The organism is Bartonella sp. PS17NMGDW (assembly GCF_042193555.1).
Taxonomy (GTDB): domain Bacteria; phylum Pseudomonadota; class Alphaproteobacteria; order Rhizobiales; family Rhizobiaceae; genus Bartonella; species Bartonella grahamii.
In genome coordinates this window covers 18273-75943 of record NZ_JBHILY010000003.1, presented here as the reverse complement: position 1 = coordinate 75943, position 57671 = coordinate 18273, and the positions used below count along the sequence as shown (strand labels likewise).

Annotated in this window: 53 protein-coding genes, 1 tRNA gene, 1 other RNA gene and 2 pseudogenes (1 of these 57 only partly in view); 42 read left to right on the top strand and 15 right to left on the bottom strand. The window is 40.0% G+C overall.

The window, feature by feature from the left end:
• The 5 genes from ACFIJK_RS02980 to ACFIJK_RS02960 form a co-directional block, all read left to right on the top strand.
• Nucleotides 1-336, top strand: the 3' portion of a protein-coding gene (locus ACFIJK_RS02980) for a hypothetical protein (RefSeq protein ID WP_375626389.1). Its footprint begins 54 nt before the window's first position; the window shows 336 of its 390 coding nt (coding positions 55-390); its start codon lies off the left edge, out of view; the stop codon is at nt 334-336.
• A 2-nt stretch (nt 337-338) separates the two neighbouring features.
• Nucleotides 339-527, top strand: a complete 189-nt coding sequence (locus ACFIJK_RS02975) for a hypothetical protein (RefSeq protein WP_375626388.1) — start codon at nt 339-341, stop codon at nt 525-527.
• A 426-nt stretch (nt 528-953) separates the two neighbouring features.
• Complete coding sequence (locus tag ACFIJK_RS02970) at nt 954-1094, top strand: hypothetical protein (protein WP_375626386.1); 141 nt, start codon at nt 954-956, stop codon at nt 1092-1094.
• Between the two features lie 482 nt (nt 1095-1576).
• Complete coding sequence (locus tag ACFIJK_RS02965; RefSeq protein ID WP_375626384.1) at nt 1577-1705, top strand: hypothetical protein; 129 nt, start codon at nt 1577-1579, stop codon at nt 1703-1705.
• A 276-nt stretch (nt 1706-1981) separates the two neighbouring features.
• Nucleotides 1982-2725, top strand: a complete 744-nt coding sequence (locus ACFIJK_RS02960) for a lambda exonuclease family protein (RefSeq protein ID WP_375626382.1) — start codon at nt 1982-1984, stop codon at nt 2723-2725.
• A 565-nt stretch (nt 2726-3290) separates the two neighbouring features.
• Here the strand turns inward: ACFIJK_RS02960 and ACFIJK_RS02955 are convergent.
• A tRNA-Thr gene (locus ACFIJK_RS02955) sits at nt 3291-3365 on the bottom strand.
• A gap of 177 nt (nt 3366-3542) precedes the next feature.
• Here ACFIJK_RS02955 and ACFIJK_RS02950 point away from each other — a divergent pair.
• The 8 genes and pseudogenes from ACFIJK_RS02950 to ACFIJK_RS02915 all read left to right on the top strand — a co-directional run bounded on the left by ACFIJK_RS02950 (nt 3543) and on the right by ACFIJK_RS02915 (nt 10549).
• Nucleotides 3543-3695 (top strand): hypothetical protein, encoded by a 153-nt coding sequence (locus ACFIJK_RS02950; RefSeq protein ID WP_015856869.1) that lies wholly within the window; start codon nt 3543-3545, stop codon nt 3693-3695.
• 159 nt (nt 3696-3854) lie between these two features.
• Complete coding sequence (murA, locus tag ACFIJK_RS02945; RefSeq protein WP_375626380.1) at nt 3855-5150, top strand: UDP-N-acetylglucosamine 1-carboxyvinyltransferase; 1296 nt, start codon at nt 3855-3857, stop codon at nt 5148-5150.
• 188 nt (nt 5151-5338) lie between these two features.
• A pseudogene (locus tag ACFIJK_RS02940) lies at nt 5339-5524 on the top strand (UDP-N-acetylglucosamine 1-carboxyvinyltransferase); the annotation flags it as partial.
• Nucleotides 5525-5714: 190 nt separating this feature from the next.
• Nucleotides 5715-5981, top strand: coding sequence for a hypothetical protein (locus ACFIJK_RS02935; protein ID WP_375625354.1), 267 nt, complete (start codon nt 5715-5717; stop codon nt 5979-5981).
• Nucleotides 5982-6756: 775 nt separating this feature from the next.
• On the top strand, nt 6757-8664 hold the full coding sequence (gene traG / locus ACFIJK_RS02930; RefSeq protein ID WP_375626377.1) for a Ti-type conjugative transfer system protein TraG: 1908 nt from the start codon (nt 6757-6759) through the stop codon (nt 8662-8664).
• 121 nt (nt 8665-8785) lie between these two features.
• Nucleotides 8786-9241: a hypothetical protein gene (locus tag ACFIJK_RS02925; protein WP_375626375.1), complete on the top strand. Its 456-nt coding sequence runs from the start codon at nt 8786-8788 to the stop codon at nt 9239-9241.
• Nucleotides 9242-9377: 136 nt separating this feature from the next.
• Entirely contained in the window at nt 9378-9917 is a 540-nt protein-coding gene (locus tag ACFIJK_RS02920) for a helix-turn-helix domain-containing protein (RefSeq protein ID WP_375626373.1), read from the top strand.
• A 279-nt stretch (nt 9918-10196) separates the two neighbouring features.
• Nucleotides 10197-10549 (top strand): annotated as a pseudogene (locus tag ACFIJK_RS02915) (helix-turn-helix domain-containing protein).
• 359 nt (nt 10550-10908) lie between these two features.
• Here ACFIJK_RS02915 and ACFIJK_RS02910 read toward each other — a convergent pair.
• The 5 genes from ACFIJK_RS02910 to ykgO form a co-directional block, all read right to left on the bottom strand.
• Complete coding sequence (locus tag ACFIJK_RS02910; RefSeq protein WP_375626371.1) at nt 10909-11730, bottom strand: TIGR00282 family metallophosphoesterase; 822 nt, start codon at nt 11728-11730, stop codon at nt 10909-10911.
• An 18-nt stretch (nt 11731-11748) separates the two neighbouring features.
• Complete coding sequence (locus tag ACFIJK_RS02905) at nt 11749-12354, bottom strand: 5-formyltetrahydrofolate cyclo-ligase (protein WP_375625410.1); 606 nt, start codon at nt 12352-12354, stop codon at nt 11749-11751.
• Between the two features lie 315 nt (nt 12355-12669).
• Nucleotides 12670-12830, bottom strand: a non-coding RNA gene (gene ssrS, locus ACFIJK_RS02900) — 6S RNA.
• Nucleotides 12831-13649: 819 nt separating this feature from the next.
• Nucleotides 13650-14435 (bottom strand): tetratricopeptide repeat protein, encoded by a 786-nt coding sequence (locus ACFIJK_RS02895; protein WP_375625361.1) that lies wholly within the window; start codon nt 14433-14435, stop codon nt 13650-13652.
• A 154-nt stretch (nt 14436-14589) separates the two neighbouring features.
• Nucleotides 14590-14715, bottom strand: a complete 126-nt coding sequence (gene ykgO, locus ACFIJK_RS02890; RefSeq protein WP_013545486.1) for a type B 50S ribosomal protein L36 — start codon at nt 14713-14715, stop codon at nt 14590-14592.
• A 502-nt stretch (nt 14716-15217) separates the two neighbouring features.
• On the opposite strand from ykgO, the gene ACFIJK_RS02885 reads away from it, so the two are divergent.
• The gene (locus ACFIJK_RS02885; RefSeq protein ID WP_375626368.1) at nt 15218-15406 is read left to right on the top strand and encodes a hypothetical protein; all 189 of its coding nucleotides are present in this window, start codon (nt 15218-15220) and stop codon (nt 15404-15406) included.
• Here the strand turns inward: ACFIJK_RS02885 and ACFIJK_RS02880 are convergent.
• A complete protein-coding gene (locus tag ACFIJK_RS02880) occupies nt 15380-16513 on the bottom strand; it encodes a 5-(carboxyamino)imidazole ribonucleotide synthase (protein ID WP_375626366.1) in 1134 nt (377 codons plus the stop codon). The two genes, ACFIJK_RS02885 and ACFIJK_RS02880, sit on opposite strands and share 27 nt — an antisense overlap.
• Before the next feature lies 1 nt (nt 16514).
• Nucleotides 16515-17012, bottom strand: a complete 498-nt coding sequence (gene purE / locus ACFIJK_RS02875; protein WP_375625365.1) for a 5-(carboxyamino)imidazole ribonucleotide mutase — start codon at nt 17010-17012, stop codon at nt 16515-16517.
• A gap of 811 nt (nt 17013-17823) precedes the next feature.
• Between purE and ACFIJK_RS02870 the strand changes: the two genes are divergently transcribed.
• From ACFIJK_RS02870 to ACFIJK_RS02860, 3 genes are all read left to right on the top strand, one after another.
• A complete protein-coding gene (locus ACFIJK_RS02870) occupies nt 17824-17976 on the top strand; it encodes a DUF5993 family protein (RefSeq protein WP_375626364.1) in 153 nt (50 codons plus the stop codon).
• Nucleotides 17977-17986: 10 nt separating this feature from the next.
• Entirely contained in the window at nt 17987-18562 is a 576-nt protein-coding gene (locus ACFIJK_RS02865; protein WP_375626362.1) for a disulfide bond formation protein B, read from the top strand.
• Nucleotides 18563-19260: 698 nt separating this feature from the next.
• Nucleotides 19261-19383, top strand: a complete 123-nt coding sequence (locus tag ACFIJK_RS02860) for a hypothetical protein (protein ID WP_375626360.1) — start codon at nt 19261-19263, stop codon at nt 19381-19383.
• 49 nt (nt 19384-19432) lie between these two features.
• Here ACFIJK_RS02860 and ACFIJK_RS02855 read toward each other — a convergent pair whose 3' ends face one another.
• Complete coding sequence (locus tag ACFIJK_RS02855; RefSeq protein ID WP_375626358.1) at nt 19433-19627, bottom strand: hypothetical protein; 195 nt, start codon at nt 19625-19627, stop codon at nt 19433-19435.
• A gap of 817 nt (nt 19628-20444) precedes the next feature.
• Nucleotides 20445-20816 carry a helix-turn-helix domain-containing protein gene (locus ACFIJK_RS02850; protein ID WP_375626356.1) on the bottom strand — a complete coding sequence of 124 codons (372 nt, stop codon included), beginning with the start codon at nt 20814-20816 and terminating at the stop codon, nt 20445-20447.
• Nucleotides 20817-22604: 1788 nt separating this feature from the next.
• On the opposite strand from ACFIJK_RS02850, the gene ACFIJK_RS02845 reads away from it, so the two are divergent.
• From ACFIJK_RS02845 to ACFIJK_RS02820, 6 genes are all read left to right on the top strand, one after another.
• Nucleotides 22605-22793 carry a hypothetical protein gene (locus ACFIJK_RS02845; RefSeq protein ID WP_375626355.1) on the top strand — a complete coding sequence of 63 codons (189 nt, stop codon included), beginning with the start codon at nt 22605-22607 and terminating at the stop codon, nt 22791-22793.
• 8 nt (nt 22794-22801) lie between these two features.
• Nucleotides 22802-22960 (top strand): hypothetical protein, encoded by a 159-nt coding sequence (locus ACFIJK_RS02840; RefSeq protein ID WP_375626353.1) that lies wholly within the window; start codon nt 22802-22804, stop codon nt 22958-22960.
• 317 nt (nt 22961-23277) lie between these two features.
• On the top strand, nt 23278-23496 hold the full coding sequence (gene infA, locus ACFIJK_RS02835) for a translation initiation factor IF-1 (protein WP_004857577.1): 219 nt from the start codon (nt 23278-23280) through the stop codon (nt 23494-23496).
• A gap of 275 nt (nt 23497-23771) precedes the next feature.
• Nucleotides 23772-24464 carry a Maf family nucleotide pyrophosphatase gene (locus tag ACFIJK_RS02830; protein ID WP_375626351.1) on the top strand — a complete coding sequence of 231 codons (693 nt, stop codon included), beginning with the start codon at nt 23772-23774 and terminating at the stop codon, nt 24462-24464.
• Between the two features lie 21 nt (nt 24465-24485).
• Nucleotides 24486-24770: a DNA gyrase inhibitor YacG gene (gene yacG / locus ACFIJK_RS02825; RefSeq protein WP_375626349.1), complete on the top strand. Its 285-nt coding sequence runs from the start codon at nt 24486-24488 to the stop codon at nt 24768-24770.
• A 459-nt stretch (nt 24771-25229) separates the two neighbouring features.
• Nucleotides 25230-26438, top strand: a complete 1209-nt coding sequence (locus tag ACFIJK_RS02820) for an MFS transporter (protein WP_375626654.1) — start codon at nt 25230-25232, stop codon at nt 26436-26438.
• A gap of 429 nt (nt 26439-26867) precedes the next feature.
• Here the strand turns inward: ACFIJK_RS02820 and ACFIJK_RS02815 are convergent, their stop codons facing one another.
• Both ACFIJK_RS02815 and ACFIJK_RS02810 read right to left on the bottom strand, forming a co-directional pair.
• A complete protein-coding gene (locus ACFIJK_RS02815; RefSeq protein WP_375626348.1) occupies nt 26868-27233 on the bottom strand; it encodes a helix-turn-helix domain-containing protein in 366 nt (121 codons plus the stop codon).
• 361 nt (nt 27234-27594) lie between these two features.
• Nucleotides 27595-27960, bottom strand: coding sequence for a helix-turn-helix domain-containing protein (locus ACFIJK_RS02810; RefSeq protein ID WP_375626346.1), 366 nt, complete (start codon nt 27958-27960; stop codon nt 27595-27597).
• A gap of 622 nt (nt 27961-28582) precedes the next feature.
• On the opposite strand from ACFIJK_RS02810, the gene ACFIJK_RS02805 reads away from it, so the two are divergent.
• From ACFIJK_RS02805 to ACFIJK_RS02795, 3 genes are all read left to right on the top strand, one after another.
• Nucleotides 28583-28729, top strand: coding sequence for a hypothetical protein (locus tag ACFIJK_RS02805; protein ID WP_375625376.1), 147 nt, complete (start codon nt 28583-28585; stop codon nt 28727-28729).
• A gap of 590 nt (nt 28730-29319) precedes the next feature.
• Nucleotides 29320-31899, top strand: coding sequence for an ATP-dependent chaperone ClpB (clpB, locus tag ACFIJK_RS02800; protein ID WP_375626345.1), 2580 nt, complete (start codon nt 29320-29322; stop codon nt 31897-31899).
• Between the two features lie 859 nt (nt 31900-32758).
• Nucleotides 32759-33886, top strand: a complete 1128-nt coding sequence (locus ACFIJK_RS02795; protein WP_375626343.1) for a hypothetical protein — start codon at nt 32759-32761, stop codon at nt 33884-33886.
• A gap of 240 nt (nt 33887-34126) precedes the next feature.
• Here ACFIJK_RS02795 and ACFIJK_RS02790 read toward each other — a convergent pair whose 3' ends face one another.
• The gene (locus ACFIJK_RS02790; RefSeq protein ID WP_375626652.1) at nt 34127-34498 is read right to left on the bottom strand and encodes a helix-turn-helix domain-containing protein; all 372 of its coding nucleotides are present in this window, start codon (nt 34496-34498) and stop codon (nt 34127-34129) included.
• Between the two features lie 1264 nt (nt 34499-35762).
• On the opposite strand from ACFIJK_RS02790, the gene ACFIJK_RS02785 reads away from it, so the two are divergent.
• From ACFIJK_RS02785 to ACFIJK_RS02770, 4 genes are all read left to right on the top strand, one after another.
• Nucleotides 35763-36185, top strand: a complete 423-nt coding sequence (locus ACFIJK_RS02785; protein WP_375625381.1) for a hypothetical protein — start codon at nt 35763-35765, stop codon at nt 36183-36185.
• A 114-nt stretch (nt 36186-36299) separates the two neighbouring features.
• Nucleotides 36300-36752 carry a DNA polymerase gene (locus ACFIJK_RS02780; protein WP_375626650.1) on the top strand — a complete coding sequence of 151 codons (453 nt, stop codon included), beginning with the start codon at nt 36300-36302 and terminating at the stop codon, nt 36750-36752.
• A gap of 490 nt (nt 36753-37242) precedes the next feature.
• On the top strand, nt 37243-38478 hold the full coding sequence (locus ACFIJK_RS02775) for an MFS transporter (RefSeq protein ID WP_375625382.1): 1236 nt from the start codon (nt 37243-37245) through the stop codon (nt 38476-38478).
• A 644-nt stretch (nt 38479-39122) separates the two neighbouring features.
• Nucleotides 39123-39518, top strand: a complete 396-nt coding sequence (locus ACFIJK_RS02770) for a hypothetical protein (protein ID WP_375626341.1) — start codon at nt 39123-39125, stop codon at nt 39516-39518.
• A 2028-nt stretch (nt 39519-41546) separates the two neighbouring features.
• Here the strand turns inward: ACFIJK_RS02770 and ACFIJK_RS02765 are convergent.
• Together ACFIJK_RS02765 and ACFIJK_RS02760 are read right to left on the bottom strand one after the other, a co-directional pair.
• Nucleotides 41547-41918 (bottom strand): helix-turn-helix domain-containing protein, encoded by a 372-nt coding sequence (locus ACFIJK_RS02765; RefSeq protein ID WP_375626339.1) that lies wholly within the window; start codon nt 41916-41918, stop codon nt 41547-41549.
• Between the two features lie 745 nt (nt 41919-42663).
• On the bottom strand, nt 42664-43035 hold the full coding sequence (locus ACFIJK_RS02760) for a helix-turn-helix domain-containing protein (RefSeq protein ID WP_375626337.1): 372 nt from the start codon (nt 43033-43035) through the stop codon (nt 42664-42666).
• Between the two features lie 819 nt (nt 43036-43854).
• On the opposite strand from ACFIJK_RS02760, the gene ACFIJK_RS02755 reads away from it, so the two are divergent.
• From ACFIJK_RS02755 to ACFIJK_RS02700, 12 genes are all read left to right on the top strand, one after another.
• Complete coding sequence (locus tag ACFIJK_RS02755; RefSeq protein WP_375626335.1) at nt 43855-44178, top strand: hypothetical protein; 324 nt, start codon at nt 43855-43857, stop codon at nt 44176-44178.
• A 185-nt stretch (nt 44179-44363) separates the two neighbouring features.
• Complete coding sequence (locus ACFIJK_RS02750) at nt 44364-44513, top strand: hypothetical protein (protein ID WP_375626333.1); 150 nt, start codon at nt 44364-44366, stop codon at nt 44511-44513.
• Nucleotides 44514-45133: 620 nt separating this feature from the next.
• Complete coding sequence (locus ACFIJK_RS02745; protein WP_375625385.1) at nt 45134-46495, top strand: PBSX family phage terminase large subunit; 1362 nt, start codon at nt 45134-45136, stop codon at nt 46493-46495.
• On the top strand, nt 46495-48336 hold the full coding sequence (locus tag ACFIJK_RS02740; protein ID WP_375626331.1) for a portal protein: 1842 nt from the start codon (nt 46495-46497) through the stop codon (nt 48334-48336). The genes ACFIJK_RS02745 and ACFIJK_RS02740 overlap by 1 nt, the downstream gene beginning before the upstream one ends.
• 352 nt (nt 48337-48688) lie before the next feature.
• Nucleotides 48689-49462 carry a hypothetical protein gene (locus ACFIJK_RS02735; RefSeq protein ID WP_375626330.1) on the top strand — a complete coding sequence of 258 codons (774 nt, stop codon included), beginning with the start codon at nt 48689-48691 and terminating at the stop codon, nt 49460-49462.
• A gap of 241 nt (nt 49463-49703) precedes the next feature.
• Nucleotides 49704-50822: a N4-gp56 family major capsid protein gene (locus ACFIJK_RS02730; protein WP_375625388.1), complete on the top strand. Its 1119-nt coding sequence runs from the start codon at nt 49704-49706 to the stop codon at nt 50820-50822.
• Between the two features lie 83 nt (nt 50823-50905).
• Complete coding sequence (locus ACFIJK_RS02725) at nt 50906-51601, top strand: hypothetical protein (RefSeq protein WP_375625389.1); 696 nt, start codon at nt 50906-50908, stop codon at nt 51599-51601.
• Between the two features lie 500 nt (nt 51602-52101).
• The gene (locus tag ACFIJK_RS02720; RefSeq protein ID WP_375626327.1) at nt 52102-53565 is read left to right on the top strand and encodes a hypothetical protein; all 1464 of its coding nucleotides are present in this window, start codon (nt 52102-52104) and stop codon (nt 53563-53565) included.
• A 284-nt stretch (nt 53566-53849) separates the two neighbouring features.
• The gene (locus ACFIJK_RS02715; RefSeq protein ID WP_375626325.1) at nt 53850-54332 is read left to right on the top strand and encodes a hypothetical protein; all 483 of its coding nucleotides are present in this window, start codon (nt 53850-53852) and stop codon (nt 54330-54332) included.
• Nucleotides 54329-55468, top strand: a complete 1140-nt coding sequence (locus ACFIJK_RS02710; RefSeq protein WP_375626323.1) for a tail fiber domain-containing protein — start codon at nt 54329-54331, stop codon at nt 55466-55468. The genes ACFIJK_RS02715 and ACFIJK_RS02710 overlap by 4 nt, the downstream gene beginning before the upstream one ends.
• Nucleotides 55465-56469 carry a phage tail protein gene (locus ACFIJK_RS02705; protein ID WP_375626321.1) on the top strand — a complete coding sequence of 335 codons (1005 nt, stop codon included), beginning with the start codon at nt 55465-55467 and terminating at the stop codon, nt 56467-56469. The genes ACFIJK_RS02710 and ACFIJK_RS02705 overlap by 4 nt, the downstream gene beginning before the upstream one ends.
• A gap of 938 nt (nt 56470-57407) precedes the next feature.
• A complete protein-coding gene (locus ACFIJK_RS02700) occupies nt 57408-57611 on the top strand; it encodes a hypothetical protein (RefSeq protein WP_375626319.1) in 204 nt (67 codons plus the stop codon).
• Nucleotides 57612-57671 lie beyond the last annotated feature (60 nt).

Here is a 57671-nt window from a genome sequence, read left to right as displayed (position 1 = left end):
GAGGAAAATCCTGATACTTATGAAGGACCAATTGACGAAATCGAAGAAGTGCTCGAATTGATTGAAGAATGTGAAACTGTTTATAGAGTTTTACGACTCGATCTGACAACTTCTCATGCTGAAGATGTTACGGAAAAAATCGCTGATTTTTATGTCGAAAATCATGAAATGAATGAAGAAAATACGCCATTGCAGCCCTTCGTTTTGAATAGTGAAGCTTATCATGCTTGTTTAAATGAAAGAGCGGCTTGCGATTATGAAGATAATCTCTATGGCTCTTATGAAAAACAGCATCGTTTACGGCCATGTGATGTCTTGACAGATTATTGGTGGTAAACATGCCAAGTTATCTCAAGACTTCTTATCAAGGGATTCCACTTTATTATGCTGGAAATGCGCGAAATTTAATCAGACTCGAACCACAAAAACACAACGCTATTCTTTTCATATCGCAAGAGGTGGCTCTGTTGATGGTAAAAAAATTGGAGGAAGAATATTGTCGTCATGATTTTTCCGTCGTGCAATAGCTAGATTGAAAAAGGAAGCCGCAATGATGGGCCCAAATGCTTTTTTATTGCGGTGACCATGATGCGCGTTATGTTTTCCTTCTTGGGGGGGGGGAGCGTTTTGCGGGAAATTTTTTAGCCGATATGAGAGAGAGGGGGGTATGAAGAAAAGAGCCTATATGTGAGAAATTGTGGGCGTTTTGCGAGGGGAAAAGCTGTCGGCTGGGTTTCACATTGGGGGGATTGAGGAAATGGAGGGAGAGGTAACTATTAGTGGCTTGGAGTGAATAGAAAGCATGTTGTAGAACGAACATGAGGCTTAGGAGGAAGAGAAGAAGCAGTACAGCATTGAGCAGAGGAAAAGTTTTATAAAAAGGAAAGAGCAGAGGAGGAAAAGCAAGAGGGGATTTGGAGTGAATATGAAAGCATGTTGGGAAATGGAGGAAGATGTTTGAAGGGGGAATTAAGACCGTTAAAGTTTGTTTAGAAGTATTGGGACAGAAAGGGGGGCTGGGAGCTTTTGTGTTGCGTGTTAAGGGGGGGCATTATTTTACTCATGAAAGGGCAAGTGCTTTTTTATTGCGGTGACCATGATGCGCGTTATGTTTTCCTTCTTGGGGGGCTTTGCGGGAAATTTTAGCCGATATGAGAAGCCGATATGAGAGAGAGGGGGGCATGAAGAAAAGAGCCTATGGATGAGAAATTGTGGGCGCTTTGCGAGGGGAAAAGCTGTCGGCTGAGTTTCACATTGGGGAGATTGAGGAAATGGAGGGAGAGGTAACTATTAGTGGCTTGGAGTGAATAGAAAGCATGTTGTAGAACGAACATGAGGCTTAGGAGGAAGAGAAGAAGCAGTACAGCATTGAGCAGAGGAAAAGTTTTATAAAAAGGAAAGAGCAGAGGAGGAAAAGCAAGAGGGGATTTGGAGTGAATATGAAAGCATGTTGGGAAATGGAGGAAGATGTTTGAAGGGGGAATTAAGACCGTTAAAGTTTGTTTAGAAGTATTGGGACAGAAAGGGGGGCTGGGAGCTTTTGTGTTGCGTGTTAAGGGGGGGCATTATTTTACTCATGAAAGGGCAAGTGCTTTTTTATTGCGGTGACCATGATGCGCGTTATGTTTTCCTTCTTGGGGGGGAGCGTTTTGCGGGAAATTTTTTAGCCGATATGAGAAGCCGATATGAGACAGGGGGGGTATGAAGAAAAGAGCCTATATGTGAGAAATTGTGGGCGCTTTGCGAAGGGAAAAGCTGTTGGCTGAGTTTCATTGGGGAATTGAGAAACTTGCGGGGGGGATGTTGGGGGGCAGTTTTTGTGTTTTCGGGGGTACAATACTTGAAGGATGCATTGAAGGATGCTGTCGCTTTTAGTCTGTGTGAGGGACACTGCTTAAACAGGGATACAGCTTAAAAAATGTGAATGTTTCAAAGAGAATATATTGCAAAAAAAACTTTAAAGGTGAAGGGGAGAAATACTATGCCAATCATTATCGATTGTGTTCAGGGAACAGAAGAATGGATGAAAGTGCGTAATGGTTTGATTACGGCTTCTTTGTTTGAGATGGTTATGGCACAAAAAAAACAGGGGCAAAAAACTTCACGATATCATAGTGTGATGATGAAATTGGCGGGAGAAAGAATTACAGGAAAAACCGTTGAGGAAGGAACAACAGTTTCTCAGCGACGCGGGACAGAATTAGAACCAATCGCACGACAGCTCTATGCAAAACTTACGCATACAGAACCTGAATGTATTGGCTTTGTTTTGGCAGATGATCGCGGACAAGGATTTTCTCCCGATGCTTTTGTGGGAGAAAATGGCTTATTAGAAATTAAAACAAAAAAACCTGAAATTTTGATCCCTCATTTCATGCAAAAGACTTTTCCAGCAGAACATAAAGCACAATGTCAAGGTGGGTTATGGATTTCTCAACGCGAATGGGTGGATTTAATGCTCTATTGGCCTGATATGCCACCTTTGATTAAACGTGCTTATCGTGATGAAGCGTATATTTACAAGCTGGAAAATGAAATTAGCCGTTTTAATGAGGCTTTGGAGAAGATGGTACAGCAAATTAAGTGTGTTGGGACAGGTTTTAGTATAAGGACAGAAATTGCTCTGAAGGAAAGGAAAAACAGAGAGCGGGGAGCGAATGCAAAGCGTCTGTTGGTGGGAAACACAAGAATGAGGCGGGCAAGAAAGGGATCTGTACAGCGTTGAGGAGGGGTAAAGTTTTATAAAAAGGAAAGAGCAGAGGGGGAAAAGCAAAGTGGGGTGTTTGAGGAAAGCGCAAGGAGGGAGCTTGGAATGAATATGAAAGCATGTTGGAAAATGGAGGAAGATGTTTGAAGGGGGAATTAAGACCGTTAAAGCTTATTTAGGCGTATTGAGCACGTTGTTGTTCTGGGAGCTTTTATGTTGAGTGTTAGGGAGGTACAATGAAAGGGCCAAGAGCTTTTTTATTGCGGTGACAATGATGCGCGTTATGCTTTTGTTTTTTGCGGGCTATCTGTTTTAGTCAGTATGGGGAAAGAGAGGCATGAAGAGCCTATGCATGAGGAACTGTGGGAGGTGTGTTGGGGGAAGTGAGACAGGAGACGTATTGGGGTTTGAGCTGTTTTTATGTTGAGTGTTAGGGAGGCACCAATAAATAAGGCAAGAGCTTTTCTTACTGAGAGAGTGCTGCGTATGATATTTTCGTTGATGGAGGATTCAATGGAGGTGATTGGTGTTTGCAGAAAAAGAGGAGAGGGGTAAGAGAAGAATAAACAAAAGAAGAATAAAATGGTGCTGCGAGAGAGGATTGAACTCTCGACCTCTCCCTTACCAAGGGAGTGCTCTACCACTGAGCTACCGCAGCCCCTTTTCAATCTTTGCGCTGTCTTGTGCCATATTGTCAGAAAATAGGCAAGAGAACATTTGTATATTCTTGCAAGAAAACGTATCTTATGTCATGACATATGTTTCTTATACGCTTGAATATTTAAGGTTATGAGTTGCTTGGATAGAAGCTCAACACTGTTTAAAAGGTTGCGCAATGACACAAATGCATCAAAAACAAAAACAAAATGAAATGAATCATCAAGATGAAAAAGCAAAACGACGTCAAGAAAGATTGGCGCAACAATTGCGTCAAAACCTGAAACGTCGAAAAGAGCAAAGCCGACAAAGAGCGCAAACAGAGCTCTAAAATGCAAAAAAATGTTTTTTAGTGAAGCTTTGCAACCAAACTTCTCAATAATTTGTTCTCATATTTAGAATGCGTTCTAAAACGATTAATAAAGCATAACTTCTCGAAGGGGGAAAAACCTTTGGAAGGGCAGGCACAAAGGAAAAGAGGGAAAACACGATGGATTCTATTCAAATTATTGGGGGAAAAAAACTTAAAGGAACAATTCCTATCTCAGGGGCAAAAAATGCTGCATTGCCTCTTATGATTGCGGCGCTTTTGACAGAAGAAACGCTCACTTTAGAAAATATTCCTCATCTGGCTGATGTCGAACTGCTTATTCGTATCCTCAATAATCATGGTGTTGGATATGCCGTTGATGGACAAGAGTTTAACGATGAGTGTGTGAATTCAAGAACAATTCATTTTACTGCGCAAAAAATAGCGACAACACGGGCGCCCTACGAACTGGTGAAAAAAATGCGCGCAAGCTTTTGGGTTATCGGACCTCTCCTTGCACGATGCTTAGAGGCTTATGTTTCGCTTCCTGGAGGATGCGCTATCGGAACCAGACCTGTCGATTTTATCCTTGAGGGGCTCAAAACTTTAGGCGCACAGATTACGATCGAAAATGGATATGTTCATGCAAAAGCGCCAAGGGGGTTAAAAGGTGCTCACTATCGTTTCCCTAAAGTTACTGTTGGTGGAACCCATGTAATGCTTATGGCGGCGACATTGGCAAAGGGAACAACCTTTCTTGAGAATGCAGCTTGTGAACCAGAAGTGGCAAATCTTATTCGAACTTTGAATGCTATGGGGGCTCAAATAACTGGTGAGGGAACAACAACGCTTACAATTGAAGGGGTTAAAAAACTTAAAGGAACAAAAATACGCGTTATTACTGATCGAATCGAAGCGGGGACATATGCAATGGCTGTTGCTATGACAGGAGGCGATGTCTTTCTTAAAAATGCAAATCCTAATCATCTTACAAAAGTGCTTAAGGTGCTCCAAAAAACAGGGCTCGAGATTCAAATAGAACCTCAAGGAATTCATGTTAAGCGAAATCCAAAGAACACCAAAATTATGCCTGTTGATATTAAAACAGGACCTTATCCTGCTTTTCCAACCGATCTCCAAGCGCAATTCATGGCGCTCATGACACGGGCTGAAGGCATTGCGCATATTACAGAGACGATTTTCGAAAATCGTTTTATGCATGTTCAAGAACTCAATCGTTTAGGGGCTTCGATAAAGCTTGATGGGCAAACGGCAACCGTTTATGGAACAGAGAATTTGCAAGGGGCTCCCGTTATGGCGACGGATTTGCGCGCTTCTGTTTCTCTTGTGATTGCAGCATTGGCAGCAAAGGGGGAAACAATCGTTAATCGTGTCTATCATCTTGATCGTGGATTTGAGAGATTGGAGGAAAAATTAGTTCGTTGTGGTGCAAAAATTCAACGCATCACAGTGTAATTCTCTTCAAAGGTATTCGGTCTCCCTTTAAGGGGCTTGATCTCAGACAACAAGGTTTGTTAATCCTTTCGAGAAACGCGGGGCTCTCATGGTTTTGGAGTTTTTACGAGTTGGCATAAGCGTTTGAGAGGCGGGTGGGGCTTCATAAAACAAACAAATAGAGACTTGTATCATTGTTCTCAGTGTCGTTTACGGCGCTTATGACACGGGGTTGAGGGAACCACGCATATTACAGAGACGGTTTTCGAAAATCGTTTCATGCATGTTCAAGAACTCAATCGCTTGAGGGTGCAGATAAAGTGCCATGGGCGAGAGGGCAACTATCTCATGGAACAGAGAATTTGGAAGGGGCTCCCGTTATGGCGACGGTTTTGTATTTGCGCGCTTGTTGTTTCTTTTGTATTTGTGTTCGTTGTATTATCATTGTCAAAGCAAAGTATTAAAGAATATATATTCAAAATGATAGTAAATATTCACAGTATTTATTGTTTTTTAATATAAAAATATGGTAATAAAATAATTTATGTACTTTTATAGTATTTATAATTATTCAAGGAAAATAAAATGAAGAAGACTTTTAAATTATTGAGTGCTTTATTGATTATGATTGGATGTTATCAAGCTCAATTGCCTCAAACGATTGCAGGTACATGGAAAAAGTCTGGTGCAAATCAACTTGAAAAAAAAGTTCTTTATGATGACCCTGAAGATTTTCAGAATGACCCCGCTTATATAGAATGGTGTATAGTACATGACAAGAATCCGGAGTGTAATCCTTTAAAATCTCGCAATCCATGGAAGTTTAGTAGAACTCTTGGGCACGGGTATTGATGAAAAGGGCGATGTAATTTCTTTAATTGATGAAAAAATGAATATGGAAAACCTATAAAAGACGACCATAACAAAAAAAGTCGCTTCATTCTTTAAAAGCTGAGGATGGCATTGTTAATGGGGTGCCGATAAAGTGCCCATGGACTAGAAGGAAATGCATCTCATAAAACAGAGTAGGGGTGCTCGTCATGACGCCTGATTTGTACGCTTTTTCTTGTCTTTGTTTTTCTTCCGCTTTAAAGGATGCATATTCCTGACTTAAGGGCTGTTTTGTAAAAAGTTCGGATTCTGTTGGCGCGGTTTGACCTACTCCTGACTACTCCATGTGGTTCACTTTAAAAAGGCTCTACGGGATAAGCCATGCCCATTTATTACACACTCTAAAAAAACACTTAAATATGTGAAGTTTTACATGCCTTATATCACGGCTCTAAACAACGATGTTTTACGGAAAAATATGATAAACCGCGCTTTTTTTTCAGTGAACACTAATGCGTATTGTTATTGGTTTTTTTTCTGTTAAGAAGCGTATACAGTGTCGTAAAAGAGTTAAGTAAGAAATTTAAATAGCGCGTGAAGCATCAAAGAAACTTTGGAAAAATTTTTGAAAAAATTAGTTTAGGGGCGCTTTTTATAAAAGCCCGTCTTAGAGAGGCAGATAAGTCTTTCATCTGAAGAGGCTTGCTTTATGTTTCAAAACTTGATAAAAATTCAAAAAATACAAAGATTGCGAAAAAATAGGAAGAGAAGCTTTTTCTGATATGTCGGGGGGAAAATGGTTAATAAATTAGACAAAAAACAGATTATATTTTTAGTATTGCCATTCATATTTTCAATCATTGTAGCTTTTTTGGTCAATATAACGATCAATAATATTACAGAAAATGGAACGACGCCTGATGCTTATTGGTTTGTAAGATCAAAGCCACTGGATATTTTAATCCTTATTGCACTTTCATGTTCTTCATTCATCTTATTACAAAAAAGGCATACCAGAAAAAATATCACTATTTCGTCCATGATCATCTTTGGTTTGTTTGCAACTTATTATAGTGCAAATGAATATATCAGACTTAGTCCCTATGTAGGTCAAAATAATATGACATGGGCGGATGTTTTTCCTTTCTTTGATAGGATGGTTTTAGGGGGTGTTATTGTTGGCATTGTTATCCTTGGTTACACGATAAAACTATCATTACCTAAAGCTTCACCTTTGAAAAATTCAAAAAATACGATCTTTGGTGGTGTTCAATGGATGAGTATGAAAAAGATTGAAGAGATTTTTCCTCGTGATGGCGAAGTCGTCATAGGAGAGCGCTATAGAGTCGACGAAGATATTGTTAAAGATGTCAAATTTGATCCTAAAGACAAAACTACATGGGGAAAAGGTGGTAGACAGCCATTGTTAACATACAAACTTAATTTTGATTCAACTCATATGTTATTTTTCGCTGGTTCTGGTAGTTATAAAACAACCAGTAATGTTATTCCAACTTGTCTCAAATATTCCGGTCCACTGGTCGTTTTTGACCCTTCAACTGAAATCGCTCCAATGGTAAAAAAAACAAGGGAGCTGTCAAAAAGAGAAGTATACGTTCTTGATCCTCATGGTTCTTCAACAAAAACTTTTAACCCTTTAGATTGGCTATTAGATGAAAATCTCCCCCTTTATGAAAGAGAAGCGGGTGTGGTTGAAGTTGCTAGACTCCTTCTTTCTGAAAACGACAAATCAACTTCGACTGATCAATTTTTTGTATTACAAGCACATAATTTGTTAACAGGGCTTCTTGCGCATATTGTCTTTTCTGATGAATACGCAGTAAAGGAAAAAAACTTAAAAACCCTTCACACGATCATGTCAATGCCAGAACCCTCTGTGATTGGAAAATTGCAATCTATACGATCAAATTCTTCATCGCAATTTATTCGTGAAACCCTTGGCGTTTTTACAAACATGGCGGCGCAAACTTTCTCAGGTGTCTATGCTACTGCTGCAAAAGATATACAATGGCTTTCACTCTCTAACTATGCAGATCTTATTAGTGGTCATGATTTTAAAACTACCGATATAACAAAGGGAAATATTGATATTTTTCTAAATATCCCCTCAAAAATTTTAAAATCTTATCCAGGTGTTGGGCGTGTCCTTGTTGGCTCTTTTCTCAGAGCTATGGAAGCTGCTAATGGTAATTATGCAAAAAGAGCGCTCTTTATTTTAGATAATGCTGATCTTTTAGGATATATGAACATTTTAGAAGAAGCACGTGATCATGGACGCAAATATGGTATATCTCTCATGCTTTTTTACAAGTCTGTAGATCAAATAGAACACTATTTCGGTTCGTCAGGCGTTATGACATGGTTTGAAAATTGTGCTTTTGTAAGCTATGCCGCAATAAAAGATATTAAAACTGCTGAAAATATATCTAAGGCATGTGGTCAAATGACCATTGAAGTGAAAGATTCAAGCAAACCTCTAGGAGGATTCCATACAAGAGGGACAGAAAATATAAGCACCCAGCATAGACCTTTAATATATCCACATGAAATAACACAAGAAATGCGAAAAGACGAACAGATTATTCTTATGCAAGGGCAACCACCTATCCGTTGTGGACGCTCTATCTATTTTAGACGTAAGGATTTAACAGCTCTTACTAATGAAAATAGCTTTTCTTCTTAATAAAGCACTTGTTTTTAGTTAAAATGAATAAAATATTGTTGTATTTTTGGATGATATAATTAGAGATAAATTATTTTTATAGTACATTTTTATAGTACAGTGGCTTGAAAATGGGAGAGTCATGAGCAGTCTTTCTTCTAAGAATACAAACACCAAAGAAGAAAGGTTAGATGCAAAACAGAGCATTGCTTCAACTATAATGCGTGGGGTGTTCAAGATAATACGTAGAATATTCGTTTGGATATTTAAAACAATACGTAGAATGTTGGCTGTGATATTTAAAAGGTTGCTTTACGCAATCTTCCTTATTTTATTATTCATTCGTAAACCAGTTTTTGCCTTCTTAAACTTCTTTGCTGGTGGCTTGGCTTTATTCCTATTTTTTCTTTTTTTCGGATACACAGCGAGAGTTGCACCTTATGAACACCAAACAGCAATGGTCATTGGTGGTATCATCATGATATTTCTTTGCTTGTTTGCTCATGATGCCTATGAAAGGTTTTTACTACGTCTAGCATCTCTTGATTATGATCTTATACTTATTTCAATAAATAGAGCTCACTTCGTTCACACATAATTTAATCAAAAATGAGAGGTTATCTGCCTCTGATAAAAATACAAATAAAGACTGTTTTTAAATTTTATTGCCAATTTCCTGAAATTACTTTATTGTAAGCGAATGTTTTGGTCGTCTACGCAGCGATCAACAGGGAATGAAAGACCCGAAACTTGAGACACGTATTTATCCAGCTTTATGGATATCCCGGATTTCCGGGAGCTTTTGTTATGTCCAGGTGCGTCTGCGCACTAAAAGCAAAAGGCTGAGTCAAGTTTCAGCTCTTTCAACTCCCGGAATACTTATGCGAGGGCGCTCGCAACCGGTAGGGGAGCTTGAAGTGAAAGCTAAAAATCCACACTTTAACGACATTTCGATAGGCAGAAAAATTCGCTTTAAAAGAACAATGATCGGGATGTCGCAAAAGCAATTAGGAAGCCAGTTAGGTGTGACGTTTCAACAAATCCAAAAATATGAAAAAGGCTCTAATCGTATAGGGGCGGGGCGTTTACAAGAAATTGCTGATATTCTCAATGTTCCCATTTCCTTTTTTTATTCCGATCTCTCAACAAAGGAAAACGCCTTGGATCCTTATGATGAAAGGATCTCGAGCAAAGAAGAGCAAGTCCTTTTGAAAAGCTTTAGAGAGCTTAAACCTAAAAAGCAGAAGGCAATTTTGTGTTTGATTGTCTCATGAGATAAAAACACTGTTTTAAATTTATTGCTGGTCTCCTGAAATTATTTTATGAACAAGAACGAGGGTTCTCGTTGTACAGTGCGGTTGAATGGTGGAGCCCAAAGCCTGAAAATCCAAGCTGAGACATTAGCCTGCTTTATAAGTATCGCGAGATTCCGGGAGTTTTTGCCATGTCCAGGTGCGATGAGCACTAAAAGCAAAAAAAGCTGACTGAACTCAGTACTTTCAGACTCCCGGAATACGCATAAGAGGCGCTCGCAACCGGCAGGGGAGCTTGAAGTGAAAGATAAAAATCCACACTTTAACGACATTTCGATAGGCAGAAAAATTCGCTTTAAAAGAACAATGATCGGGATGTCGCAAAAGCAATTAGGAAGCCAGTTAGGTGTGACGTTTCAACAAATCCAAAAATATGAAAAAGGCTCTAATCGTATAGGAGCGGGGCGTTTACAAGAAATTGCTGATATTCTTAATGTTCCCATTTCCTTTTTTACGCTGATCTTTCAACAAAGGAAAACGTCTCAACTTGTGATGATGAGATCGGAAGTAAAGAAGAGCAAGTCCTTTTGAAAAGTTTTAGAGAGCTTAAACCTAAAAAGCAGAAGGCAATTTTAAGATTAATTTTTTGTTAGAATAAAGAAAAAATTAAAGAGGCTCTTGCTAAATAATAAATTATTCTATAAACCCTTTTTTAGAGAAGGGGGTTAGCATTTCTCCTCCCCCCCCCCCGCAGAAATGTCCAAATAGAACCTCCTTCTCGTCATTTTAAAAATCATGAAAATTTGGACCTTTTCCCTTTTTAAAGAGTGACTTATTTGTGTTAGAAAAGTTGCTGTGTTAGGCAAATTGGAAGGCGTGGTGTTTTTAGGGATTTGGGAAGGACTTGAAAAGTCATCTTGCCAAAAAGAGTTCTCAAAAGGAAACATTGGAGAGAAACTACCAAAGGGCGCCCAGTGGAGAGAAACTACCAAAGGGGGCGGCTTAAAAGAAGCTACCAAAAATCTGGAACTTCAGGCTTTAAATGAGGACCAATCCGTACTGCCGAGACCTTTTCTGCTAAACCTGTGCGATCTGAAATCTCAACCGCTAAACCACAAAGGGTGGCGGGACCACATGCCGGTTCAAAACGATCTTGCTTCGTCTTATAAAGAAAACGGTGTAAGGGTTCTTCTTTATCCATTCCAAGAGAGGAGTTATAATCTCCACACATGCCTGCATCTGTTAAATAGGCGCTCCCACCTTCTAAGATTTGTGCGTCAGCCGTGGGAATATGCGTATGCGTGCCAACGATAACACTCACACGACCATCAAGAAAATGGCCAAAACATTGCTTCTCGCTTGTCGTTTCTGCGTGAAAGTCAAAAATAACCGTATCGGCTTGCTCCATCAACGAACAGGCTAAAAGAATATTTTCTGCTGTTTCAAATGGATCTTCTACTTTGCACGGCATAAAAACGTTGCCCAACAGATTGGCGACAAGAACACGGGCTCCATTTTTTGCTGTAAAAATACCTACACCTCTTCCAGGAGTTTCTTTCGAAAAATTGGCAGGGCGTAAAAAACGATCACTCTCATGGGCATACTGCAATGCTTCTTTGTGAGAAAAAGCATGATTGCCCGTGGTCACAACATCAACACCGGTCATCAAAAGATCTTGATACGTTTCTTGTGTGAGACCAAAACCACCAGAGGCATTCTCACCATTTACCACAACAAAATCAAGCTGCCACTTCTTAATCAGTTGAGGAAGGTGTTCAAAAACAGCTTTACAGCCTGTGTTACCAACAATGTCACCTAAAAATAAAAAACGCATAGGCGCTTTAATCACATTTTAACATTTTAAGAAACCTTTTTCTGTAAAAATCCCCTGTACCTGTAGATCATGTTCTGCTGCGCGAATAGAGGAAACCTCCTGACATGAAAATCCTATGCCCCATAATGTTATTTGATGTCCTTGTTTTTCAAGAGCTTCAACCGCACGGTCATAATATCCTCCTCCATAGCCAAGACGGTGACATTGACGATCAAATGCAGAAAGCGGAACAATAATATTATTGGGGACAACAACGCTACTGTCTGCACTTGGACCAAAGGTGCCAAAACGCATGGGCTCTAAAATCGTGTTGGGCGAAAATGCACGGAAAACCATGGTGGTGGAATCAAGCACTGCTGGTAAGGCTAAACGTCCGCCGCGTAACGCTACAGCATCCAGTAAAGGACGCGGGTCAATTTCCGATTTAATGGGCCAATAGCCTGCTAAAATGAGCTGTGAAAAATTTGTCCCCTTTTTTTCAAGGTATTCAATAAAGTGGCAACAAGCACGCTGCGAAAAGAGTGCCCGCTCTTCTGTTAAAAGAGCATCACGACGCGATAAACCGCTTTTTCGCTGCTGTGTACGAAGGGATAAAGCCGATTCACAGAGGGGATTATGTGTCATTGTCTCGCCAATTGTTTTATAAGATGCTGGTATTTTATCCATTGTTGGCGTTTTGTAAATCTCTGTTATGATAAGAGCTGTGCTTCATGAAGAAAGTGTGCGCTCAGGGGTATCTTGGTGCGATAAACCGCTTTTGCGTTGCTTGCGTGCAAAGGGATGAAGCAGATTCACAGAGGGGATTATTTTTGTAAGTGCTGTCTGTTTTATAAAATAAAGCTCATCGTAATTTTTCTTTCTTGAAAAGAGAGTATCGTCATTGGTCTTATGTAAAAGGACGCTCTCAATTTTTATCTGGAAAAATTTTGATGTAAAAAAGGGTGATCCACAACAGCCGATGGAAAAAGCTGATCCCGGGAACCTATACAAATAGGTGGGCGCCATATGAAAAAGCCCACGGGCTTGATCAGGGACAGCTCCCTTGGAGATCATTAAGGTCTCAGGAATACGTTATTTCCTGTCGAGAAGCGCAGAACACCCTCCTTAATATAAAACAATTTCAGAGTTTCTGCTAGAGATAAAATAACTACAATCTCTTATTTTTCATAAAGTTTTTTCAGGATGATTCTATAACCTTGCGGGTGGCTGCTAGAAATGGCTGTATGATATATAGAACGCGTTATTCAAAGTAAAAAAAGCAAAAAATATGAGTGGGGGTGGGTGATTGAGTGAGGCATAACGGTTTATTGGCAATCGCTTGATTTTTATGTTTCGCGGGAATACTTGGGGGAGCTTTGAAGGGGAATATTTTTTATTCAAGGATGTTTGTTAACTGACGTTGCGTCTTTGAAATTTTTGCCTCGTGGGGAATATTTCAGTGCTGTTTTATCAACTTTGAGGGGGGAGGAGAGCCGATACGGTATGTGCTGCTATGGTTGAAGCTCATAAAAATAAAAAAAAGGCGATAATAGTTTATCAAAGGGCTCAGCGATGTTTTAAGTTTTTTTTCAAAAAATATTTTTTGAGGATCGTGTTTACAAAATTTTTTTTGTCCATGATGGAGAGATGTGAAAAAAGAGGCGGTGTGAAGAGGACTCAAGCGTGAAGCGTTTGCTTGCTAGGAGAAGAAATTCTTTAAGGGGTATATTGGAAGTGTTTGGACGCTTCCTTCAATACAAAAAAGCTCCAAATTCAAAAAAGATATTGTCAATTGCGTGGGGTGGGGTCAATTGCGTGCGGAGTGTTTGAGGGCGTGGTTATGAGCAGGGGGCTTTGAGTTTATTGAGTGGAATGTAAAGCTGGCTTGCGTCTTATCCAAGTTTGAAAGGATGCGTAAAGCATCTCGTTCTTGAATGGTTTCAAAGAGCTTGTGGTGATTGTTCGTCTAACAGAGCTTGTACGCGCTTTTGAATTCTGCGCATTTGTGGGTAATATTCTAATGCGGTTTCATAGGCTTTAAGAGCCAGTTTTGGACGCTCTGTTGCTTCCATGGTAACGCCAAGTTCAAAAAAAGCGATATAGTTGCGCGGCTCAAGTTCAAGAGCATGGTTGAGATCAAGCATGGCAAGCTTGAAATCGTTTAGTTGAATGTGAATCCAAGCGCGCCTTACCCAAGCTTCAGCGTGAGTAGGTAAAAGTGCAATAGCATTATCAATATAATCAAGTGCAAGTCCATAATCGTCGCTACTGATTGCATTTTCAGCCCATGACATTAAAAGATCAATCGTCTCACTCCCCGATTGGGACCACAAATGTTGAAGTTGTTGACTGATCTTTTTTGCTTGAGAAACATCAGCACAATATTTCAACTCTTTCAGTAAACGTAAAATTTCGGCTTCTTTGCGTTGCTTAACTCTGTCAATATGGGAAAGCTGCTCTTTGTCAAGATCTTCAAGAATAACCGCAGACAAATCAGAATCGGAGGGCGTTGAGGAAGGGGGAGGAGAATTGGGAATAAGATCATCTAAGGGTAAAAGCGATTGTGGAGAAGGCCGATCTTCAGGAAGCGAAGGAGGATTTTGCCCATAGCTAGAGGGAACAAAACAAAATATGCCAACAAAAAAAAGAAAAAAAACGCGACTGAAAATACAGAAAAAACGCGACTGAAAAAATCGAAAGGTTTTTAAAAAAATAGAAGAATCCATAAAAACAAGCCCCCAAAAGATAAATCACCAAATATTATCAAATACTAGACTTGTAATCAACGAACTTATAACCAACCGACTCGTAACCCAAAAAATCTTAAGAAAAAATTTTTAAGCCTACAAAAAGTAGGCATAAAAACATTAACCAAAAGAATTAGCCTTGACGCGCTCTAAAACGAGGGTTCGTCTTATTAAGAATATAAATACGACCCTTACGACGCACCAAACGATTGTTACGGTGGCGCTCCTTTAGTGCTTTAAGCGAATTTTTAATTTTCATCATATTCACCGTTAAACAGTTTACGTAACACAATACTATGATACAACATTAAAACAACTATGATATAACATTAAAACACAAAAATACAACACCACAACCCCAATACACTGTTCACTCAATGAACATTGCATTGCGATATTGTACTTGCATCATAACATCACACGATACACTTTTTCACTGTGATCACAAAAAGAAAAACGCACCCTTAAGGTACGCATTAACACACTTCATTAGCACAACGAATAAGTGAAAATTGCAAAAAAGTAAGGGAGATTTAACAAGAAGTCTTATTCTTGTCAAGGGTGTATTATACATTTCCTATGGTGGGTTAATGGTTTCCTTGAAGGTAAAAATATTCTCGCAAAAGAAGGACAAAGAGTGGAAAAAAGTAAAAGCCTTTTCAGCTTTAAACAAATAAGCTCTGTCAAGGGGGTGTTGAAAGGTCAGGAGCGCTGTTGAGCCGTTGGATTGTTGATTGGTGTGGTTTTTGAGGGTGGGGGGTATGGAGGAGAAGGAGCTTGTAGGAGGGCGTGAAGCCCTGCTAGGGGGCAAATTAAAAGGATTGGGGCGGGGGGCGGCGCGCTTTGAGCCGCTGGATATCGGTGTGAGGGGAGAGGTTGTTTTTCAGTTCATTGAGGGGAAAAGCATTTGTATATATGTGGGTTTAAAATTTGCTAGCTGGTCCCATTAATTGGATGACATGCCCCATTTTGCGGTAGGGTTGAACAGTGCTTTTGCCATATAAATGGATCGAGGTGCGCTCTTGCTTCAGAAAATATTTTAACGTGCTTAAATTTTTCCCAAGAAGATTTGTCATTTGGCAATCGCTATGGCGGTATGTGCTGCCCAATGGAAGACCGCAAATAGCACGGATATGCTGTTCAAATTGTGAAGTTATGCATGCTTTTTGTGTCCAATGACCAGAATTATGGACACGCGGCGCGAGTTCATTTACTAAAAGATGACCATCCGTTAAGACAAAAAACTCAATACAAAGAACACCAACATAATCGAGGGCATCCATGACTGTTAGGCTGATTTCTTGGGCTGCTTTTTGCACGTCAAGTGGAATATGTGATGGAACAAAGGATTTATGAAGAATTCCGTTTTTGTGTTGGTTTTCAGGGCAATCATAAAAAATATGTTCTCCTTGTTTTGTGCGAGCCGAGAGAACTGAAATTTCCGATAAAAAAGGAACTATCTCTTCCAAAATACAAGGCTGCTCCTGAAAAGTCCTTAAGGCTTCGTCAAGGGTTTGTTCATCGGGGTGGTCAAGCTTGATCTGGTTTTTTCCGTCATAACCAAAACGACGCGTTTTTAAAAGACCACGTCCGCCTAAGGCATCGAGCGCGGAAAGAAGAGAAGAAGAATTGTCAACAGCATACCATGAGGCGGTGCCAATCCTTTGATCACGCAAAAATTGCTTCTCAAAAAGTCGATCTTGCGTGATCTCTAATGCTTTGGAAGAAGGATAAACAGGCTTACTCTTCTCTACATATTGAACCGTTTGAAGCGAAAGATTTTCAAATTCATAGCTGACAACATCACACTGAGAAATAAAATGATCTAAAGCTGATGTATCGTCATAGGAGGCAACAATATGGCTGTTTGCTGTTTGAGCGGCTGGGCAATCGGCCTCAGGGCAAAAAATAACTGTTCGAAATCCTAATTCTGCGGCCGCTATGGCGAGCATCCGTGCTAACTGTCCGCCGCCGATTAAACCAATGACGCTGCCTGGAGGTAACATGTTAGGTGAGAGGGTGTTGGGTGAGGGGGGCGTGTTGGAAAACGGTGCCATTTTAACCCTCCGTTACAGGCGTTTTGGCGACATTAGCTGTTTGTTGTTGACGCCAATCTTGTAATCGTTGGGCGAGATCATGATCATAAATGGCCATAACGGCTGCGGCTAAAAGTGCTGCATTAATTGCACCTGCTTTGCCAATTGCTAATGTGCCAACGGGTATCCCTGCTGGCATTTGCACAATTGAAAGCAAAGAATCTTGACCAGAAAGAGAATGAGAATGCACTGGAACGCCAAAAACAGGAAGAGGCGTAAGGGCTGCTAGCATACCAGGAAGATGCGCTGCGCCCCCTGCACCGGCGATTAAAACTTTAAACCCTGCTTCTTTTGCTTCTTTTGCAAATTGATAAAGGCGTTCAGGGGTTCGGTGTGCTGAGACAATATGCGAACTATGAGAAATACCAAGATTTGTCAAAATATCTGCGCTATGGCACATCGTTTGCCAATCCGATTGGCTCCCCATTAAAATCGCGACATCACATGATTTTTTCATCATTCACCATCCTTTTCAAAGGTTCAATGCGATTCTTTATCATTATTTTTTTTAAAGTTTTATATTCTCTTTGCAAAGCCAATTGATGACAGAGAAACAGTTATTTTTCAAATAAGATGGAAAGCTAAAAATTTAAAGGGGGATCTCGAGAGATGAAAAATTAAAGTATTGAAGGTTATGAAGCACTTCTTTTGAGGGGGAGGGATGAATTTTGAGGGGAAGTGTTAAGGGGTGGTGTTGGACCTATGAGGCTGTTGAGCTGCGGAATTGCTGTTTATTTAAGGTAAGAGGAAAAAATACATCGGGGGAAAGGCATTGATTGTAAGTTTTTTTAAAAATGTTTCATTTTTATTTGCCAAAATAAACATGGTCACCATATATTATGAAATCTGCTGCAATTTGAAAAATTGCTCATGAGAAAAAGAGATTTTTATGGCGAAAATGCGTTGCAAAGTGAGGATATTCTTTGAGAAAAAAGAGATATCGATCTCTTAATTTCAAAGGCTATTTATTTTGCTGTTCAAGTGGTTATTTTAATTGAGTGGGGGGATGTGCTCTTTGTAATCGTTGATATATTTTAATAATAGCTGATATAAAGGGAAGCGAATAATCAGCGCTTTTGTGCTTTTGTTGAGATGTGTTTCTTAGCGATTATATGGTTCTTTGTTTTTTCACTTAGATAGTATGACAAGAAAAGTGAATGACGAATTGTGAATAATAAATCCATGGTCTCTTTTTTGCCCAATTTTGTAATAATGGTGGAAGCTGAAATAAATTAAGAGTTAAACACCGGATGTAAAGGAGATTTAAAGCTATGTTTTTTCCATTTTTAATCGCTTTAGGTACTGCAATAACGACTATGTATGGCAAAAAAAATATAAGTTATGCTCTGTGGGCAGTTTTATTCGTTGTCATTCTTCTCACTTTCAATCATCACGCAACTTCTACTTTAAATTTATCTTTTTGAGAGAATAGCCATGGAACATGTTGAACAAAAAAATCCTCACTTCGTCATCTTTATGAATACGCTAGGACTCATTGGGTTATCCATTGTCTTGGTGGTGGCTTTTTATTATCAATTGGTAAAGTTTGAGTTACCGTGTCCCCTTTGTTTGCTGCAGCGCGTTGGATTGATGCTAGCAGGTTGTGGGTTCTTGCTCAATATTCACTATAAGGTGAAAAATACCCATTATGGTATGGTTATTCTCGGTTGTATGGTAACGAGTGCCGTTGCAGCACGGCAAGTGTTTTTGCATATAACACCTGATGATTTGGGATATGGTTCAACGTTTTTTGGATTGCATTTTTATACTTGGGCTTTCATTATTTCTGTCCTTTGTATCTTTGCTGTCACATTTGTCATGATTTTAGGCGAATTGGCACACAAGTTCAAAGAATTTTCTCCTTTTCCATTTTTGAGTAAAACGGCAAGTTTTTTATTTGTGTTTTTGATTGCGGCAAATTTGATTTCTACCATACTGGAATGTGGTGGCGGACAATGTGCCGATGATCCTGTAAGGTATGAATTGTTATCAAATTGGTTCCCTTCATAGTCTTGAAATTTTTTAATAATCCCTCATCATGGTTTTATTGTTAAAGAGGCGGAAATATTTAAAAGTCCGCTTCTTTTTTATTGACTGGGAAGACATTTCAGCAAGCTTTTCGATAATCTGATCTTTTATGCCAACGCTGCCTTTTATGAGCGCTTGCGATTGGTATTTTTTTAGCGAAGACCTGCTCTGTGAACCTTTTATACGGTCTTTTGAGGGAGATGAAGGGATTGGTCGGAGGCGTTTATAGGGCAGCCCCAAATTGTTGAGCCGCGTGGGTTAAAAAATTCGTTTTTTAAAGGTGCATTAACGATAAAATTTTTTTCCTCTTGATTTTTCTTAACGTTGTGTTAAATAAACCTTTGTATTCATTTTTGATGCTTCTGAAGTATCTTTGCTGCTTTTAGAGGGATTAATTTAAAATTTTGAAAATTATCTGAATAATTTTCTACAGGGGTTTGTTTATTAGAGGCAAACCTTTTTTTTTATCTAATTTTTAGATGTTTTTTCAATGTGAAGCCTTTTTTAGAAAAAGGTAAGCATCTTGATGATGACTCTCCTATTTGTTAATATATTGATTTATAATGAAATCATTTTCAACGTGAAGCACATTGCTGAATAGAATAAGATTTTCTCATCATCAGTTCTCTTATATTGAATCAATTAAAATTACTTGCTTGCACATCATGAGCGGGTGGGCCATGTGGGTCAAAACTTTACAAGAAAGGCATAACTTTAATGAATTGGCTCTTGAACTGAAGGCTGTCGGCAACATTAGAAGCTGGCAGAATTTTTGTGATAGTGCCGGTTTTGTTCCTGCATAAGCGTAAAGATAAGGAGGGTTGAATGGATTTTATTCCCTTCATGGGGGCTTTACCATGCCTTTATGGATAGCGTTTGCGAAATGGGTGTGACGAGCGTTGAGAGATCTGTCTTTAAAACAAGCGTGTGAATATGCAACGCAAGTATCGTGTGTTTTGTGCGTTTTGTCTTACGAAAAAATACTGACTTATAAGGATAAGTTATCGTTGCGAATGTTGAATGAGAAAAACGAAAAGGTTCTCTCATTTCAAATTTTCTTCTAGTCAATCAATTAAATGTACTCTCGTACGTTACAAGAAAGCACTGGGTGTAAATAAAAGTTCTTTTAAAAGTCGTAAAATGCTTCTTATGAACCCTTTTGATAGCTAGAATTTGTCGAAAAATTTTATGTTGGTCAAGGGAAATAATAGGGCGGTTTATATCTATGATTTAAGTAAAAATAGGAGGATTTAAATGAAAAGGGAGGCGAGATTTTAAAGACAGTTGTCGAGAACGTTATTGTGTAATGATTTTTTACAGATTTTCTGATTTCTTTAAATATGTAAAAACATAAAAACGGAAATGTGCAAAAAAGGAAGCTGGGACTTTATGCGTGGTGTGTGATTTTATCATGGCATGGAATGTGGAGAGAAGATTGTGGGGTGTGGGGATAAAGAGTCTTATGAAGGGAGGGGGCGTTTTAATGAAGAGGTGGGTGTGTTGACGGGAGAGAAGATTGGGGTGTGGGGAAGTTGCTTTTGACGTGGGATTGACCGGTGCTTTGCGTGATCTTACTTTAGGGTGGTGAAGGGGCAAGAATATTTTAAAATAGGACGTATCTGTCGCGTTTGATGAAATATCACCCTTTGAGGGGTGGTGATCTGAAATCAGCAGGGGAATTCGCTAGAGTAAGAAGCTGTATTGTTGACAAACCTATGTTTACAAAGCGGTGCGAGAGGAATTTGAAAGTTTCGTTTGGCTGCTTTCTGTAAATGTAGAGAAGCATCAAAACGTTGATCCGTAAAATAAAAATGTATATCCGTAAAATGATGCGGAGGGATTTATGCTTTGTGTGCGCTTTTGCTTAATCAGAAATCAACCATAAGATTGCTTTTTGTTTTTTCGGCTGGAGCTCTCTAAAATTTTTTAAAAGGGCGTGCTCTTTTTCGCTATAGGTGTATTGATTGTGGTGTAAGAGAGTTTCTTTTGTTGAAAGATCTTCTTTTGTAGCAAGGTCTGCATAAAAAAAGCTTATGGGAACATCTAGTTTTTGGGCGATTTCGAGTAAACACCCTGCGCTTACACGATTGAAGCCTTTTTCATATTTTTGGATTTGTTGGAAACTGACGCCTAAATAGTTTCCTAATGCTTTTTGGGAAAGTCCCATTGAAATGCGTCTATGACGAATTCTTTTGCCTATCAAAATGTCGATAAAATGTGGATTTTTGGTTGGCACGTCAAGCCCCCCGCCGGTTGCGAGCGCCCTCGCATTGGTATTCCGGGAGTCTGAAAACACTGACTTGACTCAGCTTTTTGCTTTTAGTGCTGAGAAGCACTTGGACATAGCAAAATCTCCTGGAATTCCGGGAAACCTACAAAAGTGGGCTCAATTGTACGCTAGGGTTTAGGGCTTGTTTTCCCTCTTGATCGCTGCGTAGACGATCAAAATCACTCTTTAAGTGATAAAGTAATTGCAGGAGATTGGCAAGAAGAATCAAAGTAATCTTAAAGACTACAAGATTGGGTACTCTTTAAAAAAGTGCGAAATATGGATTATAAATAGCGTTTTTTTCTATAGAGATGTCGATAAAATTTGGATTTTAGTTTGTACTTCAAGCCCCCCTCCGGTTGCGAGCGCCCTCGCATTGGTATTCCGGGAGTCACAAGTACTGAACCCTAGTCAGTTTTTTTGCTTTTAGTGCTTAAAGCACTTGGACATAGCAAAAACTCCCGGAATTCCGGGCCCCCCACAAAAGTGGGTTCTATTGTACGCTAGGGTTTAGGGCTTGTTTTCCCTCTTGATCGCTGCGTGGACGATCAAAATATCTTTTAAGTCATAAAGTAATTTCAGGAGATTGGCAAACAAAAATAGTTTTTATTTATAAACTTTATTTTTTAATGAGAGGCTTTCCGTCTTTCAAACTCTCCGGAACGCTCACCAAAATCATGATTTCAGATCCGCGTTTAATGAGGAGACTAACAATCCTAGGTTCTTAAGGTCAAGGAGACCATTACATGGCGCCTAACGGCGTCCTTGACCCCAAGAACCTAACGGCTTGTTTTGTCTCTCTCACGCGGCTCCGAAATCATGATTAGAAGGGGAGCTTATAGGGGGTGTGGTATCAGGCATATCAATTTATCAAGGTGTTTTTTGTGAGAGTGTGTGATGAATATTTAGGCTGGATTTCCTTTTCTGGTCTGGTGAAATAGTCTCGTTTGAGGGGTGTGATCTGAAGTCCGTGGGGGGATCTGAAGTTTATAGGGGGTGTTGGGTAGGTAAGAAGCTGGGTTGTCGAGTATTGTTTTTAGAGTAGCGCGGGGTGGGGTGGAAGTTTCGTTTGGCTGCTTTCTGTAAATGTGTAAAGGCGTGAAAACGGAAATGTGCAAAAAAGGAAGGTGCGACTTTATGCGTGGTGTGTGATTTTATCATGGCATGGAATGGCATGGCATGTGATGAGAGGAGTGGAGGGAAGATTGGGGTGTGGGGGTGACGCGGTCTATAAAGGGGGGTAAAGCTGGGATGAAGAGGCGGGTGCGTTGATGAGAGAGAAGAGAGGGGGTAGGGAATGGGAATGAACAGATTAGAAGGGGGGGATAAGAGACGGTGGTGCGAAGGGGATGCATGAAGGATGGTGTGAGGAGATAGGCTTGGCTTATGGTCCTTGATGAAGTGGTGTCATTTGAGAGGTGTGATCTGGAGTGCGGGGGGGGATCTGAAGTTTATAGGGGGTGTTGGGTAGGTAAGAAGCTGGGTTGTCGAGTATTGTTTTTAGAGTGGTGTGGGGAGGGGTGGAAGTTTCATTTGGTTGCTTTCTGTAAATGTGTAAAAGCGTGAAAACGGAAATGTGCAAAAAAGGAAAAGGCTTTATGTCGTTAGGGGCGTTGTGGTTAATGATACGCAATGTATGGGGATCGTGTTTTCGAAGGTAGGGAGAGCAACATAAATGGAAGGAGTGGCTTAGAGGAAATGTGTGGAGAGAGGAAAAATGGGGCAAGGCTGTATGGGAAATGCATAGAGAGTGGCGTGTGGAGTGGTGAAGCATGTTGTGGAAGGCTGCGTGAAGAATGGAGGAGGTTTTTGAGAAAAGGAGGGGGCTTTTGGTGTGGGGAGTGGTGTTTATCTGAAGGGCGCATGTTTAAGGTGTGGAAGGGAGAAGGTGAGGAAAAGTTGGAGGGAGGAAAAATGGGGCAAGGCTGTATGGGAAATGCATAGAGAGTGGCGTGTGGGGTGGTGAAGGATGTTGTGGAAGGCTGCGTGAAGAATGGAGGAGGTTTTTGAGAAAAGGAGGGGGCTTTTGGTGTGGGGAGTGGTGTTTATCTGAAGGGCGCATGTTTAAGGTGTGGAAGGGAGAAGGTGAGGAAAAGTTGGAGGGAGGATGATTGTTTGTAAGTGGTGGAGGATAAGTCAGAGGCGTTGGGAAAATGCTTGAGGGGGAGAAAATTTAGCGTAATTTCTCGTCACTCTGAAATCAAGATCATCATAAAAATTGGAGGAAATGGGTGGGTAAAATTGGTGGAGAGAAAGTTTTGTGCCAAAATGTGTGGGGTGATGTTTTTTGAGCGCATGAGAGAGTAAACTTGAAAAACCTTTCTCTTTTTGTTGAATTTTTATTCACAAACTCAAGAAAATAGGGTATGAACGCTGGAAATAACGCACAGCTTAACAAAAATGTGCACTGTAAAGGAAATGTTTGTTTATGTCAAAAGAAGAAGTTTTAGAATTTTCTGGTATCGTTACTGAACTCTTACCGAACGCAATGTTTCGTGTGAAACTGGAAAATGATCATGAAATTATTGCGCATACTGCTGGTAGAATGCGAAAAAATCGTATTCGCGTGTTGGCAGGTGATAAAATCATGGTGGAAATGACACCTTATGATTTGACAAAAGGGCGCATTACATATCGCTATAAGTAGCTTTAGGGGTGGCTTGTGCTTTTTTGTAAAAGCCATCATATTATTTCTATTATTTTTTAACAGTTTTTAAGCTTGCTTTTCATGAGTGAAAAAAGGGGAGTGTTTGAATGGCCTTGAAAAACTGTAAAATTAATGCGGAAAAAGATCAAGGAGATTAATGGCGCTTAAAAAGGGGCTCTTAAAAGGGAGTGCTTAAAAAGGGGCGCTTAAAGGGGGTCGCGTAAAAGGGGGTGTTTAAAAGGGGTGAGAGGGAAGTCGATTGTGAAGGGGTGGAAATGAAAAATATAAGAGAGTGGGGGGAAAAACGTTTGGCAGATGCTCTTACAGAAGAAATTCATTTGGTGCTTGCTTCCGCTTCGCCAAGGCGTTTAGCGCTCTTAGCACAAATAGGGATTGATCCTCAGCAGGTTTGTGCAAGCGATATTGATGAAACGCCAAAATTAAAAGAACATCCTGCAAACCTTGCCAAACGTTTGGCAAAAGAAAAAGCCCTGAAAGCCCAAGAAATTTTGCGCTGGTACAATCAGAATGCTCAAGAAGAATTACCTCAACAGAAAATGATTATCTTGGCTGCTGATACGGTGGTGGCTGTGGGGCGCACCATTCTCCCTAAACCAGAGGGTGAAGACGAGGCTTATGAATGTTTGCGATACCTTTCGGGGCGGGCGCATAAGGTCTATGGCGCTATTTGTGCCTTGAATGAAAAGGGGAAAATAACCGTAAAATTGGTTGAAAGTCGTGTCCGTTTTAGACGCTTAACCCCTGCCGTGATGAAGGCTTACCTTGCTTCAGGAGAATGGCAAGGGAAAGCGGGTGGCTACGCTATTCAGGGAAAAGCCGGTGCTTTTGTTGTCTATATCAGGGGTTCTTATTCCAATGTGGTTGGTTTACCGTTGGCTGAAACAGCCGATCTCTTGACCGCTTATCACTATCCGCTTTTTACGCACTGGGCTGAAGAAACGCATTAGAAAAACTTTAAGGCAAGATCAATGCAAGGTGAAAACCAAAAAAAAGAGAAAAGCCAAAATGAAAAAAAAGGAACAGAAGAAAAATTAATGAAGGAGCAAATGACAAAGGTGCGCCAAGAAAAAAAAGAGCTCAATTTGCAAAAAGAGACTCGCCCTCCGCATCCTTGTCCGATTTGTGGTCAGATGGCACAACAAAACGCCTATCCTTTTTGTTCCACACGGTGCCGAGCCATTGATCTTAATCGTTGGCTTTCTGGCGCTTATATTTTACCGCCCCCGCCGCAGAAAAGTGATGAGGAAGAATAAAGAGTCCTCTTGAGGAGAGAATGCTCAGAGTGTTTTTTGTGTTGGAGCTTAAGGGGGTACGCGGGATTATTGTAAATGGATTCAAGGGTTGGATTAACGGCTTGCTTATTGTCGTCGTTCGTAGAGATGCAGATTAAGTTCAATCAATGGTGGAAGTGTTAATACATATCTAAGACTTAGCACCAGTGGTTTTGTAATTATAAATTTCTTTGTTGCGGGAAGGTCGATAATGCCTTTAGGGTGTGAGGGAAGAATTGATCATCTCATCAATATTGCTAAAGTATTGCTAAGGAAAAAGAGGGGGGCATATTTTGGTGCAAATAGATGGGGCAGCAAACAATCGTTTGCTGGTGCTTTGTTGCGTGAAAGTTGTTGATGTCTTTAGGGTGTGAGGCAAGATTGATCATCCAATCAATATTGCTAAAGTATTGCTAAGGAAAAAGAGGGGTGCGTGTTTTGGTGCAAAGAGATGGGGCAGCAAACAATCGCTTGTTGGTGCTTTTGCTGGGTAATGGTATGGTGTCATTTGGGGGCTGGATTGATTATATCGTGATTTTGACCGTATCTGTGTTCATCTGGAAAGCTGATCAATATGATGTCGCTTTTATTGGAGCGGCAACATTATTACCTAGTATCGTTCTGTCTAAGCCAATTGGAATGTTGGTAAGTCATCGTTCTATGATCCATTGGCTGCGGGCGTCACTGCTGTTACGGGCGCTATGTACTGTCGGTTTATTGCTGGCGACGAGTCTGCAAGGATTTATTATATTGGCAGTTATTCGAGCGACATTCAATAGTGTCGCCATGCCTGCAATTTCCGTTCTTAGTGCAAATTCGGTGCCTAAACACGAACGGACCCGTTACTATTCTGTGCTTAATATGATCAATAGCATGGCGAAGATGATAGGACCTGCTTTGGGTAGTGCTCTCTCTGCATTTTTGTCAGATACATATACTTTATTGTTTTCTGGATTTCTGACATTGCTAGGCTTTATCGTGTTTTGTTTTATTGGTGCACAACCTGTCTCGTCTCTTATGATAAAAAAAGCGAATACCACGCAAGCACAGCAGAGGCTTTATGGGACAACTTGGTATGCCTATGTGGCGGTGATATTTGTGTATTTTGCCATGATCTTTATGGTGAATAATCAGTTGCCCGTTATTCTTAGTGTAATGAAAATGAATAAACAAGCTCTTGGGATGTTGGTATCGGCTTCGGCGATTGGTAATTTTCTCTATGGGTTTTGGCGTGTGAAACAATCAAAGCATAAACCCCTTACAGGCAAAATATCGGAGTTGTTAATGCCGGCAATGTCATCAATGATTGGTTTTGTCATGATCTCAGTGTGCTTTTTTTACTTTGATTTACTCCGTATTGAGACTTTGTTGTTCTGTTTTTTTCTTATTGGAATGGTGAGCGCTTACTTTTCCATATCTTCTAATGTTTATCTGGTAAGCAATTTCAATGAACAGATTGGGGTGGCTTCCGGATGGGTGCAGTCTATACAAAATTTAGCTATGTTGGTGGCGCCCTTTGTTGGAGCGTTTGTTTTAGGTCACACTTCGGCTGGAAAATTGTTCCTTCTTTCTGGATTGAGTGGATTATTCTGTTTATTGGCTATCAGGATATTGGTGAACCGTTCTTTGTCAATTGTTCGTTCTCAATGATTGGCTCATCAACGAAACATGTATTTTAAATCATTTTTCTGAGATTCAGGGGGCACGGGAATAATCCAGCATCGGGAAGCTTTTTCAACGTTATAGATTCAATTTTTGATTTTTACTTAACCGCTCATATGTTTTTTTTCGGGGCTTTGCCTTCTTGACACTGTTCCACTGTCTCGTAAACTCAATAGGGGGCATGGTTTTGAGCAACAATGTCATTTTTGTGTGACTCTGCTTTGCTACGAATAGTCAAACTTTAAACCCCAGTCGCTGATCCTCAAGCAGCTTGGCTTAAAGCAATAACAGAAACAGAAAACAAGCTATAGCGTGAATTATCTTATCATGCTGTAAAACATCACTCTTTGGGGGGGGATATCAGGTATGGGAAATTTTAAGCAGGGGGGGAGGATATATTGATCGTTGCATTTTTGCTTAATCAGAAATTAACCATAAGATTGCCTTTTGTTTTTTCGGCTGGAGCTCTCTAAAATTTTTTAAAAGGGTGTGTTCTTTTTCGCTGTATGTTTCTTGATCATGGTGTGGGGCATGTATTGAAAGATTTTCTTTTGTGGCAAGGTCTGCATAAAAAAAGTTCACGGGAATTTCTAGTTTTTGGGCGATTTCCAGTAAACATTTGGCACTTACACGATTGAAGCCTTTTTCGTATTTTTGGATTTGTTGAAAACTGACGCCTAAATGGCTCCCTAATGCTTTTTGGGAAAGTCCTATTGAAATGCGTCTGTGGCGAATTCTTTTGCCTATCAAAATGTCGATAAAATGTGGATTTTTAGTTGGCACTTCAAGCCCCCCTCCGGTTGCGAGCGCCCTCGCATTGGTATTCCGGGAGTCTGAAAGTACTGAGCTCTAGTCAGCTTTTTGCTTTTAGTGCTTAAAGCACCTGGACATAGCAAAATCTCCCGGAACCCCGGGATACCCACAAAAGTAGGCTCAATTGTACGCTCGGATTTAGGGCTTTTAGTTCCCTATTGATCGTTGCGTGGACGACCAAAATTACACTTTAAGTGATAAAGTAATTTCAGAAAATTGGCAAGAAAAATCAATATGTCATAAAACAGTATTGTTTGAGGGATGTGGTGATATCAGGTATGGGAAATTTTAGGCAGGGGGGGGGAGGATATATTGATCGTTGCATTTTTTCCTAATCAGAAATTAACCATAAGATTGCCTTTTGTTTTTTTGGCTGGAGGTCTCTAAAATTTTTTAAAAGGGTGTGTTCTTTTTCGCTATAGGTGCATTGATCATGGTGTGGGGCATGTATTGAAAGATTTTCTTTTGTGGCAATGTCTGCATAAAAAAAGTTCACGGGAATTTCTAGTTTTTGGGCGATTTCCAGTAAACATTTGGCACTTACACGATTGAAGCCTTTTTCGTATTTTTGGATTTGTTGAAAACTGACGCCTAAATGGCTTCCTAATGCTTTTTGGGAAAGTCCTATTGAAATGCGCCTGTAACGGATTCTTTTGCCTATCAAAATGTCGATAAAATTTGGATTTTTAGTTGGCACTTCAAGCCCCCCTCCGGTTGCGAGCGCCCTCGCATTGGTATTCCGGGAGTCTAAAAGTACTGAATCCGAGTCAGTTTTTTTGCTTTTAGTGCTTAAAGCACCTGGACATAGCAAAAACTCCCGGAAACTCAAGATATCCGCAAAGTGGGTTCGTTTTTACGCTAGAGCTTAGGGCTTGTCTTCCCTCTTGACCGTTGCGTAGACGACTAAAACACTTTTAAATTTGTAAAGTAATTTCAGTATATTGGCAAGAAAAATCAAAAATATTTTTTATTCTGTTATGCCATAAAACATCGCTCTTTTAGGGGGGAAGAGCTAGAATATTCATGATAGGGCTTGATTTGTTGAGTCTGAGGAAGTGCTGTCGTTTGAGGAGGGGTGTCTGAAGACTGTAAGGGGATTAGGCAAAAAGCTTTGTTCGTTTATAGACTATTGTTTATAGAGCAGCGTGGGGTGGTGAACCTTTCCTTTAGCTTTGTTCTGTAATAATGTAAAAGCGTAAAAATGTGAATCTGTAAAAGTGAAGTGGAGGATTTGTGGATTTATGCATTGTGCGTGTTTTGGGTCATGTTGGGCTTTTGTCTAGCATGGAATGTGGTGAGATAAATGGGGGGACGCATTTGTGAATGGAGCGGGGAAGTTGGGAGGAAGAGGGGTGTTAAGCGCGTTGGTTGGAGAAGAGTGTGTAAGGGAATATTTTAGGCTGGACTTAACTGCCTTGTCTGATGAAGTGCGTCTTTTGGGGGGTGGTGATAATTATATGAAGTGATCAGTAGTCCTCCCTTAGATAAGAAGCTGGATTGTTTACAGACCAGTGTTTACAAAGCGGTGTGCGGGGCGATAGTTTGGAAGTTTCGTTGGCTTACGTTCTGTAAAGATGTAAAAGCGTAAAAATGTGAATCTGTAAAAGTGAAGTGGAGGACTTATGGATTTATGCATTGTGCGTGTTTTGGGGTCATGTTGGGCTTTTGTCTGGCGGGGAATGGGGTGAGATAAATGGGGGAAAGAGTGCTGTGAATGGAGGGGAAGTTGGGAGGAAGAGGGGTGTTAAGTTGTTAAGTGTGTGATGGTGAAGCTTTGCTGGTGGGGCTGTGCTGGTGAGGGCTGTGCTGGTGAGGGCTGTGATGGTGGGGTTATAGGGGAGTTGCAGTTTTTATTTAAATAATGACAGTGTGCCTTTCTCTCCCTCTTGCTATAGGGCTTGTGAGGACCCATATTCTTTTTAGCACTACGGTTCTTCTTCATGTGGCATCATTTGCGGTGTTTTGTGGGGGGTGGTTGGTCCTTTGAAGATGTCTCTTTTGTGGAATGTTGGGGGAATTTAAAGTGCGGTGGTGGCTTGAGATTTAAGGAAAAAAAATGAACTTGGAAAAATATAGCGAACGCGTGCAGGGTTTTTTACAATCAGCACAAAGTGGTGCCCTTGCTTCTGATCATCAGCAGTTTTTGCCGGAGCATCTGTTGAAAGTGTTGTTAGACGATTCTCAAGGATTGGCAGCATCACTGATACAAAAAGCGGGTGGTGATCTTACTCTTATTCGAAAGGCGCTTAACGAAGCGCTTGATGCTTTGCCTAAAGTGCAAGGGGGAAATGGACAGCTCTATCTCTCTCAGCCGTTGGCAAAAGTCTTTAACATAGCGGAAGATCTGGCGAAAAAAGCTGGTGATCAATTTGTGACTGTGGAGCGTGTGTTGCAAGCGCTGATCATGGAAAAGACCGCAAAAACTGCTGATATTCTTACAAGCGGAGGGTTGACAGCGCAAGCGCTTAATGAGGCTATTAATGATTTGCGGAAGGGAAAAACAGCAACAAGCCCCCATGCCGAAAGCCAATATGATGCTTTGCAAAAATATGCTCGTGATTTGACAAAAGATGCCCGTGAAGGAAAACTGGATCCTGTTATTGGGCGGGAAGAGGAAATCCGCCGCACTATTCAGGTGCTTTCACGGCGGACCAAAAATAATCCTGTGCTTATTGGTGAACCAGGGGTGGGGAAAACAGCTATTGTGGAAGGGTTGGCATTGCGCATTGTTAATGGTGATGTGCCTGAAACCTTGCGTGATAAACAGCTTCATGCACTGGATATGGGAGCGCTTATCGCTGGTGCAAAATATCGTGGGGAATTCGAAGAGCGCCTTAAAGCGGTGCTGGCAGAGGTGCAAGCTGAAAATGGGCAGATCATTTTGTTTATCGATGAATTGCATAATCTCGTGGGGGCTGGAAAATCTGACGGGCCTATGGATGCTTCTAACTTGTTAAAGCCTGCTCTTGCACGCGGAGAGCTCCATTGTGTGGGGGCTACTACGCTCGATGAATATCGAAAATATGTTGAAAAAGACGCTGCTCTTGCACGCCGCTTTCAGCCTGTCTTTGTACCGGAACCCTCTTTAGAGGATACTATCTCTATTTTGCGCGGTATTAAAGAAAAATATGAACAACATCACAAAGTGCGCTTGGCAGATAGTGCACTGATTGCGGCGGCGCGTTTGTCTAACCGCTATATTACGGATCGTTTCTTGCCGGATAAAGCTATTGACCTTATCGATGAAGCGGCGGCGCGGTTGCGCATGCAGGTCGATTCAAAGCCGGAAGAACTCGATGCTGTTGATCGGCGTATTTTACAGTTGAAGATCGAACGGGAAGCTTTGAAAACAGATGTCGAGCCAACAGCAAAAGAACGTTTGAAAAATGTGCAGGAGGAACTGAAAACATTGGAACAACAGTCCGCTGAGATGACAACGGCTTGGCAGGCTGAGAAACAAAAATTAGGGCATGCTGCTGATTTGAAAAAACAACTCGAAGAAGCCCGTAATGCTTTGGCTATTGCACAACGTGACGGACAATTCCAACGCGCTGGAGAGCTCGCTTATAGTGTTATCCCTGAACTCGAAAAACAATTGAGTATCGCGGAAAATGATGATCAACAAAATCATCTCGTTGAAGAGACGGTTACTGCTGAACATGTGGCACGGATTGTTTCGCGCTGGACCGGTATTCCTGTTGATCGGATGCTGGAGGCAGAACGGGAGGCGCTGTTGCGGATGGAAGATGAAATTAGCAAACGTGTGATTGGGCAGGGAGAGGCTGTGCAAGCTGTTTCTCGCGCGGTACGTCGTGCGCGCGCAGGGTTGCAAGATCCCAATCGCCCGCTTGGCTCTTTCATGTTTTTGGGTCCTACCGGTGTGGGAAAAACCGAATTAACTAAAGCACTTGCCGCTTTTCTGTTCCAAGACTCCAATGCCATGTTGCGCATCGATATGTCTGAATATATGGAAAAGCATGCTGGGGCGCGGCTGATTGGGGCGCCGCCTGGATATGTTGGATATGAAGAGGGTGGGGTGCTGACGGAAGCTGTACGTAGAAGACCTTACCAGGTCATTCTATTCGACGAAATTGAAAAAGCACATCCGGATATTTTTAATCTCTTGTTGCAAGTGCTTGATGAGGGACGTTTGACCGATAGTCAAGGACGTACTGTCGATTTTCGCAATACCTTGCTGATTATGACTTCTAATCTTGGTGCTGAATTTTTAACCGCTTTGCCTGAAGGACAAACAACCGATCAGGCAAAAAATGATGTTATGAATGTCGTGAAAGCGGCTTTCCGTCCGGAGTTTTTAAACCGTATTGATGAGATTATTCTCTTTCAAAGGCTGCAACGTCACGATATGGAAGCGATCGTCGATATTCAGATAGAACATTTGCAAAATTTGCTCAATGAACGCAAAATAACTTTGCATATCGAACCAGAGGTGAGGAAATTTCTTGCCGATAAAGGCTATGATCCTCTCTATGGTGCACGTCCGCTTAAACGGATTATCCAAAAAGAAATTCAAGACCCACTGGCGGAAAATATCTTGTTTGGAAAAATTCACGATGAAACAACGGTGAGAATTATAAAACAAGGCGATCGGTTGGAATTTTTGCCTGAAGATTAAGTGTGGAGAAATTCACGCTATAAAGAGCGGTGATAATCCTATTATGTGATAAAACACCGCTCTTTGAGGCGTGCTGATTTAGAAAATTCACGATGAGACAGCGGTGTTTTATTGCAAAGCAAAGGGAGTGGTCGGTTTTTTTGCATGTTAAATGAGCGTTCTCGAATATCGTAGGATTCTTTTACTTCTGTTTGTCGTGAAAGCTATTTTCTTGCAATGTTATAAGTGAAGTCACAAGCGGGATTGCTTTATTGCTTTATTGCTTTGTGCGTAAAAGCGTTAAAGAGAAATGCCGTTTATTCGCCGTAAAATATTGCTCTTTGAGGGGGCTGATCTGTGGCATGGGGGATTTTAGACGAAGATATTTTGACGATGGGTTGGAGTTTTGCTGTTTAAGCAAAAGGTGGAGGATGCGTAAAATGCACTGCTCTCTCATTTTTTTCGGTGATATGCGTTTTTCTGCTTTAAAATTTTGCTAAAAGTTTTTTAAAACTGTTTGATTGATTGCACTCTTGTTAGTGGCTCGTAGATAATGAAGCATGATTATCTGCACAATCAAGTTTGCTCTTTTGTAGTTTTTTAATCAAGATAAAGACTTAAAAAACAAGACCCTAACTTGTTTTGGTTAAAATTTTCGCTATTCGTTGTTATAAAAGCAAGTTTAAGTGAAGGTGTATATTAAAAATATCATCTATATCTTAATTTACTTTACTTTACTTATTTACCAATAAACTATAATATGGTAAATACTAAGTAAAACAAAAAGATAATGAACTTTTTTCAAGAGTTTTAATAAAAACTGTATTTGGATTTATTGATAAAAAGGATCATTTGAAATTTAAGCGGGGGGTATAATCTCATGAAATTAGCCACAAACAAGGAATTAATTAACAGCTGGTTTGCAAAGGAAGTTAAGAGTTACAATTGGCATATTCCAGAAGGCTTAAAGGATTTCTATGAGGATAGGAAAGATTCGTTAATAAGTGATGATAAGCTTCAACAGGAAATTTTGGACTTTTTAATACGGGATATGCCGTTAACACCGGACGATTCCAATCCATTAAAGATGTTTCTTGAACAAGGCTTTTCTTTTAGGGAGAAGCAAGGGGAGAGAATTTCTGATACTATTAGAGGTGAGCATTGGATACCTGTTAAAAGTGGAGAAAGCGTTGATCCATTTAAAGTGAATGATCCAGAAATTGACGCATCATCTATACCGGACAAACGAGAAAATACCCATACATTTACGATGACGTGTGATCGAAGAGAGCGTGCTTTTAGAGAAGAGTATGGGCTGGACAATCTTTTAGAAGAGATTAGATCGTCTGTCAGAGAGCAGGATAATAGTGAGAGTTACAATTGGTTAGAAAAGCTTATTGATCGTGCATTAAACAGTGAAGTTGCACCGTTACAAGAAACACAAGAAATCTACATTCCAGACATTCGTGATCTTCGTTTAGATGAAAAATCATATGAGCTCGCTATAAAAATCATTCGACAAGCAGTCGGATGTCTTGGGATTCGCTCACGTTTGTACAATGCTTGTTATTTTCAAAAAGCTTGTTCTTTGCGTGATCTTGTATTCATTTTTGTCAGCAATGCTCAATTTGATATAAATGATCAAGTTCTTAACGAAGTCATGAATATGTCGACAGTTGATGACGCTAAAAATAACCTTTTAAAAGTACAAAATTTTGGTGAGAGAAATAGCGATGTTATTGGTCTTGCCATGTCAAAAAAAGCGATATCTATCGATGACTTAAAAATAAAAGGGTATAGCGAGTTTGATCCAAACAATTTGCGCACGAATATCTTTTTTCATATTTCGCAATCGTCATTATTTCGTCCGTTTGAAACAATGATTGTTTTTAAAGCAGGGACTGATGATCAGATTGAAAAAACAATAAAAAGGTATGAAGTCGCTAATGACATGAAGTTAAAAGAAGAAGCAGAGAAAGAAGCTTTAAAAAGAGTGAAAGTGCTATAAAAAGACTAATTGAGGCATTCAAAAGTCACTGGAAAATTATAAGTGACAACAAAAATGCAGCTGATTATCCTAGTCTGCCGTAAAACATTGCTCTTTGAAGGGGTGTGGTGTGCTAGAATATTTGAGGGCAGAGCTTGAGTTATTGAGCCTGATGAAGTGCTGTTGTTTGAGGGGAAGCTGGTTTGAATTTGACTTAAGGGGGGGATATGAATGGAATAACGTTGATCGTTGCGCTGTTGCTTAATCAGAAATTAGCCACAAGATTGCTTTTTGTTTTTTCGCTTTGAGCTCTCTAAAGTTTTTTAAAAGTGCGTGTTCTTTTTCGCTATAGGTTTCTTGATTGTGGTGTGAGGCATTTTCTTTTGTGGGAAGATCTTCTTTTGTGGCAATATCTGCATAAAAAAAGTTCATAGGAACTTCTAGTTTTTGAGCGATTTCCAGTAAACATTTGGCACTTACACGGTTTAAGCCTTTTTCGTATTTTTGGATTTGTTGAAAACTGACACCTAAATGGCTCCCTAATTCTTTTTGGGAAAGCCCTATTGAAATGCGTCTGTGACGGATTCTTTTGCCTATCAAAATGTCGATAAAATGTGGATTTTTAGTTGGCACTTCAAGCCCCCCTCCGGTTGCGAGCGCCCTCGCATTGGTATTCCGGGAGTTAAAAACACTGACTTGACTCAGCTTTTTGCTTTTAGTGCCAAAGCACCTGGACATAGCAAAATCTCCCGGAATTCCGGGATACCCGCAAAGCGGGATAAATTTATGTGTCAAGTCTTCGGGTTTTTAATCCCTATTGATCGTTGCGTAGACGACCAAAATTACACTTTAAGTGATAAAGTAATTTCAGAAGATTAGCAAGAAAAATCAAAATAATCTCAAAGACTATAAAATTGGGTACTTTTTAAAAAAGTGCGAAATATGGATTTTTGGTTGGCACTTCAAGCCCCCCGCTGGGGGCGAGCGCCCTCGCATTGGTATTCCGGGAGCCTGAAAGCACTGACCTCGAATCAGCATTTTGCTTTTAGTGCTCATCGCACCTGGACATAGCAAAATCTCCCGGAATTCCGGGACACCCACAAAAGTGGGTTCATTCTTATGTATCGAGGTTTCGGGCTTTCAGTTCTCTATTGATCGTCGCGTATACGACCAAAATTACACTTTAAGTTAAAGTAATTTCAGAAAATTGGCAAGAAAAATCAAAAATTTTCTATTCTATTGTGCCGTAAAACACGGCTCTTTGAGGGGGGGTGAAGAGCTAGAATATTTGAGGGCAGGGCTTGATTTATTGAGCCTGATGAAGTGTTGTCGTTTGAGGGGGGTGTCTGAAGACTGTAAGGGTACTAGGCAAAAAGCTTTGTTCGTTTACAGACCCGTGTTTACAGAGCAGTGCGGAGTGGTGGTTTGGAAGTTTCGTTTGGCTTTATTCTGTGAATGTGTAAAAGCGTAAAAACGTATATCCGTAAAATGATGCGAAAGATTTATGGATTTATGTATAGTTAAGCTGATTTTAAATTTAAAGTACTAGGTTATTCAGCAGGTAAAGCAGAACTTCCTAGTTTAGACAAAAAGACTAATACTGTACAAACAGTTCTGTATTTTGATGATAAAAAAGTTCTATTTGTCATAGCAAGAACAGCTATTCGAGATTTTTTGATATTGTCTCTAAATTTGGAACCACCAGTCAAAATATGGGCCTAATTTTATCAGTAAAATTAACTAAATCTAGTAACGATAATAGAGCTTACTATGTAATAAAATACACGGTATTGCTAATGAGACTTGACTTTAAAATAAGAATGCAAGTTCAATTTTCTAATCCAGAAACAAAAAACTTATGAGTTTAAAGATTATGAAATTGTAAACAGATGTTTTAATGGTGAAAAAATTTATTAATTTATTACAAGAAAAAATAGATGATACAAGTTATACTTGTCACCTTATTATAAAAATAAGCCCTCTGCGGGAACAGAGGGCTTCAATAGCGGAAAAAATTCTCAACATTGGGGTAAACAATGTCAAAAAAACTGATCTGCAAAACTTAAAAAAACGTATAAATTATGCACATTCATATCTTAGTACTTCATTAGGTATAAAGGCGATGGAGGAAATCGCACCTTCGGAAACCGTCACTACTAAGAATGTGTGTGAAGCTAGCAGAGAATTAAAAAAATGGCAAGCAGAAAAAAAGTTTAAACAAAAAAAGAAAACTTTGCTGTTTGTGCCCATAAATATAATGAATCAATTCCAAATAGTGCTTTTTATTTTAAAGCGTATCCAGAAACTGAAAATCAGTTAATTCACTACAATAAATATAATAACTAATTTAAAAAGAAATATTGTTAAAGAGAGCAGTGCTAAAAGACTGATTTAAAAAATAATTTCTCAAAAGCTGAAGATGATATCATAAAAGATATGGTTTAAAGACATTTTATTAAAAAAGGATACTTTAAAAAAATACGATACTTTACCAAGCCCTGTAATGAACAATTTATCGGAAATTACAAAAGCAACTTTTTTAACACCTACTTTAGAATTAAATGATGATGAGATATTAAGAAATGCATATAAAGGTGGCTTTGTTTTTTTAATCAAGACAGGGGGACATATATATAATGGAATTGAAGTATATGATGTTAACAGTATGTACCCAGCTATGATGTTAAAACTGTTACCTATAAGTAATTCTATCTACAAAAAAGACGAAATATTCACCAATTCATATTGGGCATGTTTTTTGTCATGGTATGGAGGAGTGAGAAGGATTGGGGGAAGTGTTTTCGTGAATGGAGGGGAAAGTTTAGAGGAAGAGGGGTGTTCAGTTGTTAAGTGTGTGATGGGAGAGAAAAAGGGGAATGGAGAATGAAGAGAGTGCGCATGGATAGGAGGAGAGTGTGGGTAAGGCGGGTATTGCAAAGAGATGCGTGAAGGATGGTGGTTTAAGGAGAGAGGGCTTGATTTGTTGAGCCTGACGAAGTGCTGTCGTTTGAGGAGTGGTTGGGTGTAAGCTTTATTTTGTGGGGAAAGCTGCTTTTTGACGTGGGATTGTAGACTAGTTCTGGTTGGGAATTTTCATTCTTTGAGACGTGGGCTGGAAGTCAATATAATAATATAGCAGATTTTGATCTCATAATTTTTACATTCTTTCTTTTTTAAAGCAAATAAGAAAGAAAAATTAATATATTACTTGATATTGGTCTAAATGCTTATATCAAGAGGAGTATTTCTTTAAAAATTTTCACTTAACTTATTAAGTGATTTATTAGAATAAAAGACTCTTCTGAAGTTCATATCACCAATTGTATCGAAGGAAGTGTAACTTTAAGTGTAGAAAAGTTTAACATTGGATGGTTGGTATGAATTTATTTTTAAAAAAGAGTCCTTTAGCTCTTTTTTGCTCTCTCTTTATTTCTAAAGTTGGTGATTATGCTTATGAAGTTGTTTTTGTTTTACTGGTCTTAGAATTAACAGATAACACCTTTTTTATAGGTCTTGTGTATTTTTTTCGATTTATCCCTTTTCTCTTTTTTGGCCCTATAGGAGGTTGGTTAGCGGATAATTTTTCTTTGAAGAAAAATATGATCTTAAGTGAAGTTGTTAGATTATTAGCTTCATTATTCGTTTTTATAACCACTATAACAGGTACGGCACATATCATTGTTCTTATTGTTGCAGCAATATGTACAACGATAGGAAGAAGTATTTTCCAACCAAGTTTTCAAGCTGCTATTCCCAGAATGTTTTCAATAAAAGATCTTACAAAGGCCAATAGCATTGCTCAAATTATCATGGAAACTGCAGCCGTCATTGGACCTTTGGTTTGTTCCCTACTGCTTTTTTTAGCAAATAAATCGGCAGTACTCATTTTTGATTTTTTTACCTATTTTATATCTATTATCGTGTTATTTAATCTCATGAATTTAAATTCAAGCGAGAATAAATCATTCAATTTTATAAAAATTTATCGAGAAACAGCTTCATATCTTAAATATATTTCTACTGAAAATAAACATTTATTTATTACGCTGGTTGGATCGTCGTTTGCTATTCTCTTTACGGGTGCTATTTTAAGATTTTTAATTCCAGCTTTTGTTCTCTCTATAGGGGGAGAGGAGAGCCTTGTGAGTTATATTTTTTCTCTCATGGCTGTTGGAACTATTGTTGGTGGTTTGTTATATCATAAAATTATATTAAATATTACATCGTTGAAGCTCATGGTATTTTGGCTTCTTTATGGGGTTATTCTGTTTGTTATGCCCTTAGCTGCAGAAATTTATTTAAAATTCCTTCTCGTGTTAGCGTTTGTTTTAGGATTTATTGGTGCCTTTGTGGATATTGGTTTAGTTTCAGCTATTCAATTATATTCTCGTCGTGAAGATTTTGGTAAGAGTTTTGGAACCTTTTCAACTTTAGCGAACTCTGCGGAAGCAATGTCTGGCTTTATTGCTGGATTTTTGGCGCTTGTGGGATTGTTAAGCTCTTTTTTAGCGATGTCTGCCTTCATTATTTCCACGGGAATGATTGGCGTTGTAAAAATTAAGAAAAATAAAGAGTTAACACCTCTTAACACGACAGTCGATGACGACCATTGATATATTTGATATCTCCATGCCGTTTCTTTTTTCTAAAGACGGTTCGTTCATTATCTTATTCATGAGGTAAAAACACCGCTCTTTGAAGGGGGTGATCTGAAACGAAAGAGTGGGCATTGGTGGAAACTTGCTAGGCAAGCATTTGAATTCTTTACAGACCTTTGTTTATAGAGTGGTACGGGGTGGTAAACCTTTCCTTGGCTTTGTTCTGTAATGATGTAAAAGCGTAAAAATGTGTCTGTGAGAAAGGAGTAGAGGGGTTATGTATTGTGCGTGTTTTTTGTCATGATATGGAGGGGTGAGAAGGATTGGGGGAAAGTGTCTTCGTGAATGGAGGGGAAATGAAGGGTGCTGTGGGTTGGTTTATGTAATGCAACACTCCATGAAAGTAAGTATACATGTACTATATGTATACTACATTCTTTACATGTGTTTTTTCGTACTTTTAACATATATATTTTGTGTCTTAAACATAAGCTTTGAGTACTATGAGAGATGGTGGTCGTTTTTTTAATAAGCGAGAAAGTGATTAACGAATGCTTGATTGTAAAGCAGTATGTTGTTAAGGCTATTCTTTGAAAGGATGCTCTTATTTCTGGTGTAGGAGCTTCTCAGGAGAGAATGCAATTAATAGGGGAGTTAAGATGTCAAAATATTTATTTCCGTTACCGCTTGTATTGGTGGCTGGTTGTGCATCTATCAATAATTATTCATCAAGTTATGTCAGTCCAAATATTACGCAAGATGATGTAAAATTAATTGCTAACGATTTTGTTCATAATCTTAAAAAACCTTTACCGCCCGCTACAACAACACTTGTTGTGAAAAAAAATAAAACAGGAGACAACTTTACTCCCGTATTTATTGATCTGTTGCGACGGAATGGATATAATGTGATCTATACAGATCAACCAAACAAACAGCAAAATGGTGTAATCTTGACTTATCAAATAACGCCAATAAAGATAGGTATCATGTCTATGGTTTCTTATGATGAGGCTGGAGTAACGCGTTATTATGTCCGTACTTATAATAGATGAAACGCCTTTACCGGTTTGTCTCAAAGAAGTAGATAATGAAGAAATGTGTTTCAGGGGAAATGTTGGGATTGAATTAATCAATAAAAATTTACAGATGTGAAAATTACATATTCAGCCGACAATTATCCGTCGTCTCGTTTACAATTTCAGTATTGTAATGAGAAGAGATATCGTTTTATCTGTTTGCAATTCTTCATGTTCTGTCTCAGTTATATAGCGCTTTTATCGTTTCTGTCTTATAGAAAATTACTTTCTGTTCTACGGCTCTATATACCAATTTAATAGTCAGATCTAAACAATCAAATTCATATGAACTCTTTACGGAAATCTGTTGTTTGAGATTGTTGAAAGGTGTTTTGTTTTTATCAAATTGTCGCGTGGTGGTTTGGGAGTTTCATTTGGATGCGTTCTGTGAAGATGTAAAAGCGTAAAAACGTTGATCTGTAAAAGTGAAGCGAAAAACTTATGGATTTATGTATTGTGCGTGTTTTTTGTCATGGTATAATGATAAATCCATTGAGCACTCCTATCTTTACGCTTATGAAGAAGCAAGTCGGTATCATCATTATATTTGCTAGCTCGTGGGTGTTGGCTACAGCCTTTGGCACTTGAGACGGTTCATAAGAGCTATTTTTATTCCTTTCTTAATCGTTTTTTTTATCCACACGGGCTCTTGTGAATGGAGCGGAGAAAGCTGGGATGAAGAGGGGTGTTAAGCGTGTTGACTGGAGAAGAGCTTGTGGGAAATATTTTAGGGCAGGGCTTATCTGTCTTGTCTGATGAAATAGCCTTCTTTGAGGTGTGGGATAGCCATATGAAATAATCAGCAGGGGAATTTGATAGACGAGAAATCAGATTGTTTCAGACCCGTGTTTACAGAGCGGTGCGGAGTGGTGGTTTGGGAGTTTCGTTTGGCTTACGTTCTGTAAAGATGTAAAAGCGTAAAAACGTTGATCTGTAAAATGATGCGGAGGATTTGTGCTTTGTGTATTGTGCGTGTTTTTTGTCATGGTATAATGATAAATCCATTGAGCACTCCTATCTTTACGCTTATGAAGAAGCAAGTCGGTATCATCATTATATTTGCTAGCTCGTGGGTGTTGGCTACAGCCTTTGGCACTTGAGACGGTTCATAAGAGCCATTTTTATTCCTTTCTTAATCGTTTTTTATCCATACGGGCTCTCCCCTGCTTTTGACGTGCAAGCGAGTGATTTTGATTGATTCAACATGGGAGAGATTTGAAATGAGAGAATCTTACGATGTTTGGAACTCTCAATCAGTATCAATAACGCTAAATTATTTCTTATAAATCAATATATTGTCATGGTGTCGAGGGGTGAGAAGGATTGGGGAGGTGAAGAGTGTGTGAATGGAGGGAAATGAAGAGTGCTGTTCGTGTGTTGGCTAGAGAGAAGAGTTTGGGAATAGCTGTGAATAGATTGCAGGGGTGATGTTGTAAAGAGGGGATGTGTAAAGAGGTGTGAAGAGAGAAAAATCGTGGTTGGCTTTTATATTCTATGCGAAATTTAACAATTATATTTGCGTCTATATTTGTATGGGGGATATCCGTGAAATGGGTGTGAGAAGCATTGAGAAATGTTTTTTTAATAAGTGGGTGAATGAGAAATACAATAATAATCCTATTTAGGGGCACTCCTATTAGGGGCAATCCTGTTTTAGCTCTTGTTGTTTTGGACATTGTGTTTTTTATGAGAGGTGTTTTGATGGATGTGGATTCCTTAAAGAAAAATACAAAAATATCAAAAGAAAAATATAAAAACTTGACAAGGTAAATGTAAAAAGGTATCATAATGATACAATCGGAATTGTGCGTTTAAATCAGAAGAGATCTCTTGATAAAATTCTGTGAGAGGGGTGGGGATGTTTTTCCAAGGTTTTGGTGTTTGTTATCCTATGATGTTGTAAACCGGTGCTGTAAACCGTTTTTTGAGATGTGGTGGTATCAGGCGGGAAAGGCTTTAGGCAGAGGGGATATTGGCGAGGGATGTCGCTAGGTGCGCTTTTGTCTAATCTGAAATTAACCACAAAATTGCTTTTTGTTTTTTCGGCTGGAGCTCTCTAAAGTTTTTCAAAAGGGCGTGTTCTTTTTCGCTGTATGTGTCTTGATCGTGGTGTAAGAGAGTTCTTTTTGTGGGAATATCTTCTTTTGTAGCAATATCAGTATAAAAAAAGGTAATAGGGACTTCTAGGATGTTGGCGATTTCGAGCAAACATCCTGCGCTTACACGATTTAAACCTTTTTCGTATTTCTGGATTTGTTGGAAACTGACACCTAAATGGCTTCCTAATTCCTTTTGAGAAAGTCCCATTGAAATTCTTCTATAACGGATTTTTTTACCTATTGAAATGTCGTTGAAATGTGAATTCTTAATTTGCACTTCAAGCTCCCCTCCGGTTGCGAGCGCCCTCGCATTGGTATTCCGGGAGTAGTAAAGTACTGAGCTCTAGTCAGCATTTTTGCTTTTAGTGCTTATCACACCTGGACATAGCAAAATCTCCCGGAATCCCGGGACACCCACAAAGTGGGATAAATTTATGTACTGAGCGTTCGGGCTTTCAAATCCCTATTTGACCGTTGCGTGGACAATCAAAAACACAAGTTAATTCATAAAGTAGTTTCAGAAGATTGGCAAGAAAATTAAAATGTTTTCTAGTTTGTTATACTGTCAAAATAGGATTGTTTGGGGGCGGTGATAACCATATGAAATAATCAGCAGGGGAATCTGATAGACGAGAAATCAGATTGTTTCAGACCCGTGTTTACAGAGCGGTGCGGGGTGGTGGATATTTCGTTTGGCTTACGTTCTGTAATGATGTAAAAGCGTAAAAATGTGAATCTGTAAAAGTGAAACGGAGGATTTGTACTTTGTGTATGCTTTTATCATGGTATGGAATGTGGTCAGAGAACCAGGAGAGATGCATTTGTGAGTGGAGCGGGAAAAGCTGGGATGAAGAGGGGTGTTAAGTGCGTTGACTGGAGAAAAGTGTGTGAAGGAATATTTTAGGGCAGGGCTTATCTGTCTTGTCTGATGAAACTGCATTCTTTGAGGTGTCGTGATCCGAAGCTTATATTTTAAGGGTGTTGGATATATTGGTGAGGGATGTCGATAGGTGCGCTTTTGTTTAATCAGAAATCAACCACAAAATTGCTTTTTGTTTTTTCGGCTGGAGCTCTCTAAAGTTTTTCAAAAGGGCGTGTTCTTTTTCGCTATAGGTGTCTTGATCGTGGTGTAAGAGAGTTCTTTTTGTGGGAATATCTTCTTCTGCAAAAATATCAGTATAAAAAAAGGTAATAGGAACTGCTAGTTTTTTAGCAATTTCGAGCAAACATCCTGCGCTTACACGATTTAAACCTTTTTCGTATTTCTGGATTTGTTGGAAACTGACGCCTAAATGGCTTCCTAATTCCTTTTGAGAAAGTCCCATTGAAATTCTTCTATAACGGATTTTTTTACCTATTGAAATGTCGTTGAAATGTGAATTCTTAATTTGCACTTCAAGCTCCCCTCCGGTTGCGAGCGCCCTCGCATTGGTATTCCGGGAGTAGTAAAGTACTGAGCTCTAGTCAGCATTTTTGCTTTTAGTGCTTATCACACCTGGACATAGCAAAATCTCCCGGAATCCCGGGACACCCACAAAGTGGGTTCATTCTTACGCTAGAGCTTAGGGCTTTACTATCCCTTATTGATCGCTGCGTAGACGACCAAAATATCCTTTGAGTGATAAAGTAATTTCAAGGGATTGGCAAGAACAATTAAAAGATTTGGAAAATGAGAGCATTTTTTTGTATCTTAAAAATTATCTCATTATCTTCTTATGCCTTATGCTGTAAAATATTGTCATTTGGGGTAGGGTGAGATGGGGGCATTAGAGGCAAGGATATGCCGTCGATGGACCTTCAAGCGTATCAATTTATACGCTGCTTTTTGTGAGAGTGTCTGGATATTGGAGGGTAGGGGTTATCTGTCCGTGTCTGGTGAAACAGCATTCTTTGAGGGGTGGTGAGAGGTGGTTGCCCAAATGCAATGTGCTCGATAAAAAGTGGGATTGTTAACAGACCAGTGTTTACAAAGTGGAGCGGGGTGGTGGTTTGGGAGTTTCATTTGGCTTTGTTCTGTAATAATGTAAAAGCGTAAAAACGTTGATCTGTAAATAAAGGAGCAGAGAATTTGTGCTTTGTGGGTGTTTTTTACCTTTTAGTATGTGTCCCATTTTTTTAAAATTGCTGGTTGCTTTTGAGGTTTCATTCCTGATTTTCATATCATTTTTTGTGTTTGAGGTTTTGGTTTCTCTTTAGTTGGAAGGAACATGATGATGGTAGATGAACATTGTCTTCCCTTACGTCGAAGAGGGCGGAAAAAAGGGTCTTTGAATAAAACAACAAAGCGATTTAATGAAGCTCTTCTGACTGCGGCGGAGCAGGCTGGCTATCACTATGGTGAAGATGGGCTGGTGTCTTATCTTCAATATCATGCTCTAAACAATCCCGTACCGTTTTTTTCGCTTCTTGCAAAAGTGTTGCCTCTTCAGGGGACTGGAGAAGGGCAGGTTAAAACAGTTTCGCGTATTGAGATTGTACCAGTGAATGCAAAAAATAGCGAACCGGAGAAGCATGATATCTCGGCGACGGAGGCTTGAAGAGAAGGCTGTGATGTTTGGGTATTTACTGGAGGGCAGGAATATTTCGGTGGGAGATATTTGGGCTTCCTATGTAGGGACGCCGGATTTTATGGGCGATGACAGAGGGGCGTGTGGCTGAAGAGGTGATACCCTAGAGGTACGATGCTTAGAGGGCGTGATGTTATCTACTGTTTTGGATTTTTGTGAAGGTTTGGTCTTTGCTCGTTATTGAAGGTGTGGAGATATCAAAAACAGTTTCGCGTATTGAGATTGTACCAGTGAATGCAAAAAATAGCGAACCGGAGAAGCATGATATCTCGGCGACGGAGGTTTGTGATATTGAAAAATGTTAGGCTGAGGTGGATGATGCGGGGTGACATCTTGGAAGGGGGCTGCTTTGGTGATTGCCTGTCTTGAGGGGATTGAAGCAGAGGCTGTCGTGCTTGTAGGTGCTCGTGATACTTGGAAGTGGTTTGGGTGAATGAGGCGTAAGGGTGTGTGCTGGAGGGGATTTTGTACAGGGTATTTGTGTGGTGGATATGGGACAGTGTTTTGAGGGATGAAGGGCGTGAAACTTGAGAGAAGTGTTATGCGCTTGCGGGATGCATGTGTTTTGGTGGGGGATGCCGTGCTTGTGGTTGGGGGATGACAGGCGCGGTGTTTGAGGGGCGGTTTGGGGGGAGAATAGGGACCCTTGTGATTTAAGGACCCTTGGGGGCGCATATCGTGTATATACGGGGTCCAAAGTGGTCAAAGGGGTTCAAATGGGTTGAAGGGGGGGCTTCATGCAAAAAAGTGAAATTCATTGAGTATTAGGATGAAGGAAGGTAAAGCGCTGCTTTTGAGAAGGGCGTTTTGCGTTCAATTGCTCTTTTCCTTTAATTGCTCTTTTCTTTCAATTGTTCTGGGAGAATTAAACTTGGGATAAGCAAAAGGGTGAAGCGCAATTATTGCTAAAGTATGAAAATTTATAATGAAAATTGTTCAGAAAATTTCTCAAAAAATGGAGCAGAAAACGGCTCAAGTGGCTCTTATTCCAAAGCTTATTCCTGTTTTTACTGGAAAAGCAGATGTGCGAGCCGCTTGGGGAGGACGGGGTTCTGGAAAAACACGTTCTTTTGCTTTGATGTCGGCTGTTGTGGGATATCGCCATGGAATGGCTGGAGAACGCGGGATTATTCTTTGTGCAAGGCAATTTCAAAATTCTCTCAATGAAAGTTCTTTGGAAGAAATTAAACGCGCTATCGAATCTTACCCTTTTTTACAAGACTATTATGAAATCGGCGATAAATATATTAAGTCAAAAGATGGACGGATTGTCTATGTGTTTGCTGGGCTTGATCGCAATATCGCAAGTATTAAATCAATGGGGCGCGTTTTCCTTTGTTGGGTCGATGAAGCGGAGCCGGTCACTGAGACTGCTTGGCAAACACTTATTCCAACTTTGCGCGAAGAAGGAAAAGATTGGAATGCAGAATTATGGGTCACATGGAATCCGTGCCATGAAAATGCACCCGTGGAAAAACGTTTCCGAAATGTCGATAATCCTCATATCAAAGGGGCAGAAATTAATTGGCGTGATAATCCGCAATTTCCTGAAAAACTCAATCGTGATCGAATGGACGATTTGCAGCAAAGACCAGAGCAGTATAACCATATTTGGGAAGGCGAATATCTTCAAGCTGTCCAAGGGGCTTATTATCAGAAATGTCTTCTCGAAGCCGAAATGGAAGGGCGGATTACCACCGTTCCACGTGATCCTTTGATGCAGGTGAGAATCTTTTGGGATATCGGGGGAACAGGAGCAAAGGCTGATGCTACCGCATTGTGGGTTGCGCAATTTGTTGGACGGGAAATTCGAGTGCTCGATTATTATGAAGCCCAAGGACAGCCTCTCTCAGAGCATGTGGGCTGGGTCTTTCAAAGGGGATATGAAAAGGCTCTCATGGTTTTGCCTCATGATGGCGCAACAAAAGATCGTGTTTATAATGTGAGTTTTGAAAGTGCACTTCAACAAGCCGGTTTTCAAACTAAAGTGATCCCTAATCAAGGAACAGGCGCTGTGAAAATGCGTATCGAAGCCGTAAGGCGATTGTTTCCTGCACTATGGTTTAATCGTGAAACGACATGTGCGGGTAGAAAAGCGCTTGCTTGGTATCATGAAAAGCGCGACGAACAGCGCAATATCGGACTAGGCGCTGAACATGATTGGGCTAGCCATGGGGCCGATGCCTTTGGACTGATGTGTGTGGCTTATGAACAGCCGCATGCTAGAGCGCGAAAAAATACCTATCGCTCGTTTCACCATTCTCAAACGTCATGGATGGCTTTTTAATGAATATTTCTACAGATTCTACTTTTAATCAAATCGAAACGCTTGAAAATCAAGCACTTTTTAAAAAACTCGTGGGGTGGTATCAGGATGATATTGCCCATGTCGAAAAATGGCGAAAAAATGCCCAAGAAGATTACGATTTTTATAATGGACGGCAATGGAATGAGCAAGACTTGGCTGTCTTGCACGAACAAAACAGACCGGTTATGACTTTTAACCGTATTGCGCCTTTAATTAATGCCGTGATTGGGGCTGAGCGCAATAATAAAAGGCAAGTTCAATTTATTCCACGACAAGAAGGAGCAGCCTTTGCAAACCAGATTTTGACAGGGGCGGCTGAGTGGTTTCGTGATGAAGCCGATGGGGAATACGAAGATTCCGATGCCTTTCAAGATGCAATTATTTGCGGAATGGGGTGGACAGATACACGCCTTGATTATGAAGAAGATCCACAAGGAAAACCAATCATTGCGCGGCTCGACCCTATGAAAATGGTGTGGGATGCAAGTGCTGTTAAGCCTAATCTTATTGATGCACAACGCTTGTGGTATATTGATGAAAAACCCCTTGCTGTGGCTGAAGAAATGTTTCCCAATGTTCATTGGAGTGATCTTAATGCTGATTGGGTTAAACATCAGAGTTTTTTACACCCAACCAGCAATGGGATGACACAAAGTTATCAGTCCGAGAGGGGATATCAGGGAGAGTGGGAAGAGGGAGGGACCTATCAACGTCCTAAAATGGTGACATTGGTAGAATGTCGCTGGTTTGAACGCGAAGTGATTTATAAAGTTCTCGAGCCTCAAAGTGGAAAGTTTATCGATTATTCAGAGCAAGATTTCCAAAATTTAAGTAAAACCTTTCCTCATGTTCAAGCAACAAGGTTGAACAGAAAAATTGTCAAAAGGGCATTTTTAGGCAGAAAGCTGCTTGAAGCGCCTGATAAGCCCTTGGTTCCACCCAATCAATTGGGATGGGAGTGTATTACCGGTACTTTTGATAAGTTAAGCCGGCACTTTTACGGACTTGTGCGCCCTACAAAAGATCCACAACGGTGGGCAAACAAATATTTTAGTCAAGTGATGCATTTGCTCAATAGCCAATCAAAAGGCGGAATTATGGCGGAGCGCGATGCTTTTGATGATGATCGACAAGCCGTCGAGAGTTGGGCTAGAGCTGATAGTATTACTTGGTTGAAAAGTGGTGCTGTGTCTGGGGGAAGAATTCAGCCTAAACCCGTGGCACAATTTCCGCAAGGGTTTTTCCAATTGTTTAATGAAGCAAAGAGCGCACTTGAACAGGTGACGGGGTTGTCTTCTGAATTTATTGGGACCCGAGCTGTCAATCAGCCTGGCGTTCTTGAACAACAACGGCGACAATCGTCACTTAATCTTTTGGCTTCCTTTTTTGATGGGTTGCGTCGATATCGGCAACGACAGGGGAAAATTATTCTCTATCTTATTCAAAATTATCTGTCCGATGGGCGGCTGGTTCGTATTGCTGGTGATGAAAATGCCCAGTATATTCCACTGACACGCGAAATGGTGACAAGTTTGGAATATGATATTGTCGTGGATGATGCGCCAACAAGTCTTAATGAAAAAGAGCGTACTTTTGCACTGATCATGCAATTGCTTCCTTTGATGCAAAATTTTGCAACGCCTGAAATTATGCTCGATCTCTTACGCTATTCGCCTTTACCGGCTTCACTTATTCATAAAATTGCGATAAAGGCGCAAAACTCTTTTCAAGAAGAGCAAAATGCCTCAGCGCAGATGGGGGGTAATATGGGAACAGAGCAGATAATGCAGATGTTGCAGACAGTAAAGGCTCAACAATAGGATGCTTTATGATGCGCTCTCTTGGATGAATTTCATCTATCAGAAGTTGCTTATCTAAACAATGTCCATAGTTTACCCATGTTGCTTATGTCGTGCAATGTCGCCTCTCTTTATCTCAGAAGAGCTGTTGTGTTGAGCCGTAGTGTTGGTGTTGGGAAACATCTTTAATAGAGTCTTGCTGTCACGGCGGGGATATGGTGGGAGGTGTTTTGCTGTCATGGTGGGGGAGCCATGTGAGGAGAATGCTGGAGCCTAAGTGATGATGGGTAAGCATTAAGGGGACAAATGCTTATGGGGCTGTTTTATCTGAAAAATTTGATTTTATTGTTTTAAAAAAGAGAAGGCTAATGTCATGGATCAAGAACACTTAACGCTAGCAGAACAAAACCAATTGAAACAGGATTATCTACTCTCAACACAAGAGGGAGAAGACGGTGAAATTGGAAGAGAAGAAAAAACTCTTGAAGATAATTTCCAAGGGCAAATGCATCAAAAACAGGACTCTTCGCAAAAGGCTGGAAAAGAAGTTCAAGGGGGAGAAGATGGTCCGCCAGATCCGCAAAAAGACTTTATGGGCTATATGCAATGGTTGGGAAAAACACTCCAAAAACAAGGGCTTTTACATGAAAAACAACAACCTTCTCTGGCTCGCGAAGCAGAACAGTTGCATGCGTTTTTTCAGCAGTCTGTTGCAAGTGTTAAACAAAAGCATCATGATTTTGATCAAGCCGCTGATTTTATTTATGAAATGCGGGCTAAACAGTTGGCAGCTTGTGCTTCTCTTTATCCTGAGATGGCAGATCCCAAAAATATTGATGCGTTGATTGGTGATGAGTTGAAACAGATCTTGCGCGATTGTGCGCAAAAAAATCAAAATCCGGCTGAAGTGATTTACTCTATTGCACAAAAAATTGGCTACACAAATGTTCCCAATAACATGGATGAAAATTTACAGGAAAGACACAATTCTGCACGTACACTTGCTGCTTATAACGGCTTGACGCCAAATGGGCCGATTTCTTTGGAGATGCTTGATAAAATGTCAGAAGCAGAGTTTAGCGCTTGGGTTTCTGATCCTAAAAATAAAGCTTCTTTTAATCGCTTAATGGGGGGAAGAGAATTTTAAAAAACAAGAATGTGGCAAGTGTTTTTTGTGGGAACGTGGAGAGGCTTTTAGCGCAGGGAATACGGGGGATTTCTCAAAGCACGGATGTGGTGAGGAGAGCTCTTATAAGGGGGAGGCAGACGCTAACAGAAATTAGATAAAACTCACGAACAACCTATTCACCATTTGAAATGAAATGTGGTGTTTTAACAACCGGCGCTTTGCCGGGTTTTTTATGTCAATAAAACTTTTAGAGGACAAAATGACTGTAACTTATATCGGACTTAATGACCCAATGGCAGTGCGCACATGGTCTAAATTACTAAATCAAGAAGTCTCAAAAGCACTTCCGATTGCACCGCTGATTGGAAATGATTCAAACAGTATCGTACAATTAAAAGATGAAACCACGAAAGCAAGTGGGGATGCTATTAGCTTTAATTTGCGTGTGCAGTTGCTAGGCGATGGGGTGAGCGAAGGGCAGACATTGGAAGGTAATGAAGAAGCTTTACAGTTTCTCAATGATCGCTTGGCAATTAATGAACTCGTTCATGCTGTGCGTGTCAAAAATGAGGGAACGATTGATCAACAACGAATTCTCCATGATTTGCGTACCGAGGCAAAAAATGGTTTGGTTGATTGGTATGCAGATCGTCTGAGTATGATGTTCTTCATTCAAGTGTGTGGATATACTGCAAAAGCTATTAACTTTGAGGGACGTACGATTAATCTTAAACCTGTCCATTATGGGTTTAATGCACCAACGGCACCAACCGATAAACGCGTCGTGCGCCCTAATGGAAAAACAAAAGATGAAGATTTAAAATCAAACGATGTTTTTGATCTTAAGCTCATTGATAAAGCTGTTGAACGGGCTAAATTGGCAAATCCTAAAATTAGACCCGTGCGGATCGATGGGGAAAATGTCTATGTGCTTTATCTTCATCCAACCCAAGTGACACAATTGCGAACCAACACAGATGCGGGGCAATGGCTCGATATTACCAAGGCAATCTATAGTGGAAGTCGTATCAAAAATCCGCTCTATGATGGATCTTTGGGCATGTATAATGGTGTGGTTTTACGCGAAGCTGAACATATTACCGAAGGGGTCGAATCTGGGACGGCAAATAAAGCTGTACCAAATGTGCGTCGTGCTGTTCTCCTTGGTGCGCAGAGTGCTGTGATTGCTTTTGGTAAAGATCGAGGAGCAACACGCTATAAATTGGTGGAAGAACTCTTCGACTATGAAAGAGAATTCGGGGTCGCGGCAAAAACCATTATTGGTATGAAAAAAACTTGCTTTACCTTGCCAGGAAGTACGCAAGGGGCTCAGGATTTTGGCACTATCGTCATCCCAACTTATGGAGCACCCGCTTAAAGCGAATGTTTGCTCACTTCCCCCAACAAGAGGGATCTGTTGGGGGAAAAATTTAAAATGCTTCCAGAAACAAGGACAGGCTTATGACCACTTTATCCACTGATCCCCAAAATCTAAACCTTACACATTCAGACCATTCTAAAACTTTTGCTTATATGGTCGCCCTTATTCAAGATGAAATTGATGATACAACAGCGGAATATTCTCTGCAAATTCAAGATTCAATTTTTACGGCTTTGCGTTTGTGTGAACGCGAACCCTTTTTCTTTAATGAAAAAAGAGAAAGGACGTTTAAAACACAAAGTGGTAAAACATGGTATGGGCAAGAAGAGGGAGTTTTTATTGAATCAGAAAAGAGTTTGGAGGGCGTCTTTTTAGCAACAAAGAATGCAACACCAACAAAGTTGTTCTTTAAGCCCTTGGAAGTGTTGCATCAACAATATGGTATGAATCCTGCGCTAGGAACGCCATTCTTTTATACGTGCCTTGATCAAAAAATAGGACTCTTTCCAACACCAGAACATGTGGAAACTGTACAGCTTTCTTATGCTCCTGTTCATTTTGCCGATGAACAACTAAAAGAGGATGATAATCCTTGGTTGATTTATGCTTTTGATCTTATTAAAGCACGGGCAAAATATGAACTTTATAAAAATATTCTTAAAGATCCTGAATATGCCGCCGTTTCTTTCAGAGATTTTCAAGAACAGCTTCAAGCTTTGCGTATTGAAACATCGCGCCAAAAAGGTTCTTCAAAGATTCGCCCAATGCGTTTTTAAAAGGCTTTGTTCCAAATCGTTGATGGCTGGTTTGTCCCTTATGGTTGGATGAGCGCTGGGGATTGATGGTGAAGGGTTGGTGGATGGCGCTGGGGTGGCCATTATTTATGGTATCGTTCTTTCGATGCGTTGGTCAACTTAAGGTTGTGTGTTTTGTTGGATTTTATGCCTTTAGAGTTTTAAGGGCTTTTGTGGTTTCAATCAGTAAGCTTTGGTGTTTTGAATGGTACTAGGCTCTTCAAAGATTTATGGAGAGTTTAAAGGCTTTTTCCCAGTTGTTGGGGTGATTGCGGGCGGTTGATTTTGGTCGGGCGCTGGTGGATGGCGCTGGGTATGCCATTATTTATGGTATCGTTCTTTCGATGCGTTGGTCAACTTAAGGTTGTGTATTTTGTTGAATTTTATGCCTTTAGAGTTTTAAGGGCTTTTGTGGTTTTTTATCAATAAGCCTCGGTGTTTTGAATGGCACTAGGCTCTTCAAAGATTTTATGGGGGTCTTGATGGCTTTTTTCCCAATCGCTGATTATCGACCCGATGTGGCGGATATCAATGGAATTTTTACCGATGAACTTGTTAATGTGTTACCGGCTGATGGCTCCTATATCCCTATGCCAAGTTTTGAACCTTTATCAGAGCCTTGTCCTGAGCCAATTTTAGGCGCTCTTGCGGTTAAAACAAAAAATGGGGTTTCCATTATTGTTGGGACAAGAGAAAAAATCTTCTTGCTTGATAATACAACAATGAACTGGAAAGATATTAGCCAAAAAGGAAAATCTTATCTGGCTAATATCGATGCTCCGTGGTCTTTTGCTTTGTTTGGTGATTTTATCATTGCGGTGAATGCCAATGATAAACCACAAGTGATTGATATTAATCATGATAAAAGATTTAGAAATTTAGGAGGAAATCCACCACAAGCAGGGATTGTTCGAATCTGGGGAGATTTCGTTTGTTTGATGAAATTAACCGAGCATCCAAGACGGGTTCATTGGTCTGGATTAAATGATGCTGAATTTTGGACCGTGGGGAAAAAAAGTTGCGATTATCAAGATTTTCCTGATGGCGGATTTGTTCAAGGGGCAACGGAGACAACAAATCCAATTATCTTTATGCGTTCTGCAATCTATGCCGGTTCTTTTATCCCTGGCTCTAAGATTATTTTTAGTTTCCAAAAAATACACGATAAAAGAGGCGCAAAAAATGCTGAATCAATTGTTTGTCGCGGTGATTTAGCATTCTTTGCCGATGAGGGCGGTTTTTATCAAATAACAAATGATGGACAGATTATCCCCATTGGGTTCGAAAAAGTCGATCGAACGATGACCGCAAAATCAAGGCAGGATAATTTGTATACCATGTCTGCGGCTATCGATGGGGTGTATAATCGTGTTTATTGGATGGTTGATTCTGATGAGAATCTTCATAAACGTATCTTGCTCATTTATGATTGGGGATTGCAAAAATGGACAAAAGCTCTCGTCGATATCAAAATGATATTGCCTATTTTCTTAGCCGGAACAACCCTAGAAGGTCTTGATTTTGTGACTAAGAATATTGATAATTTGTCCTTTTCTCTCGATAGTAAAGTTTGGAAAAATGAATCGCCTATTCTGGGGGCATTTGATCAACAGGGCAGACTTGGTTCGTTTTCTGGTTCTCCTATGGCTTGTGTGGTGACATCACAAGAAATGGGGCAGACAAATGGCATGATAACACGGGTGAAAAATATTATGCCTCAAGTCAATAGTGGAAAGTTTTATTTGTCTGTGGGAATGCGCTTTCGACAATCTCTTGAAGAGGAAACTGTTTGGTTGCCAGAAAAACAGCCCTCTTATAATACGGGACAAATTCATTGTCGCGCAAGGGCACGGTTTTATCGCTTTAAATTGCGCATTCCTGAAGGGGTGAATTGGACTCATGTCACCGGATTTGATGTGGAATTGACGCGGGCCGGCATGCGATAGGCATGCCCTTTTGTAATACCATGCGATAGGATCACGCCCCTATTATTAAAGAATAAATGCTCATAGACCAAAGCCTTTATAAACAAAGGAACAAGGTGGTGCGTCATGCTTCATGCTTCATGCTTTTCTGCGATAAAGGAAAAATAGTCTGCACAATGGCTTATTTTTATAAAGAAGAAGTTTCCTTTTTGTTGTGACAAAGAGATGATGGGGCTTTTTTTCTTTTATTGTGCGGGGGGCATGGAACATGAGAAATGCGTAGGGGGGATGTTCTTTAAGGGGAGATGAGTGATAAAGCTAAAAGAGCCAAAGTTATGATGCAAGAGAGTCAAGATTTATATTCTGCTCATTTGACAGAGCAGTGGCCATGGGAAAAAATAGCGCCCTATCAAGAGGCTCTCAATGCTGCATTGAGAAAATATGCTCGGCGCTTTCCTGATGATGTTTGTCTGGAAAAAATTGCTGAAGAAATCGTTACAGGACAAGCACAATTGTGGCTGGTCTTAAAAAATAAAATCCAATTTAGTGCTTTTGCAATAACCAAAGTTGAAAGTGCCCATACGGGAAAAAAATGCGTCGTTCTCTCTGATCTTGCTGGAGAGGGAGGGCTGAAATTGGTCAAGTTGATTGATGAAGTCGAAAAATGGGCGCGAACAATTAATGCTGAAGAAATGCACATGTTTGGAAGAACTGGATGGGCGAAAAAGCTCGCTCATCACGGATATTCTCGTAATCTTATTCAATATAGAAAGGTTCTCAAGTCATGAGTAGAAAAACCACACCTCAAGTGCAGACAACAACACAAACAAATGCTCCACCTGCTTGGGCGGCTGATATTTTAAAACAAGCCAGTGCTGATGCACTTGGACTTTATAATAAAGGGATTGGCGGAAACGTTTATCAGGGAGACAGAGTCGCTGGTCTTAGCGATATGACAAAAAATGCTCTGACCGGTTTACAACAAGCAGCAGGGCTCTATAACAATCCAACGGTAACGCAATGGTTGAATGCACCAACCAACAGCGCTACAAATCTTTCCGGTATGGCTAAGGGAAGCTGGATTGGAAGCAATAGTAAATTTAATACTGCATTGCAAAATGCTCTGAATAAAACTTCCGATGCAATTAATCAATCAATGTCTGGGGCAGGACGTTATGGCTCTGGGGCTCATACCGGTGTGCTGGCCGATGAGCTAGGCGCCTTGGCAACAAATGCTGCAGCGCAGCAATATAATCAAGATATTAACAATATGATGAATGCAAACCAGATGATTGATCGCTCTCAGAATGATCAGGTTAATGCGGCAAATAGCTATTATCAAGGGCAGAGTAACGTGCAAAGCAATGCTTTGAAAGGGGGCATGATTCAAGATGTAAATCGTCAAAATATCTTAGATGCTGAACGCCAAAAATGGTCAGAAAAAGATAATCAAGATTGGAACCGATTGCAAAGCTTGTTACAGGTCGGGACTCAGGCTGCTGGAAATTACGGAACGACTTCCGGAAAATCCACGACAATGCCTTCTGTGACAAAAGATCCATTGCGTGATGCGCAGCAAGTGCTTGGATTGGTCGGCGGAATTTTAGGGCTTTGTGATGTGAGGGCAAAAGAAAATATTATCCCTGTGGGGCAGAAAAAGGGATATCCACTTTATACCTTTAATTATAAAGGAAATCCACAACGTTATCAGGGCGTTATGGCGCAAGACGTGTTGCGTGTGAAGCCGGAAGCTGTTTATGTCAATGCAAAAACAAAATTATTGCATGTTGATTATGACAAAATAGGACTGAAAATGGAGAAAATGAAAGAGGAGAAAATACCGGCATCTAAAAATAAAATTGCGGCTTTCTTTTCTTCATTTTTTGCTCGTTTTCCCTTTTTGAATAAAGAGTATCTTCTATGAGTTCGATTTATGATTGGTCAATTATCGCATCAGAAAATGCTTATGCCGACGAGAGTATAAACTGGGCAGAAGGGCAACCTCCAAGCACAGTTAATGATAGTGCTCGCGCTATGATGCAACGCATCAAAGAATATTTGTTGGATAATGGGGGCGGGATTGAAACACAGTTTACTGTTGATGTGAAGAACGAGAGGACATCACTTCGTTTGGCGACAAAGTCTTTTTTTGAGACTTATATGGATGGCATTGTTGTGCGCTTCAAAGCACAAGGCGCCAACAGAGGAATAACAAATGTTTCTTTAAATCAATTACTTCCACGACCAACTTATATGGCAACGCCAGAGGGTATTATGCCTTTAAAGGGCGGAGAAATTCAAAAAGGGGGGCTTTATGAGATCGTCTATACGCGTGATATTGCCGGAAAAAATGCTGATGGCTGGTTTTTAACCAATCCTACTATAAAACTTCCTGAAATTCCGCCCTTTCCTCCTTTACCGGAAACGTTTTCTTCTGGATTTATCGGGACTTTTGCTACAGAAAAAATACCCTCTGGATGGTTACTGTGTGATGGTAAAGAATATTCGCGAAGGAGCTATGCCAATCTCTTTGCTGTTCTGGGAGAAACATGGGGAAAAGGAGACGGGAGAACAACATTCAATGTTCCCGATTTGCGTGGAATGTTTTTACGGGGGCTCGATAGTGGAAAAGCAATTGATAAAGGACGTCGCTTGGGAAGTCGACAAGAAGAGTCTTTTAAATCTCATACCCATGAAGGAAAAACAGATTCAACAGGCAAACACCAGCATAGTTATCCAATGATTGACAAGGTAGTTTGGGATATGAATCACGGTGAATATGATAGAAGTCTGGCTCAAGTCTACAATAAAGATCGGTTAACGAAGGCTGCAGGAGAGCATGAACATAAGGTCTTGTTGCAAAAAACAGGGGGTGATGAAACACGCCCTGTCAATATGGCGGTGATTTATGCTGTCAAAGCCTGAGAATGAAAGCTTTGAGAAAGATAAAAATGATTGCAAAATATCTGTTATGAGAAAAAGTCTTATAGAATATATTGTGCAGAAAGTTTTGAGGCGCTTTAGAAAAAACTCAACTCTCTTTATTATTTTATTTTTTGTGCTGCCTTTGTTGGATGTGTAACGGTCAGTTTGCCTATTGTTCTTTAGAGGATCAAGACAGTGATTATTGAAGGTAGGGGTAAAAGAGAACAAAAAAACTTTCTTTATTCATAGAGTTTTTGCTGAGGAATAAAGACTTTATCCAAAATGCTTCTCTCTTGTGGTATCGTGATACATTATTAAAGCACTGGGTTTAAGGTGCTGGTGGGCGATGACAAAAAGCCCATGGATAAAATTTTATCTTGTTATGCCGTAAAACATCGTCATTAAAACACTATTATTGAAGCTGGTGATATAAGGAAAATAAGATATACAATACTTGATCCATTTAAGTATTGAAGAGACATCTATTCAGTGGAGGGCTTGCTTGGTTAAACCTTATGCCAATGAATCATATAAATGATTAGCAGACGGAATCCTTTCAGAGTAGTTGAATTGTTTACAAACCGATAGGGGCTAAAATCTTCGTCCTTTGAGGTGGTGGGAAGAGGTCAACGGATATGTCTATTTAAAGTGAGGAAAGGCAAAATGGTTCTCTCCTTCTTTTGGGAGTGTATGTAAAAAGCGTTTATTCTTTCAAAATGGGCGCTTTGTTGGCTAGAGCAGATTGGCGATGCGTTACATGGTGAGGCATTGAACTCTCTTAGATGGCATTTTGTGCTTATCAGGCAACTTCTTGAAACAGAATGAGAGTGATACGAGAAAATCTGTAAGACAATAGTTTATCCTGTTGTGTCGTAAAATACTATTGTTTGAGGTGCGGTTAAAATTTTATGCATGGGATGCATTCCAAGGTGCATTTGATGAGGGAAGCCAAGCCAAATCCGTTAGATAATAAGCCAGATTGTTTACAGATTGTTGTTTATCGATTGGCATTATTTAAAGACCGGTGGGGGTGGCTTTGTCCTTTTGGGGAAAGTCAACAAAGCATGCAAGGTGACATGTATTTTTCTTTGGTTTCAGGTGGTAAAATCATCATTTTAGGTGGAAAACAGAATATAATCTAAAAAAATACCTTGTAAAAATTTTCGATGAAGAAATTTTTTTCAAAAGCCTTTCACATAGTT

Excerpts from the sequence above, each read along its gene's own strand:
- ACFIJK_RS02715 (WP_375626325.1), top strand. The coding sequence starts at position 53,850 with ATGAGTGATAAAGCTAAAAGAGCCAAAGTTATGATGCAAGAGAGTCAA.
- ACFIJK_RS02905 (WP_375625410.1), bottom strand. The coding sequence starts at position 12,354 with ATGACACATAATCCCCTCTGTGAATCGGCTTTATCCCTTCGTACACAG.
- infA (WP_004857577.1), top strand. The coding sequence starts at position 23,278 with ATGTCAAAAGAAGAAGTTTTAGAATTTTCTGGTATCGTTACTGAACTC.
- ACFIJK_RS02770 (WP_375626341.1), top strand. The coding sequence starts at position 39,123 with ATGTCAAAATATTTATTTCCGTTACCGCTTGTATTGGTGGCTGGTTGT.
- ACFIJK_RS02795 (WP_375626343.1), top strand. The coding sequence starts at position 32,759 with ATGAAATTAGCCACAAACAAGGAATTAATTAACAGCTGGTTTGCAAAG.
- ACFIJK_RS02895 (WP_375625361.1), bottom strand. The coding sequence starts at position 14,435 with ATGGATTCTTCTATTTTTTTAAAAACCTTTCGATTTTTTCAGTCGCGT.
- ACFIJK_RS02975 (WP_375626388.1), top strand. The coding sequence starts at position 339 with ATGCCAAGTTATCTCAAGACTTCTTATCAAGGGATTCCACTTTATTAT.
- ACFIJK_RS02970 (WP_375626386.1), top strand. The coding sequence starts at position 954 with ATGTTTGAAGGGGGAATTAAGACCGTTAAAGTTTGTTTAGAAGTATTG.
- ACFIJK_RS02910 (WP_375626371.1), bottom strand. The coding sequence starts at position 11,730 with ATGCGTTTTTTATTTTTAGGTGACATTGTTGGTAACACAGGCTGTAAA.
- ACFIJK_RS02965 (WP_375626384.1), top strand. The coding sequence starts at position 1,577 with ATGAAAGGGCAAGTGCTTTTTTATTGCGGTGACCATGATGCGCGTTAT.
- ACFIJK_RS02935 (WP_375625354.1), top strand. The coding sequence starts at position 5,715 with ATGAAGAAGACTTTTAAATTATTGAGTGCTTTATTGATTATGATTGGA.
- ACFIJK_RS02710 (WP_375626323.1), top strand. The coding sequence starts at position 54,329 with ATGAGTAGAAAAACCACACCTCAAGTGCAGACAACAACACAAACAAAT.
- ACFIJK_RS02865 (WP_375626362.1), top strand. The coding sequence starts at position 17,987 with ATGGAACATGTTGAACAAAAAAATCCTCACTTCGTCATCTTTATGAAT.
- ACFIJK_RS02705 (WP_375626321.1), top strand. The coding sequence starts at position 55,465 with ATGAGTTCGATTTATGATTGGTCAATTATCGCATCAGAAAATGCTTAT.
- ACFIJK_RS02730 (WP_375625388.1), top strand. The coding sequence starts at position 49,704 with ATGACTGTAACTTATATCGGACTTAATGACCCAATGGCAGTGCGCACA.
- clpB (WP_375626345.1), top strand. The coding sequence starts at position 29,320 with ATGAACTTGGAAAAATATAGCGAACGCGTGCAGGGTTTTTTACAATCA.
- ACFIJK_RS02720 (WP_375626327.1), top strand. The coding sequence starts at position 52,102 with ATGGCTTTTTTCCCAATCGCTGATTATCGACCCGATGTGGCGGATATC.
- ACFIJK_RS02740 (WP_375626331.1), top strand. The coding sequence starts at position 46,495 with ATGAATATTTCTACAGATTCTACTTTTAATCAAATCGAAACGCTTGAA.
- ACFIJK_RS02725 (WP_375625389.1), top strand. The coding sequence starts at position 50,906 with ATGACCACTTTATCCACTGATCCCCAAAATCTAAACCTTACACATTCA.
- ACFIJK_RS02775 (WP_375625382.1), top strand. The coding sequence starts at position 37,243 with ATGAATTTATTTTTAAAAAAGAGTCCTTTAGCTCTTTTTTGCTCTCTC.
- ACFIJK_RS02745 (WP_375625385.1), top strand. The coding sequence starts at position 45,134 with ATGAAAATTGTTCAGAAAATTTCTCAAAAAATGGAGCAGAAAACGGCT.
- ACFIJK_RS02960 (WP_375626382.1), top strand. The coding sequence starts at position 1,982 with ATGCCAATCATTATCGATTGTGTTCAGGGAACAGAAGAATGGATGAAA.
- purE (WP_375625365.1), bottom strand. The coding sequence starts at position 17,012 with ATGATGAAAAAATCATGTGATGTCGCGATTTTAATGGGGAGCCAATCG.
- ACFIJK_RS02785 (WP_375625381.1), top strand. The coding sequence starts at position 35,763 with ATGGTGAAAAAATTTATTAATTTATTACAAGAAAAAATAGATGATACA.
- ACFIJK_RS02870 (WP_375626364.1), top strand. The coding sequence starts at position 17,824 with ATGTTTTTTCCATTTTTAATCGCTTTAGGTACTGCAATAACGACTATG.
- ykgO (WP_013545486.1), bottom strand. The coding sequence starts at position 14,715 with ATGAAAATTAAAAATTCGCTTAAAGCACTAAAGGAGCGCCACCGTAAC.
- ACFIJK_RS02700 (WP_375626319.1), top strand. The coding sequence starts at position 57,408 with ATGAGGGAAGCCAAGCCAAATCCGTTAGATAATAAGCCAGATTGTTTA.
- ACFIJK_RS02860 (WP_375626360.1), top strand. The coding sequence starts at position 19,261 with ATGTGGGTCAAAACTTTACAAGAAAGGCATAACTTTAATGAATTGGCT.
- ACFIJK_RS02925 (WP_375626375.1), top strand. The coding sequence starts at position 8,786 with ATGAGCAGTCTTTCTTCTAAGAATACAAACACCAAAGAAGAAAGGTTA.
- ACFIJK_RS02855 (WP_375626358.1), bottom strand. The coding sequence starts at position 19,627 with ATGAGAGAACCTTTTCGTTTTTCTCATTCAACATTCGCAACGATAACT.
- ACFIJK_RS02880 (WP_375626366.1), bottom strand. The coding sequence starts at position 16,513 with ATGGCACCGTTTTCCAACACGCCCCCCTCACCCAACACCCTCTCACCT.
- ACFIJK_RS02920 (WP_375626373.1), top strand. The coding sequence starts at position 9,378 with ATGAAAGACCCGAAACTTGAGACACGTATTTATCCAGCTTTATGGATA.
- ACFIJK_RS02950 (WP_015856869.1), top strand. The coding sequence starts at position 3,543 with ATGACACAAATGCATCAAAAACAAAAACAAAATGAAATGAATCATCAA.
- ACFIJK_RS02755 (WP_375626335.1), top strand. The coding sequence starts at position 43,855 with ATGGTAGATGAACATTGTCTTCCCTTACGTCGAAGAGGGCGGAAAAAA.
- ACFIJK_RS02885 (WP_375626368.1), top strand. The coding sequence starts at position 15,218 with ATGGAGGAGAAGGAGCTTGTAGGAGGGCGTGAAGCCCTGCTAGGGGGC.
- murA (WP_375626380.1), top strand. The coding sequence starts at position 3,855 with ATGGATTCTATTCAAATTATTGGGGGAAAAAAACTTAAAGGAACAATT.
- traG (WP_375626377.1), top strand. The coding sequence starts at position 6,757 with ATGGTTAATAAATTAGACAAAAAACAGATTATATTTTTAGTATTGCCA.
- yacG (WP_375626349.1), top strand. The coding sequence starts at position 24,486 with ATGCAAGGTGAAAACCAAAAAAAAGAGAAAAGCCAAAATGAAAAAAAA.
- ACFIJK_RS02830 (WP_375626351.1), top strand. The coding sequence starts at position 23,772 with ATGAAAAATATAAGAGAGTGGGGGGAAAAACGTTTGGCAGATGCTCTT.
- ACFIJK_RS02735 (WP_375626330.1), top strand. The coding sequence starts at position 48,689 with ATGGATCAAGAACACTTAACGCTAGCAGAACAAAACCAATTGAAACAG.